The organism is Brevibacillus sp. AF8 (assembly GCF_021270385.1).
Taxonomy (GTDB): Bacteria; Bacillota; Bacilli; order Brevibacillales; family Brevibacillaceae; genus Brevibacillus.
In genome coordinates this window covers 1-57,671 of record NZ_JAGQDN010000023.1, presented here as the reverse complement: position 1 = coordinate 57,671, position 57,671 = coordinate 1, and the positions used below count along the sequence as shown (strand labels likewise).

Below are 57,671 nucleotides of genomic sequence, written 5' to 3'. Positions count from 1 at the left end.
TTGTTCAAAATCGAGAAAGACATGCGCCGCTGCCTCGTTCCAGCCGACTATATGACTGCGCCGATCTGAAATGATGGTTGGACATGAGCGCAACTCTTTTAAGATTCGTTTGAGGGCAGGATTGATCTTCGGCGGTTCATCTTCTTTTTGCACGTCTTGCCCTACTCCAGTGCCTGTCTCCAGTGCCAGCGCATACAAATATTTTCGCTCATCGACGGTAAGCTGCAAGGCTCTCGCTACCGCATCCAGAACGGATGGCGAGACCTTGATATCGCGGCCTTGTTCCAGCCATGTATACCAGGTGGAGCTAACCCCCGCGAGTTGAGCAACTTCTTCTCTTCGTAGCCCAGGTGTTCTTCTGCGTGTCCCAGGAGCCAGCCCGACCGATTGTGGCAGGATTTTGGCGCGCTGCGCTTTCAAAAAAGTAGACAGTGCCTGCAAGCGTGTTTGCTGATTCATGGTACACTCTCCGTTTCCTCAACTGGTTAAGTTTGTTAGACTAGTACTCATTATACTAGGATAAACAACAACTTGTAATAGGATAACCCGTGTGACAAGATTGTTTTCATAAGGCACTCAATGGGAGGCTAATCATGGAAAAAGTCGTTGTCACAGGCATGGGGGTAATCTCCCCGATAGGGAATACAGTGAATCAGTTTTGGAACAGTCTCGTGCAAGGGAAGTCTGGTATCTCGCCTATTGATACTTTTGATACAGCACGCAATAAAACGAAAATCGCAGGTTTGGTGCGAGATTTTGATCCGGTAGAGCGGTTTGGGCGCAAAGAATCGCGGCGAATGGACCGCTTTTGCCAGTTTGCCCTTGCTGCTGCAGAAGAAGCGCTAGAGGATGCTGAGCTTCGGCTGGACGAGTTGGACCGCGAGCGCATCGGGGTATATGTAGGCTCTGGCATCGGTGGGGTAGGGACGCTCCTTGAGCAGCATGACGTTCTTCGTGAACGAGGCCCTGAGCGGGTCAGTCCGACGCTGGTTCCCATGCTCATCTCCAACATGGCAGCAGCGATGATCAGCATCAAGTACGGTCTGTACGGGCCGACGATGTCACCTGTTACGGCGTGCTCAATTGGGAATACGTCCATCGGTGAGGCTTTCCGGCTCATTCGGTCGGGCGGGGCGGATGTCGTCATCGCAGGAGGGTCTGAGGCCGCAGTGACGGACATATCTCTCGCCAGCTTTAGCAATGCGACGGCATTGTCCACAAGAAATGATGATCCACCAGCAGCGAGTCGGCCATTTGATGCCAAGCGGGATGGGTTTGTCATGGCGGAAGGTGCCGGAATTGTGATTTTGGAATCGGAATCACACGCCAAGAAAAGAAACGCACGCATGTATGCCGAAGTGATTGGCTATGGGGCAAGCTCTGATGCCTACCACATGGTGGCGACACATCCGGAAGGAATCGGTCCCTACCGTGCGATGAAATGGGCCCTCCAGGAAGCAGGGGTGCAACCGACAGACGTGGATGTCATCAGCGCGCACGCAACCAGCACAGAAATCGGAGACCGTTCCGAGACATTGGCTATCAAAAAGCTGTTTGGTGACCATGCGTACCGTGTACCGATCACCGCCAACAAATCGATGACGGGTCATATGTTTGGTGCAGCAGGAGGGGCGGAGGCGGTCGCTCTGATCAAGAGCTTGCAGGAAGGAATCATTCCCCCTACGATCAATCAGGTGGAGCGTGACCCTGAATGCGATCTGGACTATGTGCCAAATACAGCGCGCAAAGCCACGCTTGACATCGGCATGTCCAATTCCTTTGGCTTTGGCGGTCACAACGCAGTCATTGTGCTGAAAAAAATGTAATGGATAGAGCCTGTTCTCGTAGTCTCAGGTAGACTGTGAGAGCAGGCTTTTTTTATTTCGATAGAAAAAAATGAAACGTTTTGTCGCCCTGATTTCTCTAACAGGGGAGAAAAGGAGGGGGGAGCTGTTTGAATAGACAACTTGGTCTCGTTGCTCGTGCCAAGGCTGGTGATGCTGACGCGTTCCAAATGCTGATTCATCAGGAAAAAACCAATTTGTACAAGATGGCTTTCGTGTATACGCGCAACGAAGAGGATGCACTTGAGATTTTTCAGGAAACGGTCTATAAGGCGTTGCTCTCCATTTCAACCTTAAAGGAAGAGCAGTATTTTACCACATGGTTGACACGCATTTTGATCAACTCGGCGCTTGCCTATTTGGCTAGGAAACGCAAGGTAATTTCGCTTAGCAAAGACATGATTGAAAATGTGCGGGATTCAGGAAGCGTAAGGCTCGAGGAACGGATCGATCTGCTGGAAGCAATGGAAGAGATGGAAGAAAAGTATGTAACGGTACTGCTGCTAAGGTTTTACAAGGACTACTCCGTAAAACAAATCGCCGAAACGCTGGATTGTCCGGAAGGCACTGTAAAAACGAATATTCACAGAGGATTGACGCTATTAAAAAAGAAACTAAAAGGGGAGTATTTCGATGAGAGAAAAAATTCATGCCTATAAAGAGCAAGTAGATCGCATTCCAGTCCCCACAGAGAAGCTGGACGCTATTATCGCCCAAACGGTTCAGGCTGTACCGAAGAGAAAACGCCTGAACAAACGAAAGCTGGTGTACAGTACAGGGGCAGCGGTCGTAGCTTTAGGGGTCTTGTTTAGCTCAGCAGCAGTTTCCCCGGCGATGGCCAATCTGGTGTCCAAGGTGCCTTTGATTGGATCGATTTTCTCGGCATATGGAGACAACGGATTGAAGCTAGCGAGTGAAAAAGGCTTAACAACTGTCATTGGCGAGTCGCAGGACGTGGATGGTCATGCAATTACTGTCAATGAAGTGTACTATGACGGCACGCGTTTTACGATTGGTTATACATTGGAAACGAAGCAGGCAGTCGGAGAGCATTATTTAGGCTCCTCCCCAGATCTGACGGTAAATGGGAAAGCATTTGGATACGCAGGAAGCAGCAAACATACACAGATCACGCCGACGCTAGCGACCGGGATTGTCGATATCGATGCGATCAATGGCTTGCCAGAGGAGTTCAAGCTGGGATTGAGCTTTCATGGGGAGGACGGCAAGCAGTGGAACTTCTCCTTGCCAATCAGTTCCCGTACAGAAACCAAGCGCATTGCGATCAATCACCAGCAAAAAGCTGGAGGCATTGACCTCACTGTTCCGGATATAACAATGGGTCCAGCAGGACTGGTGGTCAGCTTCCAGGCGGTAACGGAGGAAATCGGCTATTTATCGAGCTATTTGGAATTCAAGGTCGTTGATGATAAAGGAAATGAGCTAGGAGCCTACTCAGGCGGTAGCCAAGGTAAAAAATCTGATGGTAAAGAATACCTTGCAGGAACCCGTCGTTTCGATCCGGTGACAGCAGATGTAAAAGAATTAAGGATCACTCCATATCTGTCATTGCCATCTCAAGGTGGTGGTGTTGGGATAGATGGAAATGGAAAAGAAACGATAATCCAAACAACCATCGACATGATAAAGAAACAAGGGAAAGACATTGAGTTCAAAACGTTTACCGTTACGTTGAAAAAATAAAGTCCACGCAAAAAAGCGTCACTCCATGTACAGGAGCGACGCTTTTTTCTCTTGTTAGGGCAAAAACTAGGATTGTTTTCTCATCGCACCCAGCTCTTCAACGATGGCAGTCATTTCATTGATGCCAAACGCTGCTTTTTTCTGCACCATGTTGTACAGGTACAGCAAATCCTCGTAATGAACGAGATCGAAATCCTCCGGGCGCATCACCGCCGTATTCGCCATGTTCAGCTTTGCTTTGATGCCCTCAATGATAATGGCCAAGTTTTCTACAGTCGGTTGATTCAGGTCAGCCATGCTTTCTCGCTCCTCTCTACAAAGCTGGTTTTTATTTCGTCAGTTGCCCACGTGTGACACCCAACTGGTTGGTTGCCTTCAGGGTACGCCATACATGTGTACCGCTAACTTCTCCGCGCAATGCTTTGCGATACAGACTGATTACCTCTTTCACGCGCTCTGGCTCTTCTTCCAAAAACTCGATGCGATAGCTACCGACATTCAGGGAGCGGAACTCACTCAAATACTCAGCACCAGACTGGTCAATCGCGTTATAAACGGTATTGCGGCAACCGGTATCCACACGTACAGGGTGTGAGAAGCCGACGCGGTCTTTCAAAGAAATGCGGGAGGTCTCACATGGAGTTCCGCAGTTCGTATGGTCAGTACCTTCACTCATGAATGTGCAGTATACGCAGTGCTCCGTGTGGAACATCGGCATGTGCTGGTGGATAACCAGTTCCATGTTCGCAGCGTTTGAGCGGCTGAGCAGATCGACCATTTGTTGGATGTTCAGATCGTACGATGGCGTTACGCGCTCAAGACCTGTTGCAAGGAACAGCTCAACTGCCTTGTGGTTCGCGACATTCAGGGAGAAATCGCCAATCAGCGGAATGTCGATTTCATCACGACGGGACAAGTAGTAATAGAGTGCTCCCGTATTGCGGACCAGAATAGCATCTGGTTTGCTTTTCGCGATCAGGGCAAGGACCCCGTTTTCATCCGGCATATGAATGCGCATCGTAGCAATCCCGATCTTTTTGCCGTACTTATGGGCCAGCTTGACACCCTCTGGATACTGCTTGACGAATTCAAAGTCAGCGTAGAGGAAGTCCACGTCGGTTTGCGCAGCTGCTTCCAATTGCTCAAGGGAACGGCACAGCGCTGTCAGGAGCGGCTTTTCCACTGGCTGGCTCTTCGGAACATCCGCGTATACGTTGATATCGTGATGGTGGTAAATCGGCGGCTTGGAGCGCAGGAACACGAGCTGTTCGACTGCGTCACGGCGCATCCGGTTCAACTCACTGACAGGTACGATGAGATCCCCTTCGAGATCGACAGTCAGATCGTGAGCTTCCAGGTGGAAAATGGTTCCGCCCAGACGGCTTAATTGATCGTGCAGTAACTCTTTCGACAGAGGGCGCTTCAAAGCAGTCTCCAGCAGTACCTCGGAAGGAACACTGACAGCGTGATTCGCTTGTTTATCCACCCAAGTGACACTGAGTTTTTCACCCAGCTTTCCGCTCACGTGAACGGAAAGCGGGAAGGTGCGATAAGGCTTTTCGGTCTCGAACGTTTTGCGCAGGCGACGATCCAGCTCAGGGTCGCTCGTCTTCCATACGCGGTCACCGACGTGAAGACGCTTCAGATTCACGTCATTGCGTCCCATGACGATTTCGTACAAGCCTTTGGAAACTTCACCTTCTACCTTTTTACTGCGGCTCAAAATATCGTAGATGCGACCGCCTTCTTCTTTTTGCGTAGGGTCACCCGCGTCGAACACGATACCGTCTCCGCGTTTGACAGGAGCAGTGATGTCCACCAAAACGCCTGTAGGCAGCAGTTTTTTCACGGTTCCCAAAAACACACCGCGGCTTTTCGGGAACGAACCATCTACGAGCTGCTTGTTGTTTGTCCCGGTCAAAAATCCGTGCGTAAACCCGCGAGAGAAGCTTTGTTGCAGCTCACGTACTTCTACCTCGGTTGGTCCCGTATCTTGTCCGGCAAAATAACGCTCGATGGCGGCATTGTACTTGCTCACGACGTTTGCCACGTATTCAGGTGTTTTCAGGCGGCCTTCAATTTTAAAGGAAGTCACGCCAGCCTCGATCAACTCAGGAACCAAATCGATAGCAGCCAAGTCCTTCGGGGACAGCACGTAAGCGATGTTTCCCATGTCCTTTTGCACACCGTCTACCATCAGGTCATACGGCAAGCGACAGGCCTGGGCACACTCCCCGCGGTTTGCCGAGCGTCCCCCCCACATTTCCGAGGTCAGACATTGACCGGAATAAGAAACACACAAGGCACCGTGGACGAATACTTCCATCGGCAGCTTCGCTTTTTCTCCGATTTTTTTGATCTCTTTTAATGAATTTTCACGACCGAGCACGACGCGTTCCATATCAAACGGCTTCGTGAACTCCACCGCTTCCGGCGAAGTAATCGTCATTTGTGTAGAGCCATGAATCGGGAAGTCTGGAGAAATCTCGCGGATCATCTTTACAAGACCGAGGTCTTGTACGATCACCGCGTCTACTCCAGCGTGAATACAGGCGTCAATCAGCTCGCGTGCATCCTCCAGTTCATTTTCAAATACGAGAATATTAAAGGTAAGGAAGCCCTTTACCCCGTACATGTGCAAATAAGCCATAATCTCAGGCAGTTCCGCCATTTGGAAGTTCTCAGCACGAGCACGCGCGTTGAACTTTTCTACCCCAAAAAAGATGGCATTGGCACCGTTGGCCACGGCTGCCTTCAAACAGTCCCAGTTACCAGCAGGTGCCAACAGCTCAATATCTTCACGCTTTATACCATTTCGCATGTGTATGTCTTACCTCCAAGGTCTTCAAACAAGCTCTTCTTCATCATAGGGAAATGTGCTGGTCACCGCAACAAAAACATCCTTTCTGCCAGATGTTGAAAATGTGCCTTCCAGAAAGATACCTAGTAATGGTATTCTGTAAGAAAAATCGAAATATTCTACGAACCAGGGGAACCGATATATGTTAATCATCAAAGACATTTTGCTGCAGTTGCTGTTCGTTATCGTCCCTGTTTTGCTGTATAGAAACGTTTGGCTGGGGCGATCAACCTCGAACAAGATGAGCGTCAAATCATCCATGGTTATCGTTTGTAGCTCGATCAGTGTCATTTTTGCCATGAGCTTTCCAGTACAACTCAGTAATGGTATGGAGTACGATTTACGCTCGATACCGATCATTATTACCATTTTATACGCCGGGTATATCCCGGGCATTTTAACGATTTTGATGATGTTTGTTGTAAAGATTGTTCTGGGAGGCGATGGCGTTCTTATAACGATTCTTGGAACGATGGTCTACGCGATCATCCCGTTTTTGTTGGTCAATCGTTGGTATGGCTACTCTTTACGAAAAAAACTAGCGACCGTTCTCTTGATCGGATGCTTAAAGCAGCTATCCATCATCGGTGGAGGGATGGTTGTTTTGATCTGGAGAGGGTTCCCGTTGTCCATCATTAGCGATCATCTGGAGCCGTTAGTGGAGATTGGCTACCTCGCTTTGATCGTTCAAGGTGGAGCCGTTTATTTCATCGAGTTTATTCGAGAATCTCATATTATCCGCAAGCAGGTCGAACGCTCGGAAAAGCTGAATCTGATCAGCGAGCTGGCAGCCAGTGTCGCCCACGAAGTGCGCAATCCACTCACGGTGGTACGAGGTTTTGTCCAATTGTTGCGTGAGGAGACGAATCCGAAAAACGTTGAATACATCCGATTGGTCTTAAATGAACTCGACCGGGCTGAATTTATCATTTCCGACTATTTAAATCTGGCCAAGCCTCATTCTGAGACGCTGGAGCGACTGGAGATTGCGCATACCGTAAAAGAAGTGAGCGCCATTATGTCCTCGTACAGCGTCATGAATCGAGTGGAAATCGCCTGTGAGACCGAGCCGGGCCTATTCGTTGAGAGCAACGCCGTTAAGCTCAAGCAAGCATTGATGAATCTAATGAAAAACGGTATCGAATCGATGGGACAAGGTGGCATACTCCATGTCACCGTACGAGCAGCCGGGAACTATCATGTGATTTCCATCAAGGATGAGGGAGAGGGGATGACGCCGGAGCAGATTGAACAGATTGGGCTACCTTTTTATTCTACGAAGGAAAAAGGGACAGGTCTCGGTTTGATGGTAACCTGCCGGATTATCGAGGCGATGCGGGGGACGATCCACTTTCAGAGTGAACGCGGGCACGGAACGCAGGTGACGATTCAACTGCCTGCAGTGTATACGACCGAAAAAGGAGGCGAACATGGACAAAGATCAAGAGGTGTGGGAGCGACTCTTTCATGAGTTGGCTGTCATCAGAAGTGAATTAAAAGCGTTCAAGCTCGAAACACGTGCAGAACTCTATCAAATCAAAAACGAGCTGAAAGAATGGCAGCAGCGTGAAGAACAGCGAAGGCTCTCAAACGAAGGAGAATAGACCATGAGAAGTTCCGCAAAACGATGGTGGCAAAAGACAGGAAAAGTTGTTTTCGCAGCAGGTTTGGCTTTCGCGCTTGCTGCATGCGGACAACCTCAGGAAGCAGCAAAGCCTGCCACACAACCAACGACAGAAGCTACACCAGCTAGTGCATCTGCGCAACCTGAACAGATACTCAGGCTGAATAACTTTACAGAACCGCTTTCTCTTCATCCCGGACTCATTTCGGATGTTTGGTCATCCAATGTTATTTTTCAGACGTTTGAAGGGCTGACGCGAATTGACGACAAGGGCGTTCCACAGCCCGCGATGGCCCAGGAAATCAAGGCATCAGATGATTTGTTGACGTACACCTTCACGATTCGCGACAATGCGAAGTGGTCGAACGGCGATCCCGTAACCGCGCACGATTTTGAAAATGCCTGGAAATGGGCACTCGATTCCAAAAACGGTTCCCAGTATGCCTACCAGCTGTTTTATGTAAAAAATGCGGAGGCGGCCTTTGCTGGCAAAGCGAAGCCCGAAGAGATCGGGGTCAAGGCAACAGACGACAAGACACTGGTTGTTCAACTGGAAAACCCGACGCCGTTTTTCCTGGAGCTGACGGCTTTTTACAGCTACTTTCCGCTAAATACCAAAGTGGTGAAAGAACATCCGGACTGGGCGAAGGAAGCAGGACCAACCTACACCTCGAATGGACCGTTCAAACTCACTGCGTGGGAGCATAAAAACAAGCTGACGCTTACGAAAAATGAGCATTATTGGGACGCAGACGCTGTCAAGCTGACCAAAATCGAAATGAGTATGATCAATGACGCGAATACAGAGCTGTCCATGCTGGAGGGCGGCGATCTCGATTGGGCAGGCGCCCCGACTGGCAATCTTCCGCTCGACGCGATGCCGACCTTGAAGGAAAAAGGTTTGCTGGTGATCACGCCAAAAGCAGGGACGTATTGGTATGAATTCAACACAGAGCAAAAGCCTTTCCACAACAAAAAAATTCGCCAAGCCTTTTCATACGCGATCAGCCGGAAAGACATTGTGGAGAATATCACCCAGGGAGGGGAATTGGTTGCGACAGCCGTAGTGCCGCCTACGATGTTTGCTGAGAACGAGCAAGGCTTGTTTATAGACAACGACATGGAAAAAGCCAAGCAACTGTTGGCGGAAGGCATGAAGGAAGAAGGGTATGCCAGCATCGACCAGCTCCCGCCGATTACACTGTCCTATAATACGGAGGAAGCACAGACGAAAATCGCCCAAGCCGTACAGGACATGTGGCAAAAAAACTTGGGTGTGCACGTCAAGCTGGAGAATCAGGAATGGAATGTCTATTATGAAAACGTGAAAAACGGGAAGTATCAAGTAGCGCGGATGGGGTGGACGGGGGATTTCAACGATCCGATCAACTTCCTGGAAATATTCCGGACGAAGGAAGGCAACAACCATACTCGTTGGGAGAATCGTCAATTTGCCGATCTATTGGCGGCTTCTGCCAAGGAGAAGGATGCTGCCAAACGAAAAGCGATCTTGCAAGAGGCTGAGAAAATCTTGGTAGACGAAATGCCAGTTATTCCGTTTTACTTTAAGTCTACGGTGTATGCGCAAAACCCCAAGTTGAAAGGCGTAGTCATTTCTGGTCTGGGATACGCGCAGTACAAATGGGCCTATTTCGAATAAATCATATGTAGTCACATTCGAAGGGCTGGTCAGTCGGATTATTCCACGACCAGCCCTTCGAATACGATAGAGACCTTCTCTTCCATGATTTCTTCGAGTGCCCAGGCGCCTTCGCTGCGTACCCAATCATAAAGAGCGTTATAGTAAATATTTTCCAACATATTTGCAGCGACAAGAGGGTTGAATTTGCTTTTCAATTGATTCTTTTCTTGCGCTTCTTCAATCAGGTCAGCGAATAGTTGGCGCAATTCAAAGTACATGTTCTTTTCATTCTCAAGCACTTTTCGATGTTTCATCGAGGATTCTACGACGACTTTGATGAAATCGAAATTGGTAATGGTGACTTCATTCATGATCTTGTAGATCCGCAGTACCTTCGATTTGCAGTCGTTACCATAGTCCCACTCTTCCCGACGCTCCTCGATTTCATGCAGACGTTCATATCCCCAGTTAGCGAGAATGGCTTCCTTTGAAGTGAAATGCAAAAAGATCGTACCGCGAGCAACATCGGCTTCTTCGGAAATCATGTCGATGGTGGTTGCTTCAAAGCCGTGCGTTTTGAAAAGCTTGATGGCAGCATTGAAGATTTTTTCGCGTGTTTCGCGCTTTTTCCGTTCCCGTCTCGTCGTCAAGTTATGTAGCACCTCCTTAAGAACTCGTACGCTTGATTATAACACAACCGTTACCTAACAAAAGAATAGTTCATGCAATTGAGCATAATTTAGGTGAAAAAAGGATAGACTTCTGCGCAGTGCGAATGTATATTTATATAATATAATGAATAAATATTAAATCATACCAGGCTCGTTATGCATGGGGTGGAGGAGAGTAAAATGGGTGTTGCAAAGGCGCTGGCAGTACGTCAGGCTACGATGAAAGACGTGGATGCCATGTTGGAGATTGTTAATGAATATGCACAGCAGGGCTTGATGCTGCCACGTACGAAGCTGTCTTTCTTGGAAAACTTGCAATCCTTTATTGTCGCTCATGATGGAGATTCGGTTGTAGGTGTCGCAGGCTTGCATATTTTGTGGGAGGACCTGGCGGAGATCCGCTCCTTGGCTATCTCGGAAAAAGCAAAGGGGATGGGCGTTGGGAAGCATCTGGTTCTTCATTTGGTTGAGCAATGCCGCCTTTTGGGAATTAAGCGTGTACTGGCGCTGACCTATCAACAAGTGTTTTTTGAAAAGTGCGGATTTTGGGTGGTCGCCAAGGAAACACTGCCGCAAAAAGCCTGGAAGGATTGTATTAACTGCTCCAAGCTGCCGATGTGCGACGAAATTGCTATGATTTTCGAAACGTCCTGATACATTTGGTCTAGCCTTCCTTTTTCCTTTTCTGGTACTATATTCATATGAATAGTAGAAATATAAACAATATTCTATTAGTATACCAGAAAAATAGATTGGAAAAAATGGGGGTCTTTTCCATGAAGTTGGGCGCTCGTATACTGCTCGTACTACTATTGGCAGGAAGTGTACCGCTGACGGCAGCGGGAGTGTTTGCTTATCAGGAATCCAAGCAGGAATTGTTGAATGGAAGTGCCGCTACACTGGAAGCACTACGTCAAAGCAACAAGGAACAGGTGGAAAATTACTTTCGCGAGCGAGCCAGGAACGTGGATACGTTGGCTGCATCGGGAACAGTAATGTCCGCCCTTTCTTCGTTTGAGGACGTGTGGCGGCAAGGCCTGGAATCGCCTGCTTATGAAGAAGTGCAAGCGCGATATACGAACGAATTGAAGATGGAGGTTGCCCGCTACGGCTTCGTAAATGCTTTTCTGTTGAATGCACAAGGGGATATCGTGTACGAGACAAAGCCGCAGGCCGATTTTGGTACCAATCTCCTGACGGGCCCACACGCTGACTCTGTACTTGGCCAGACTGTGCAGCAAGTCCAGAAAACCCAAAGCGCAGAAATGTCGGATCTAGGCATTTACGAACCATCTGGAGGGGCGCCAGGGGTATACATTGCAGCGCCGATCTACGAACGAGGCTACATCATCGGGCAAATAGCAGTCGAAGTCTCCATGGATTATATTTCAAGAATATTCAACCAACGAGAAGGTCTGGGGGAAACCGGGAAGATTTACTTGGTTGGCGGCCCGGACAAGCTCATGCGCTCGCAACTGGGCAGTGGACCAAATACGTTGTTACAGCAAAAAGTAGATACGCCCATTGTCGATCAAGTCTTGCTCACCCAACAATCCGAAGGAACGGCCGAAAGCGTGGATTACTTAGGGCAGCAAGTGCTCGTATCCTACGATCAGGTTAAAGTGGGGAAGAAGACGTGGGCGATTTTGGCAGAGAGAAATATGACCGAAATACTGGAAGGCCCAACCCGCATTCGGGATGCCATGATTGCCTTTAATGGTGCCGTACTCGTGCTCATTGTCATCATCTCATTACTTACAGCAAACTGGCTTCGCCGCTCGTTTCGCGGCATGCTTGCTGTCGCAGAGCGGATTGGGCATGGTGATTTTTCGCGTGAGATTCCTGACAAGCTATTAAAACGAAAAGATGAATTAGGGGAGCTGGCAGGGTCTCTCGTTACGATGCAAAAGCAACTGCGCAAAATCTTGTTTCAAATTCAGCAGGCAGCTGCTTCCGTTTCCGGTGCCGTGCGAAATATTCAGGGAAACACCAGTGAGATTGCCGCTTCCAGCCAGCAAATTGTCCTCGTCGTCGATCAAGTGGCTGCAGCAGCTGAGAGTCAGGTAGAGAAAATGGGACAAACCTTGAATCTTGCTGTGGATTTGACGAAGGATGTGGCGGTGGTAACGGAAAATGTAGAACGAGTGACCTTATCTGCGGAAGAAATGAAGCAGCATGCACACGCAGGCAGACGCGCGATCGCAGATGTGATGGAAAGCATGGACGAAATCAATCGTTCGGTAGAAGCTGCAACGGATGTCATTCATGTATTGGAAGGTCGCTCGAAGGACATTTCGAGAATTATCTCTGTCATTACAGAAATTGCCCGCCAGACCAATCTGCTAGCCTTGAATGCTGCAATCGAAGCGGCCAGAGCAGGAGAGCATGGCAAGGGATTTGCCGTCGTTGCAGGGGAAGTGCGCAAGCTCGCGGAAGATACCAACAGTGCTGCCCAGCAGATCGTAGGCATGATTGGAGACGTACAAAAGGATACGAGAGAAGCAGTATCCAGAATGGTAGAGGGTGCCCAAACGACCGCCCGTGGCATGAAGACAGCACACCAATCGCAAGAGATGTTCCAGCACATCGAGGAAAACATCCTCGGGGTGTCGCAAGAAATTAACAGCGTCAGCGAAGCCTTCAAGCGTATGGCGCCAGATACCCAACAGGTAGCTGTAGTCGCTGGGGAAGTATCGTCTGCTTCGATGCAAGCGGCTGCAGGTGTCCAAAGCATCTCGGCTGCGGTCGAGGAGCAGAGTGCAGCGATGGAGCTTATCGCAGATGCTGCGAATCAGCTGGCTATTCTGGCAGAAGAGCTGAGAAGCTCCCTTGCAAGCTTTGTTTCGCGCGAAAATTAAGAAAAGAGGGACGGAGCAAAAGCCGGTGACAACTGCCTTTTCTCCCGTCTCTTTTTGTATTTTGGAAGGATATCTCACACAAAATGTTGAATGATAAGGACGATGGAGAGTTTCAAGCCGGAGGGACGTAAGCGTGCACAAACTAGATTGGGAACTATATCTGCTACCGTTCGAACAAGCTGTAGAAGAAATCAAAGTCAAAATTAAAAATATCCGTAACGAGCTGCGCAAACGCAAGGAGCATTCACCGATTGAGTTTGCGGTAGGCAGGGTCAAATCGATCCCGAGTATTTACAACAAGGCAAACCGCTTGCAGTTTCCGATTGATGAGAATATCTGCTGGGAAATTCGCGATATCGCAGGCATCCGCGTCATTTGCCAGTTTATTGATGATATACCGGCAGTCGTAGAGATGATCCGCAATCGCGGAGACATGCGTGTCTATTTGGAGAAGGATTATGTTTCTACCCCAAAAGAAAGCGGATACCGCGGTTATCACCTTGCTGTGGAGTATCCGATCATGATGGCGGGTGGGCAAGTGACCATTCCGGTAGAAATTCAGATTCGCACGTTGGGAATGAATTTTTGGGCGACGATTGAGCACTCGCTGAATTATAAATACGAGGGAATTATCCCATCTGATATACGGCAAAGATTGTTTGAGGCTGCCAAGGCGTCCTACAAGCTGGATAGCGAAATGAACAATATCCGGGACGAAATTAAAGACGCCCAAGCAGAGTTTACGAAAAAAGAAGTGCCGATGGAGTCATTGTTATCGCTGGTGGAGCTGGATCTCGACGTCGATGCGGCAATGGACGAAGGAAGTATAAGTGAGGGGACTGTAGAAGAGGATGACAAGCGTTAATTGGCTGGAAGAAACAAATAAACGCAAGGAAGAACTGATTGCGACAACGCAACAATTTTTGCAAATAAAGAGCGTATTGGACCCTGAGTCCGCACGGGAAGGGGCCCCTTTTGGAGAAGGGATTCGGCAAGCGCTTGACTTTGCGCTAGACGTGTGTGAAAAGGCAGGCATGACAACCAAAGACGTCCGCGGCTATGCAGGGCATGCTGAATTCGGGCAAGGCGAGGAATTGATCGGCATTCTGAGCCATGTCGATGTCGTACCGGAAGGCGATGGCTGGAGTACGCCACCGTATGCAGCCGAGATCGTGGATGGACGCATCGTGGCTCGTGGAGCGATTGATGACAAGGGCCCGACGATGGCTGCCATTTTCGCCGCGAAGATCGTGATGGAGCTGGGATTGCCGCTCTCGAAGCGCGTGCGCTTTATTTTCGGTACGGATGAAGAATCGAGCTGGCAATGTGTGAACACGTATTTTGAAACGGAAGAAATGCCGACGATGGGCTTTACGCCGGATGCAGACTTCCCGCTGATCTATGCGGAAAAAGGCTTGACTGATCTGTCGTTGCGTCAGACGCTTGACTCCTTCCAAAGCCTCGGAATGCCTGTAGCGGAAAACGTGGAGGCAAAGCTCGTTTCCTTACAGGCTGGCTTGCGGATGAACATGGTTCCAGACAAGGCTGTAGCAACACTTGCGCCAATCGGTTTGAATAGTGAGGCGATTGCACAAAGTTATCGCCAGCACTTGGATACAACTGGCTTGAAAGGCAAGGCGGAGGAGCAGGACGGTCTCGTAGTGCTGCACATGGAGGGCGTCTCGGTTCACGGAATGGATCCGAGCAAAGGCGTCAACGCGGGTACCGAGCTCATTCACTTTTTGTGCACCTTGTCCCTGGATGAACGCGGAGCTGCATTTGTAAGCTTGGCTGATCGTTATTTGCACAAGCAACACTACGGGGAAGAGCTTGGCATCGCGCATGATGATGAAGAAATGGGTGCGCTCACACTGAACACAGGTGTGATCGAGTATGATGAAAAGCAGGATGCGCTTTTCCGTCTGAATATCCGTTACCCACATTCTGTTTCCTTCGAAAAATGGTCGGCTGTTCTGGCTGAACGATTCAGCGAAGGGGCATTTTCGCTCGAAGTGGCTGAGCACCTGACACCGCACCGCGTCGATCCAAATCACCCTTTGGTGACGACACTGCAACGCGTGTATACAGAACAAACAGGCGAGGAAGCTGGCATCATTGCCATTGGCGGCGCTACCTACGGCCGTTCATTGGATGTTGGGGTAGCATTCGGACCGCTTTTCCCAGGGCGTCCTGACAGTGCACACCAGCGAGATGAATATATTTTCGTGGATGACCTGATCAAAGCGACCGCGATTTACGCGCAAGCGATCTATGAATTAGCGAAGTAGAAATAGCAAACGGCTGGTACAAAGCGCCAGCCGTTTTTTTATTTTTGCTGAATCAGGCGAGACAAAAGACTTTGGGAAATGCTGCGAAGGCAACCCACTCAAATGTGACAGCATAAGAAGTACTCGGGCGCATTCGGGACAGGGGTTGGGGGAACAATCATAAGTAGGGTGTAGGCAATTTGGAAATGAAAGGATTCTGTAGGCGGTTTCTCGAACTCATATGGGAATATGTCAGTATCGAAAAGGAGATAAATGATGGACGATCTTACGAAATTGATCAAGGATTTGACGGAAACGGACGGAGTACCTGGGCACGAGCGCGAAGTCAGGGTGAAGATGGAGGAGTACTTGCAGCCTCTCAGCGACGAGTTGGTAAAGGATCGGCTGGGTGGGGTACTCGGAAAGAAGACGGGTGCAGAAAACGGCCCGAAAATTTTGCTCGCGGGACATTTGGATGAAGTAGGGTTCATGGTGACGCATATCACGCCAAAAGGGTACTTGCGTTTCATCCAGCTTGGCGGATGGTGGACGCACAATATGCTCTCACATCGTGTGAAGGTCAAGACACGCAAAGGTGAGTATCTGGGACTCATTGGTTCTAAGGCACCACACGCGCTGGAAAAAGAAGAACGGGAAAAGGTCATGAAGCTCAAGGAGCTGTACATTGATATCGGGGCAAAAGATGAAGCAGATGCGAAGGAAATGGGTGTTCGCCCAGGTGATTGGATTGTTCCTGACAGTGATTTTACGACCATGCGCGACGGTGAGCTGTGGGTAGCAAAGGCACTCGATAATCGTGCGGGGTGTGCGCTGGCAATCGAAGTACTGAAACGTTTACAGAAGGAAGAGCATCCGAATGTGGTATACGCCGGTGCAACTGTGCAGGAGGAAGTCGGAACTCGCGGTGCTGGCACAGTAGCGAGGCTGGTTGAACCGGATATTGCTTTTGCTGTTGATGTTGGACTCGCATATGACACTCCTGGGAATGAATCGTATCCGATGACCTGCAATGTGGGGGACGGTCCGCTCGTCATGTTATTTGATGCTACGATGATTCCGCATACCGGATTGCGCGATCTCGTATTCGACACAGCAGAGGAGCTCGGCATCAATATCCAGGTGGATGCACTCGCTGGAGGCGGGACAGACGCCGCAAAATTCCATACAAGCGGCATTGGCTGCCCGTCGATTGTCGTCGGTTTTGCGACACGGTATATTCACAGCCATAATGCGATTATGTCCAAAAGCGATTTCGAGCAGGCTGCCCAGCTGCTGACAGCTGTTATCAAGAAGCTCGATAAGGAAACAGTACAACAATTGATAGACAGATAAGGTAAGGAAAGCAAAACCCTCCCCATTCAAGGTGTGAATGCATTGGGGAGGGTTTCGTTTGGTTACTTGTTCTGCTCGGGGAGGTCTACCTTTATTTCCAGACCCTTAATAAACTGATCGTCTGTGACTGTTTCAGCGAAATGATCTTTTACGACAAAAGGCTTGATTATGAAATACTTCGGCTGTCCTTGTTCAGAAGCATAGCGGGCGTCAAATGTGAGAGTGCTATCCTTGCGTTGTTCCCCTTCTCCGTGGAGGGATGTCAGTTGACGACCTTGGTCGTCAAACAGGGCAGCTCTGATGGACTTATCTGATGTCTCGCCATCCAGTTTGACCGAATACAACAAGCGCGTCGTCACTGGCGTCACATTGACCTCGGATACTTCGAAAGAAATCCCATCGTTTGATTGAACAGCATTCGGTTTTAGCTGGATGGTGTTGCTTGTCGCTTTTTGGAACGGAATGTCCAGCTTGAAGGTTTGATCAATTCCAGCAAGCTTAACAACCACTTCCGCTTGGAAAGAGTCTGGAATCTTGCCTGTTGAATTGTGGTCAGGTGTCTTCAAAATTTCTTCGAAGACAAGCATGTTTGGGTGCGATTCGCCAGCAGAGGAGAAAAAACCACCGCCAGATACCAAACTATCTGGGGCATCTTGACCTTTTCCATCGATACTAAAAGTGACATTCTCGATAGCGTCACTGAGTTTGACAACCTCTTTTCCCGTATCAAACATGCCGTCCTTCAGGTTTGGAGCCGTTACACTGAGTAGGTAGACAGCGCGTGTTCCGTCGAAGACGGTCTCCGTTACCTCGAGCTTCATGTCCTGATGAGAAATACTCTTGTTCACCTTGGAAGAAAGACCTTGTTCGCCTGCAGCTCGTAAGCCGAGGTCCGCCTCGATTAAGCTAAAGAGACTCCCCACCACTGGGATCTGTTTAATCGATTGCGCCATGACCGGCGAGATAAAACCGGAGGTGAATACAGTTGCACCCAGAATGACTGCGGCGGCCGCAACATAAGGTGCCTTGCGTGATCGTTGGACTTTTCGATCGCGAGACATTTCTGGGAGTGCAGCGTATGTTTCATCCAGTCGTGCTCGTACCAATGGTGACATCATCGTTTCCTTTGAACGTTTGTACTCTTTTAGTTCGAAATCGAATTTAGATTGATCCATAATGTATCTTCCCTTCCCGAAATGTAGTTAATTTCTCCATCAAGTTGTTCCGTGCCCGACTGAGTCGCATTTTCGCGGCACTCTCCGAAATTTCCAGTACCTCTGCTACTTGTCTTAAAGGCATGTCTTCAAAATAGTGAAGCACAATAACAAGGCGCTGCTGTTCATCCAACCTCTCAACGGCGTCCCGCAGATCAATATGTTCGTCTTTCGGTGAGAGTGACAATTGGGTAGGGAATTCATCCACGAGAACGTTACGGGAGCGATTTGCTACTATCTTGTTGCATTCATTGATCAAAATTCGGAACATCCATGTCTTGAAAAATTGGGGCTCACGAAGTGAATGCAGCGATTTATATGCTTTTAAAATGGTTTCCTGGAGAGCATCCGCAATATCTTCCTCTTTTTTCAGGATGGATTTAGCCGTATGGTACAAGGAGCTCTCCACTTGTTTGACAACAGCGATAAAAGCTTCGCGATCTCCTTGCTTTGCCAGGAGAACCTGTTCTCTTAGATTCACCTTTTTCACTCCTTTCTGTGTTGGTTTTTCACATTGACAGTAATTAGATCAGCGAAATCGATACATGGTCACATTATGTAAGCAAAAATTTCGGCTAGGCTTGCTTCATCGTCGCGAGACTTGAAGAAAAATACCCGGGAGTTGAACGGTTTAGTTGTTTTTTCGAAAGGACTCCTTTAGTATAGGTAGGATAGGATTTCGCAAGGGCAACAACCTGCCTAGGATGAATTTTGATTGATGAGAGCCGATTTTATCGCATTCACTGTCCATGCAGTTATGGTGTACGAATCGGATCGCTTGTGAAAGGAAGTGGAAGTTATGGCAAAATCGTTTGCGTCTTTTGGTTTTCGTCCGGAGCTGATGCAAGGGATTCAAGACCTGTATTATAAAGAACCGACACACATTCAAGAGGAAGCCATTCCTCTCATTATGGAAGGCAAAGATCTGATCGGACAAGCTCAGACAGGTACGGGAAAAACAGCTGCATTCATGCTGCCGATCCTCAACGCATTGGAAGAGGGAAAACGCGACATTCAAGCGCTCATCCTCACCCCGACACGTGAGCTTTCCATTCAGATTGCAAAAGAAGTAGAAAAGCTGGGTAAGCACCTGAATGTAAACGTGCTGTCTCTGCACGGTGGAACGGATATTGACAAGCAACTGAGTAAACTGAAAGAAACGGTTCATGTTGTAGTCGGAACACCAGGGCGCGTGCTGGATCATATGAAGCGTGGATCGCTCCATTTCGGACGCATCTCTACACTAGTGCTGGATGAAGCAGATAAAATGATGGAAATGGGCTTCTTGGAAGATGTGGAGCAAGTGATCGTCCACACGCCTTCCCAGCGTCAGGTGCTGTTGTTCTCTGCTACGATGCCCGATTTGGTGAAAAGACTGGCGCACCGCTTCATGAAGCAGCCACCGCATATCAAGATCGAGGGCAAGCAGAAGACTGTGGAGCGCATTGAACAATTTTACTATGTGGTGAACCAAAGCGATAAGACGGACGCTCTTGTCGATGTGCTGGAGCAGGAGCAGCCGTTCTTGACTATCGTGTTTGCCAATACGCAAGTTCGTGTGCAGCAGCTTACAGCCCGATTGCAGGAAAATGGCCTCGCTGCGAAAGCACTGTACGGTGATTTGTCTCAAAACAAGCGGGAACAACTGATGAAGCAATTCCGTGAGATTCGTTTCCAATACTTGATCGCGACAGATATCGCAGCTCGTGGACTCGACGTAGAAGGCGTAACACATGTCATCAACTACGATTTGCCGAATGACGTGGACAGTTACATTCACCGCGTTGGGCGTACTGGTCGTGCGGGACAAAAAGGAAAAGCCATCTCCCTCATCTCTCCTCGTCAGAAGAATTTGATGGGGCGTTTTGCCAAAGCCACGAAGGCATCGATCGAGGAAAGAATTTTGCAGGTAGGTCGCCATCTGGATGCGGGTCGCCGTGAACGTGCGGAAGAACGGGAAGCTCATTTCATTGAGCTGCGGGCGCAACAGGCGAAAGAGCAACAGAAGGAAAAAGACAAAGAGTTCTCTCCTGTACGTGAAGCCTTGAAGAAAAAGACGAAGGTAAAACCAGGCTACAAAAAGAAGATGGCGCGTGAACTGGGTGAAATGCAGACCCAGTATGAGAAAAATCGCAAGAAGGCAGAAGCAATTGCAGCACGCAAAGCGGGTAAATCTGCTAAGCCTGCCGATGCCAAAAAAGCAGGGAAAGGTGGAGCGGCTCGCTCTGCCAAGGGTGGAAGACCGTTTAGTCAATCTGCCGGGAAATCAAGAGGAAGATAAGAAATGAAGAGGCTGCCCAGATTCGAAAAGGATCTGGGCGGTTTTTTTGTAGAAACGCCTTTGGCGTATGAAAGGAAGTTCTTGACTTTATACTCGACTAGAAGGTTTATACTCGGATCGAAATAATGGGAGAGAAGGTGTGGAATTGTTCAAAATCAGCGAGTTTTCCCGACTGAGTCGAATTCCGTTACAAACGTTGCGCTATTATGATCAGATTGGGATTCTAAAACCAGCAAAAATCGATGATACGACCGGGTACCGTTATTACTGTGCCGAACAGCTTCTGCAGATCAATCGAATTGTCATCTTCAAAGAATTGGGGTTCTCGTTGCAGCAGATTGCGCAGTTGCTTCATGAGAATATACCAGCCGAACAAATTCGGGGCATGCTGAGGCTCAAAGAAAATGAAATCCAATCCCTGCTGGAGATGGAGATGTCAAAGCTTGCCCGTATTAAAGAACGGGTGCAGCTTGTTGAACGGGAGGGAAGGATCGAGAAGGAGCAAGAGGTTGTTCTGAAGCAGGTAGATAGTATGCACTTGATTTCCTATTCAGCACGAGGTGCTGCTGAAGATATTCCTTGGCTGTTTCAAATGTTCGACAGTTTGCTTGATGCCAGCCTGAAATCATCCTTGACTGGTCCCAAAACAGTGCTATGGAAGGAAAGCGGAACAAAGGATCAGCTTTTCGAATTTGGGGTGGGCTACGCCATTAAAACAGATTCTGTCACACTGCCCGAGCAAATGGAACGAAGCTTCTTGCCTGCCGAGACAATGGCTTCGCTGCTATTTCGTTCGGATTCGACCTTTAAGGAATCAGCTTGCCTGGATCTGGCTACGTGGATTGAACAGCATGGCTACTGTATTCGAAGCGAACAGCCCGGCAGAGAAATCTATGTTCCCTTATCAGAAGAACCTGGAGTTGAGCTCATAGAAATCCAGATTCCAATTGAAGCAAGGGGGCTAATTGAGCATGGGAAATAAATGGGTCGTCATTACTCTTGCTTTGGCCGTTTTCCTGATTGGGACAGTGGAGTATTTGATCAGCGGCATTATTCAAATCGTGGCAGTTGACCTGGGTGTCACGACATCGTCTGCCGGATTGCTTGTCACTGCTTTTGCCCTCTCAGCGGCAATAGGGGCTCCCATAATCATCGCTGCTACAATCCATCTTGACCGAAAAAAATTATTACTCACGATGCTTGGCATTTTTATGTTGAGCAACTGGCTGGTCTATGTGAGTCCTTCCTTTGAGATGATGCTGGTTACACGTATGATCCAAGGACTCAGTGGAGGAGTTGCTACTGTTGTTGCGATGGCGGTATCTACACAGCTAGTTGAAGAGGGCAATCGTGGGCGAGCAATCGGTATCATTTTGATGGGATTGAGCAGCTCGCTTGTACTTGGCCTCCCGGTTGGCACTTATTTAAGTGAAGCGATTGGCTGGAGACTGCTGTTCATTTTCATTGGACTGCTGGGCTTAATTCCGCTGCTTGTCATTTATAAAAAAGTCCCGCCTATAAAAGCGCAGGAGACTGTAACACCGCGGGTACAGTTGGCTGTTATAAAAAATAAAAAAATTCTGGCCGCGGTTGTTATCACGTTGTTGTACATCGGCGCTTATTCAACAGTATTTACTTATATTGCGCCTTTCCTGCTAACCCGGGCAGAGCTTTCGGCATCCGAGATTTCCGCGATTCTGTTTTTAGCAGGCATTTGCAGTTTTATGGGGTCAAAAATTGGAGGGGTTATCGCAGATCGCAAGGGACCGAAATTTTCGATTTATTTTGGACTCTCCCTTCAGGCAAGCATGCTGCTTTTGCTTTCGGTCATGGATGGAGTGATAACTGTCCATATCGTGATCATCATGCTGTGGATGCTCGCCACATGGGCAACGTCTCCGGCCCAACAGCTATATCTGGTTACTCAGGTGCCCCGTTCGCCGGATATCGCTCTTGGCATTAATACATCCTTTATTCAATTTGGCTTCGCTTTGGGATCATGGGTTGGGGGACTGGTGATCAGCAACGCCTCTGTGGAGCATCTAGGCTGGTCGGGATTTGTTATTGCGTTGCTGTCACTGTTGCTCGCGATCCGTTTGTTTTCGTTAAAGAAAGAGAAAGAGCAATTATCAGCGTAGAAGATAGCGTAAGATGCCTTTTCGTCTCTCTCGACAGCATGATTTTAGGAAAACGCCCCAAGATTATTTGTGCTACAGAAAAAACGAAAGAGATAGTGCGACAATTCTTTAAAAAACACGGTAATAGTGCCGAACTCCTTTTTATTCTAAAGAAATTGGTATAATCTTGATAAAAAGGAGGGGTACCACTATGGACCGGATCGATGAACAAATCCTCCGCTTATTGCGGGAAAATGCCCGAATCACCAGCTCCGACATCAGCAAGCAGGTTCATTTGTCCGTGCCTGCGGTCTCCGAGCGAATACGTAAGCTGGAGGATACAGGACTCATCAAGCAATTCACGGTGAAGCTGGATCGGGAGCAGCTAGGGCTTCACCTGATTGCGTTTGTGATGGTACAAATCGAGAAAACGGAGCATATCGCTGGCTTCCGTGAAACGGTCATGCAGGCAGACTGTGTCCTTGAATGCCATCATATTGCGGGAGCTTACGACTATGTATTGAAGGTCGCCGTAAAAGGGACGGCTGATCTGGAACGATTCATCTCTGAAACATTAAAGCAAGTAGAAGGGGTAAGCAAGACGAATACGATGATCGTCCTGTCTTCCATGAAAGAGGAGATATGAATCTGATGGCGATCTGGAACGGTCTATTATTCGGGATGATGCTCCAGCTATCCGCTGGTCCGGTTTGTCTGGCGGTGTTGCATCGCTCAATGACTCGGCGATTGCGGGAGTCACTTATGATGGTACTGGGTGTGGCACTCGTGGATACGGTGTATATGGTAGGGGCAATTGGGGGACTGTCGCTGCTGTTACAAATCCAATGGGTCAAACAGATGGTCTTAATTATGGGAGCCCTGATTTTGACTTGGTTTGGGATTCAAACCTTGCGTGCCATAAAAGGAAGAGGAGAGCATGAACAAATACCAGTCCAGCATCCTCGGTCGGATCGAAGCAGCTTTTGGCACGGCGTGCTTCTGACGCTCGCAAATCCTCTGACCGTTCTGTTTTGGGCGGGAGTATTTGGTTCGCTATTGGCATCTGGCACTTTTGTTCATCCAACGGAGTTGTTCTTGTTTGCTACGGGCTGTCTGTTATCGACTTTATTGTTCCTGGGGTTGGTAGCTTTGTTGGCCGCGTATTTGGCTCGTTTTTTTCGCCCGGGTTGGCTCAACGTTTTTCATGGGCTTAGTGGTGTCTTTCTAATTGGGTTTGCGATTGCCCTTTACGCAAAAAGCTGTTTGCTGCCGCGATACTGGCCTTTTTAAAGGAGTTCGGAATGACTGCATCGAATTTTAATAGGATACAGGAATTGTGAGAGAAAATAGTGTTTTCCTCCCATGTGAATTGGGTAATAGATAGGAAGATAGAACCCTTTCTTGTGAAAGTACCATAGTACAGGGTGTGAGGAGAACCAGTGATGACGACGGATACGTGCTTGAAATGCGGCAGTCCGATGGGCCGGGGAGAGTACAGTTGCCAGGTTTGCGGAGAAAACGAAATACAAGACTACCAGATGATTCGCAATTACGTGAGAACTTATCCGAATTCGAATGCGATGCAAATTGCCAATGCAACAGGGATATCTGTTTCAAAAATATTGCGTTATATAAGAAATGGCTCGTTGACGGTAGTAGACAGTCCGCCCCGCAGAGGGCGATCATGAGAAAAAAGAGAAAAGCCCACAAGCAGTCACGAATGCATTTCGTGTAGCTTTGTGAGCTTTTTTATTTTTGATGTAATCTTATAACCAGCGTAGACCTTTTGGATAATGATTTTTGAGTTGCCCCTCTGATTGCTTGCCCCAACCGATGGAGTATCCATCTACAGTAACCAGCGTCCAGCCGCTTTCCCCATCACGTGTGAGCGCTTCTCCTTTTAGGTACCGCAACAGTTCAGGATCGTCCGCGCCATACGAAGCGACACGGGCTGCCTCCGAAGGAGAGAGGGCGAGCGCCAAGGCGTGTGCAGGTTCAAATCTGTTCTTTTTTACGGTTCCCAGGTGCAGACCGACGCGCATGACCTTGAGCTTGTCCCAGTCGAGCTCGGGAGCAGGTGAGTAGTAGAGCTGCTCGCCAAATAAAAGAAAAGCAGCTTCATCTTCGAATGATTTGGAGAGCGCCGGGAGCGCTTCGACTGCGAACGTACGCCAGGCTGCCAGTGCTTCTTTTCGACCCGTCGGAGTTGATCTTGCCGCACGCTTTTCTTTACGCTTCCCGGAAGGTTCTTGAACCTCAGCGCTCTCGCTCTTTTGCAGCTTGGCGAGGTAATGACCTTCTCCCTGTAGACGATGCGGCCACAATCTGGCTGTCTGGGTGAGCTGCTCGTTTTGTGGCGACGCCCACTCGGGTTGGCCAGCAGAAAAGCAATCTGCATGTGGCAGCGAGATGATCTCAAATTCCGGGTGACGGTCCAGGAAGTTAACCAGGGACTGCTCATTTTCCAACGGAGCAAATGTGCAGGTGGAGTAGACCAACGTCCCGCCTGACTTCAGCATTGCAGCGGCCGCCTCGAGAATATCACCTTGCATGACATGGCATTCCATTACTTTTGCAGGACTCCAGTCTTCGATTGCTTCGGGTAGCTTGCGGAACATTCCTTCGCCAGAGCATGGAGCATCTACCAAAATTCGGTCAAAAAACTGGGGGAATCGCTCTTGCAAACGTTCAGGCGTTTCGTTGGTCACGACGGCATTGGTAACGCCGCAGCGCTCCAGATTTTCTGACAAGGCTTTTGCTCGAACAGGATGGATCTCGTTTGCCACAAGCATTCCTTGTCCACGCAAAAACGCTGCAAGCTGCGTCGATTTCCCTCCTGGCGCTGCACATAGGTCAAGGATGCGCTCACCAGGTTGGGCACCGAGTGTTTCGGCAGCGGACATCGCGCTTGGCTCCTGTAAATAGTACATGCCGGCGGAGTGAAAAGGATGCTTGCCGGGACGAGCTGGCTCTTTGTAGTGAAATCCGTTTTCGCACCAAGGGACTGCTTCCAGAGCAAACGGCGAGATTTTCAAAAAAACGTCACGCCCTACCTTCAACGGATTGACCCGTAAGCCGTGTGTTACAGGCTGATCATAGGAGGAAACGAATGCCTCGAAATCGTGCCCGAGCAAGGTTTGCATGCGCTCGGTAAATGGTGTCGGTAAATTTTTTGTCATAACAGCCTCCGATGTCAGATTTTGGCCCCATGTGAAAGGAAAAGATAGAATCATGGCGAATCATAGAGAATGAGGTGAGAGCATTATGGAAGGATCCCGTGTAAAACGCTACCGCTCCCGGCGGAGGAATGACTCGGAAGTAAGCCGGTTTTGGATCATGGGGTTGCTGTTCTCACTGCTGGTGCTCGCTTTTGAATTCTTTATCGAAATACCCGCCGACGCAGATTGGCTGATCGATATGGAGATGGCTTTGTTTTCTGCCAGCTTTACATTGCTTGCCTTTTATCTGCTCGGACTTACCTTTGCCTTTTCACGCCACCAAAAGGCAGGGAAGATCAATCACCAAATCATCATCTATGTATGGTTGGGTGCGATCTTGTTTCACTTGTTCCTGCTCATCAGCAATTTGTCCAATCAGCATGTGTACAAGGCAGGGATCATTCTATTTTTAGGACCATTGTTTTTAACTGTCTACCATTTTATCACGTACTTGGCAGCTTTGCGCGAGGAGCGTGAGGAGCAGGAGGCAGCTACGACAGCTACGCTTGAGCGTACGGCCTACCAGATGATTCTGGAGGGTGGGCGTGTATACAGCGAGCTAAGTCGCCTGAAAACGGAATATCCAGAAGTGGAGCAAATGCTTCGTGCCAACGATTTTCACGATAAACTGGAGCGCTATGCTTTGGAAATGCAGCAGTATTTGCAGGCGAAGCATTTTGAGCGTAAAGACGTGGAGCTCTTGGAGGGTCACTATTATTTCTTGGAAAACTTGCTGAGCTTGGCGAAACAACATCCGGGAATAATCGAGTCCCGCGTATATAGCCGCCGAGGTGACAATTGATGGGTACAGAGGAGAGGGAAGCGGATGTTTTGGAAAAAAGACAAAGGCCTGGCAGAAAAAGAGACAGCAGCGACGACAGCCACAACCACAATGACAGGACAGCAAGACGCTTGGAAACATGAGCTTCGCGATCTTTACGAACAGATGGGTGCGATCCTCAGTTCAAACCAGGCGATAAACGCCGAATCCGATCAAATGGTGCGACTGGTGACAAGGATGAAGCGTGTCGTAGATAATATCCAGGCCATTAACGAGCGGGATGATGAATCTGCGAGCCAGTTGTCGGTTCGAGGAGAGCGCCTGACAGACATCTGTAAACAATCGGTAGCGTGTGCAGATGAAGGCAAGAAGGCGATGACGGACGTTGTGCAGGTCATGAGCCTGCTCGACAAAGAATCGGTCCATACGTCCAAGTCCATGAGCCGCTTGGAAGAGAGCTCTTCGGAAATTACGAGCATCGTCAAGGTGATCAGCGACATTGCGAATCAGACCAACCTTCTCGCCCTGAATGCAGCGATAGAAGCGGCACGTGCAGGTGAACAAGGCCGAGGCTTCGCCGTCGTAGCGGATGAGGTACGGAAGCTGGCCGAGATGACAGCGAACTCGACCAAGACGATTGCAGAATTGATTGGCAAGATTCAGGAAGAAACAAAAGAAGCATTGTCTAACAGTGAAAAAAGCAGCAGTGCAATCAAAAATGGACTTTCTATCAGCAAGGATGCTGCACAGAAGACAGATCAGATCGTGAACGCTTTCCAGGTACTGAACGTCGAAGTGTCGGGTGTGATGGAAATCATCGCGCATCAAAAGCGATTTGCTGATGATGTGTCCCAGCAGGTAAGTGATGCAAAGGGTTTGCTGGACGAGCTGAATGAAGGCTTGACCAAGCACATAAGGGACGCCAACGCGACGGAGCAAATGCTCGCGACGAGCGTAAAGAATGTCAAATCGTTATTGTGAGCATAAGGAAGAAGAACCAGGAGTCCGTATCCAAGCGATGCGGGCTTTTTGATATTTGTTACTTCCTTTCACGAAATATTTACATGTTTTCGTTTGACTATTAGGAATAGAGTACTATAATCAAAGTATCATTCTCCATATCTTTCCTTTTTTCGACAACATCATATCGGCATTCGCTATGAATGGGCAAACCCATTGAAAAGTGGGGACGCAAAGCCACGGGCCTAATGTACACGTTACGATGGCAGCCGGGTTGCCAACGAGCAGTGTATTTTACTGTTTTAGTTTTAGGGCTCCTTTCATGCGAAAGGGGCCAATTACCTTTACAAAAGGGAGAGGTTGTAGCATGTCAATCCTGCAAACATTGGACAAGCAGTACATCAATGGGGAGTGGCGCGACGGGCTGGGCGCGAAGACATTGCAAGATATCAACCCTTACAATGGGGAAGTCATCGCAGAATTCAAAATGGCAAATCTGGAGGATATCGACGCGGCTTACAAGGCGGCAGCCCACGCGAAAAAAGAGTGGGACGAAGTGAATGCTTATACCAAATCCCGAATGTTGGAGCGTGCTGTTCACTATATCGAAGAGCATGAAGAAGAAATCATTCATATCATCATTCGTGAATTGGGCGGAACCCGATTGAAGGCGTTTTTTGAGATCGGGCTTGTGAAGGATATTATTCGCGAGGCGGCTACCTTCCCAGTGCGGATGGAAGGAAAAATTCTGCCTTCTCCCGTAGACGGAAAAGAAAACCGCTTGTATCGGATTCCCGCAGGAGTTGTCGGCGTCATCAGTCCGTTCAACTTCCCCTTCTATCTGTCGATGAAGTCTGTGGCTCCAGCTCTTGGCGCGGGCAACGGTGTCGTCCTCAAACCGCATGAGCACACGCCAATCACGGGTGGGACTCTCATCGCGAAAATTTTTGAAGAAGTAGGTCTGCCCAAAGGCTTGGTTAACGTCGTAGTGACGGATATCGCTGAAATTGGCGATGGTTTTGTCTCCCACCCGATTCCGCGCATCCTTTCGTTTACAGGGTCTAGCCAAGTTGGGAGCCATATCGCGCAGGTGGCAGCGAAGCATTTCAAAAAGGCGATTTTGGAGCTGGGCGGCAATAGTGCGCTGATCGTTTTGGAGGATGCGGATCTCCAGTATGCCGTCAATGCAGCAGTATTCAGCCGTTTTACCCACCAAGGTCAGATTTGCATGTCAGCTAACCGGGTTCTGGTTCACCAAGATGTATACGATAAATTCCTCGATTTGTACGTGGAAAAAGTATCTGGACTCAAGGTAGGCGACCCGAATGATCCTGACACGGTAATCGGTCCACTCATCAATCAACGGCAAGTCGCCAATCTGATGGCAACGATCGATGAGGCGATACGCGAAGGAGCCGTTCCTGCACTGAAAGGGGAAGTAAAAGGAAACGTGGTCGAGCCGATTGTTTTGACAGGAGTGACCACAGACATGTCGATTGCATCCAAAGAGCTGTTTGGTCCGGCTGTTTGCATCATGTCGTTTGCTTCCGAGGAAGAAGCGATTCGCATGGCGAACGAGACACCATTTGGGTTGTCCGGGGCAATTCACACCGGCGATCTGGAGAGAGGTGCCGAGATGGCCAAGCGCATTGAGACCGGCATGATTCACATCAACGATGGAACGATCAATGACGAGCCAATCGTGGCGTTCGGCGGTGAAAAGCACTCCGGGTTGGGACGATTGAATGGTCAATGGAGCTTAGAAGAGTTTACTACGCTGAAATGGATTTCGGTTCAGCACAAGAAGCGTCAATTTCCGTACTAATGCCAGCAAAATATAGAGGTGAAGAGGGTCATGAACGGATACGAAGAATGGAACGAAACAGAAGCTTCCGAAAAGGGGAAAAACGCAGAACTGCTTGAGGCTTTCATCAAGGTTGCCCCCTATTTAAATGATTTGCTCTCCGATGACATTACCATTGGGGTCTACGACACGGAAAAGCTATTGTGCAATGTACCTGCCCAAACATTTGCACTGCAAGTCAAGCCTGGTGATCCACTCCAGGAAGGAGATGTGATCACCAACGCGATTCGAAAAAACACCAAGCAGGCGATGATGGTCCCCAAGGAATTGTTTGGTTTCCCTCTCGTCGCACGGGCGATTCCCCTGCATGATCACACGGGAAAAGTCATTGGCGGTGTCGGCATTGGTTCGAGTATGGAGCGAGCCAATGAGCTGTATGAAATCGCTGCAAATCTCTCGAGTGTCGTCGAGCAGGTGAGTGCCACCACACACGAGATGGCCGTGCAGATCGGGAATTTGAACGAGCAAATGAAGGCGATCTCAGAGCAAGCCAATGATGTCAGCCAAAGTACGACCGAGATCGAGCAAATTACACTCGCTGTGAAAAAAATCGCTGATCAAAGTAACATTTTGGGACTAAATGCGAGCATTGAGGCTGCGCGAGTAGGAGATGCAGGGCGTGGGTTCGCTGTCGTTGCGAATGAGGTTCGCAATATGGCGACTGATTCCAGGGCGAATGCAGACAAAATCAAGCAAACCACGGATTCCATCCGGGATTTGATAACCCTTCTGCAAAACTCGATTGAACTGATCAATCAAACCATGGAGAGTCAGGCAGCCGCTACAGAGGAAATTTCCGCGACGATGGTCGAAGTGAGCGGCAATACGCAAAAGCTGGCAGGGCTTGCCCAAGAAGTGTTTGAAATAAAGTAAGCCCATACATGTAACAAAATTCCCCTCTCAGGAGTCTAACTTTAGAGAGGGGAATTTTTCCTTTAATTCTTTTGTGTGGTGGGTAGCGGTTGCTCCAGCATATAGCGATACACCGGGACTTCATCGCCCTTTTCAACGGGCAAGAAGTTAAACGTGACGTAGCTGTCCACTGATTCCGGTTCCAGGGCTAACGCAATGAAGTTCGCGTTTGGCTGGGCCATGCTGAACACGTAACTACCCGCAGGAAAGGTTTTCGTTGTTTCTGTTACATTTGCAGTCACTTGGTTGGTGAAATGCCCATTCTCGTAAATCGTATTCACCTTGTTTTCCAAAATGGTGTAGCTTTCTACCGCTATGGTCGTTTCTTTTGATAGCTTGCTTACCGAAACACCGAGCAATTCCAGCTTGGTCGCGACGTCATGGTAGCCAGGAGGCATGAGGTAGGCAGTGGGGCGCTCGCGTTCGAGTATGGGATAGGCATCCGTGGAGCTTACCCAGTCGATGGGGGTAGAGACTTTTTTTGCGGTGGCTAGATCGACCACTTCGAGAGACTGATCTGGTACGCGCTTATTCTCACTCAGGATGACGAGTTTGTCGTTGTCGTTTGCCTTTTTGCCTTTTTCCGTGATTTCTTCGCGTGCTTGCATCACGGCGGACTTGATTGCTTTGGCGTTGACCGCTGTTGATTGAATGACAGCAGCGTGAGTCATGGCCTGGCTGAATACACGGCGCTCAAAATCGGCGCGTCCAATGCCAATGCCGCGTGTCTCCACCAAAAACGTCAATGTGTTTTTCAATCCAAGAGCATTGCGTCCGATTCTTGTCTCTGTGCTGCCTTCTGTTGCGGTCACTTTTCCGTCCTTGCCTTTTGCCAGCGTATAGTAAGCGTGATGAGAAAGCTGCTCCTTGTCGAGTGCTTTTTGAACGTCAGCCAAGAGCAGGTTGTCTGACATTTTTCGCAGGTTTGCGGGGATATTCAAGTTTTTCGCAGAGGAGATCAGAACATCGTAGGAAGAGATCGCGCCTTTTTCTCCAACATCGCGAAGCTGGTTGGAAGAGACGCCGTATTCGTGGGCGTCAAGCACCACATCAGGTTGATAGGCATTAATGGCTTGGTGAACCGCTTGCACTTCTGGATATTCTACCTTCATGTAGTCGCGGTTGGCATCCAGCTCTGTCGCGATGTAGCGTTTGAACTGGTAGGAGCCATCTGGATTGATGCGGGGAACAATCGCAATGTTTACTTTATCCAAGAGATCGGCGCCAAGTTTTCCTTCTGCCAGCCATTTGGCGATCAAAAGAGCAGATTCACCGGATGCGGGTTCATTTCCATGGATTTGTGCCTGTAGCCAGATGAGTGGCTTCTCTTTGTTTTGTTTGAGCTTGCCGTGGTCTTTGCTGAATAACAGCAGGGGGATATCGCGACCTTCCAGGGATGTACCGATGGATAGCAGCTGGATTTCCTTGTTGCCTGCAGCCAATTTGCTTATGTAAGCCATCATTTCTTCCTGGGACGTAAAAGCTTCTTTTCCTTCTTGGAAGCCGGGTGTCCCAAACTGGATAGTTGGCTTGGGAAACAAGCTCTCAATCTGTGCAGGCTGTACATAGGTTGGCCCTATTCCGTAATAAGGAATGTGGGTTTGTGGTTCAGCTTGGTTGGCATGGATGATTGAGGGGCTGGTGAACAGAGATATTACGAGTGCTGTAGAAACAACGTAGCGTACTTTCTTGTCCATAAATTCCCTCCTGAGAAATAGAAGTAGACACCTATGGTTAATTTATCAGATTATTATAAAAATAATAATCACTACGAAATATTCATTTTAAAGTAGGACTTTCGGTTCTCCTTTAATAGAATAGGGGGATGACATGGTCAGAAAAATCAGCAGAATGCTCCTTTTGATGACGGCCATCGCCGTAAGTAGTTTCTTTCCGAGCGATATTTCTGCAAACGAATGGAAAAAACCAACAGAAACAGAGACTGTTGACCACCTGAATGGCGCGATTCACCAAAAACAAGAATTTCGATTCTCCGATGGTGTCACGTATTGGGCCCATAAAATGACAGGTCAGCGCAATATGATGCCCTACATTTTCACCATTCCGATTCAGGGCAACAGTCAGAACATGATGTTCCGCTATCGGGCCTATGATGAATCGAAGAAACCGTATTGGAAGGTTGTCACGCTTGATCAAGTCCAGACCCTTCCGCTCTCCTCAGGTTTTGTAGAGACGGAGGGCAGGTATATTTGGTTAGGTAAGCCCATTACCTACGTGGATAAAGGCAGAGCCACGATTGAAGAAAAGCCGGCATTGGCGTTGCCAGTCGAAGTCAAACAGACGGCTAATGGTGTCGAGCTCGTGATCAAGCTGCCGATGAAAGCAGGGCTTATCAGTGAAATGTGGGCGCTCGATTCGAGAGATCCGCTCGTTCCTTGGGGAGAACAATCGATTGACAGCGTCTGGATTAACTTGGACGTGACGGAAAAGGCAAAATGGCTGTACGATGGGTATTACTATCAAAGCCCTTCCACGTATGAGCCGACTTCGGAGTCCTCCTTTTGGCGGATTCCTGAAAATTATGTCCTTCGCTCCTTTTTATATACAGGTGGAAGCAAGGCTGCCCGGGATATGGGCTATGTGATGCTGAGGGCGAGCTTGAAACAGCAGGAGCCTGAGGGGTACTGGAAGACGCAGCCGCGCTCCTTGTGGCTAAGTGGCGATTACGGGATACCAGAGGGCTTTTACGATACGAGATTCAACACAGGAGCGGCAGATCTGATGCTGCGGGGCTGTGATCAGTACCAAGAAAAGGACTTTTGCCAATCAGCGAAAAAATATGCTTCTTACTTTCACAATCATGCAGCCATGAACCGTTTTGTCATCGCTGGTGTACAGCAAGGCTGGCTGGTTTCTGACTACGCGACAGCAACGAATCCGATGATTCAGACACATGTTTCTTTGAACCATCAGTTGGCGGAAATCAATTTTCTCTACAAAAGCTACCTGCAATTCGGGGACCGGACTGACAAAGATTTAGCGGATATGATGCTTTATGGTGTCGTAAACCTCGGATCGCAGTGGATTCTCGGAAATGGCGATTTGCATTACGCTTATTTTCCCGATGGAACATTCGGCAGACCGGACTATCCGTTCTTGACCTACAATGACTTGGTCGAAACGCAGCGTTTGTACCGTCAACTGCACGGAATGGATGAGATGACGCTTGCGATGCTAATTGACAGTAAATGGATGTGGATGCAGTTGAATAATGTTTCGTATCGGTAAGTAACAAATCTAAATGATAATGAATGTGACCCTCAATAAGATCAAGTTAAAGTGATTTTATTGAGGGTTTTTTGTTTTTGTATACTTTTTACATTTCGTTGACAATAAAATCCTAAAAATGTGTAATGATGGTGGGGGTGTTATACAGCATGGCATATTCAATATTAATCGCTGAAGATGATCCATCCATATCCGAACTAATCAAAATGACATTAGGCGCCTCAGGCTATGTCTGTAAAGTTTCATCCGACGGTAACACGGCGTTGAACGATCTCGAAGAAAAGGAGTATCACTTGGCGCTCCTTGACATCATGCTGCCTGGAGTTGATGGGTTCACACTGCTGGAATCCTTTAAGAAAAAGAATATCCCGGTCATTTTTGTTACAGCCAAGACGAGTGTAATGGACAAAGTACAAGGTTTGCGTCTTGGTGCTGAGGATTATATTACAAAACCTTTTGATTTGTTGGAGTTGTTGGCACGAGTGGAAGTCGCTCTGAGAAGAAGTCATCAGGTTGTATTGGAAACATTGACCGTAGGTGATGTGACAGTGGATTATCATAGCCGAAAAGTGTACAAAAGTAATCAGCTCGTCACGTTAACCCCGAAGGAATATGAGTTGCTTGAATTTTTGTTGCATAATCCGAATATTGCTTTTTCTCGTGAAAGTTTGCTGAATCAGGTCTGGGGTTATGACTTTTATGGCAGCACCCGGACAATTGATACACATGTCTTGAATCTGCGCACAAAGCTAGGTTTGTCCGATCATATTCATACGGTGCACAAAATTGGCTATCGAATGGAGTTTTAAGATGCGTGAGAGGGTTAAGAAGACTCCTCTGTGGATGCGAATCTATCTCATGGTGTTCGGATTGGTGACGGTGGTCATCGTCTTTTTTTCGTACAGGATCATACAGGTTTCCATTGAGTACAATCTTCAACGGGAAATCATCAGCTCCCGTGAGAACCATAGCATGATCGGGAACGCGTTGAAAATGTATGAAAGTACGATTGATGATTACTATCCAACACTGAAGAAAGACATCCTTACCAAAGCTTTTCAAAATTATGGGCGGTATTTTACTGATCAGAAAAGCCATGTGGCCATAACAGGCGAATCCGGGGAGAAGCTGTATAGCAGTATACCGGATGAAGAAGAAAAGGCAATGGCTCTTGCGCCACCCAAAGACGGGAGACGAAGCTATGTCATTCGAAACATAGACGTGCGCACCGTACTGTTTGTCTCGAGTTGGATGAAGATCGATGACCAGCTGCTTCGATTGGATTACGCTCATGACATAACGAACCTGATCGCTGACCAAAAGTCACTATCCTTACAGATTTCATTTTGGGTATTGGTTGGCTTGACCGTTTCTGCGGCAGGTTTATATGTCCTAATCAGACAAGCCTTGCGTCCACTCGGTCTGTTAAGCACACAGGCTCAAGCGATTGCAAAAGGAAGCTATCAGCATCGCATAACGGTTCAGCGCGGCGATGAGATTGGCCAGCTTGCGGTTGACTTCAATCATATGGCAGAAGCGATTCAAGCCAACATGGAGCTTCTGCAGAGGGGCGTAACGGAAAGAGAGGCGTTTATCGCAAGTCTGGCCCACGAATTCAAAACGCCGCTTACATCCATCATGGGCTATGCCAGTTTGCTTCAGCATTATGACCTGGAAGAAAAAGACGTCGAGCAGGCCCTGAGCTTCATTCATTCGGAAAGCAAACGGCTTGACGGGATGTCAAAAAAGCTGTTGGAGCTTTTCCGACTTGGAAATGGGGAGGCACTGAACAAGCAGCAAGTTGATGTTTCTTCCCTTATGCAGCAGTTGAAAATCATCTCCCAGTTTTCGTTAGACAGAAAGGGCCAAACGCTGGAAATCATATATTCAGTCTCTACGGTTACCGTCGATCCGGAGCTTTTTTTGGTGCTATTAAACAATCTCGTGGAGAATGCCTCCAAAGCGTCTGAAAACGATGCAGTGATTCGATTTACTGTTTACACAGAGGACTCATTTGTTGTTTTTTGTGTGGAAGATCATGGCTGTGGGGTGCCGGAAGAGCATCTGACAAATGTTTTTCAACCATTTTTTATGCTGGATAGCGCGAGGGATCGGAAAAAGAACGGTCACGGTTTAGGGTTGTCTCTAAGCAAAGCGATTGCTACGGCACACCAAGGCAGTATTTATATGAAAAGCAGATTGAACGGCGGAACATCGGTTTACACCCTGGTTCCAGATCAAACTTCGAGGTAATTATGGAGGCATGTATTGCGAACTATCCAAAAAATAAAGATAAAGTCCCACGGCTTCAGGCTTAGCCTTGCTGTTATCGGCATACTAGGTCTGGCCTCCTTCTTTTCTCCGGCTGCTTTCGGCCCTGCTGTTCTGGACAGTAAAAAGGATGCCATCATGACGGAAACCTCTCCACCAGCAAACCTTGAAACCAAAGAAATCGCTTGGAAGCAAAGCCACGAGCAGAGTAAAAAATCCTTTGATCCGTTGACCAAGGATCAGGCGGCCCCCTATATTCGGATGGCAAGAGAAGCGTTCGATGCGCAAGGCATGCCAACACCTGAAACCGGTTATTGGATCAGCAGTACCGTGACGGAAGGCAAAAATCATGTGGATATCATCTGGTATCCCAATGGTGTTGTTTTTGGCCAAGAGAGCAAGATCAAGGAAAAGGTTTACTACGCACTATTTTACAACGCCGATGTGGATAAAGGCGTAGGGAAAATGGTTGAACTTGAGGTTATTTGGAATTACGGTGAATCCCATTGGTATGGCGAAAACGCAGAATAAGAAGCAGGACTGTAAGGAGATAGAATTGTGAAAAAATTGACCGATACAAAAATGAAGCTGGGGTTATGGTTAAGTATTGGAGTGATGGGCGTGTTAGCCCTTGCTTTGAGCTTCTCCCCGACAACGTTTGGCTTGGCTGAAATCAATAAAAACAAAGATGTCATTAAGACGGAAACAACGGCGTCAAACACGCTTGAACCGAATGAAGGTGAAGAGCATCAGGACAAGAAGAAAACCGATAATCCGACACCCACCAAAGAAAGTTCCGTGAAGTTAATCCGCACTGACTTTAGTAAAGAAGAGCGAGAGCCCTTCGTCAAGTTGGCAACAGATGCGTTTATCGCCAATCATATCGACCTGCCTGATAATAATTACAGGCTTTCATTTTCCAGTGAAACGAGCGAGGATACAACGACCGCTGAGATATGGTGGCATCCAAAAAGAGAGGAAGGAGCCGAACCACCTTTGATAGGCTTTCACGAAAGCTATTTTGTCAATTTGACCGATGTGGACTTGGAGAAAGGAACGGGCACAATTAAAGAGATCAAGATTTGTATACGCAGGGACATCGTATCGTTCAAACCAAACACGATGTTCGCCCCGTATATAGACAAGGCAACAAAAGTTTGGAAAGACAAAAACATCAAAATTCCGCAAATCGGCTACGATCTGGCGGGATGCTTGGTCGTAAAACCCATCACGGAAAAAGAGACAATAGCGCTTGTCGATCTTTACTGGTACCCAAGATATACGAAAAGCAATAACGTTTATCAAGCTGTTCATGACAAGCTTTATTACGTGCAATTTTCAGATGTTGATTTAAAAAAAGGAACAGGTACAGTTGAGAACGTAGAAACGAACGAAGAAGAAACGAGAATCGTGGACGAAATACCACCAGAGCCGATTATCAGGAGTGTGAAACTGGCACCAGCACAGGCAGCCCCGTTTATCCAGATGGCAAAAGACGCTTTTCAAGAGAAGCAGGTAAAACTTCCTGAAAGTGGCTATTGGATTAGTAGCAAGATTAGGTACCACGATGATCAACCGAAACGACTACCAGAGGTGAGAATTTACTGGTATCCCGACGGCGTTGCTGAAGGGACTGATATCGCTTCTATAAAGGAAAGAGTTTATCTTGCTTATTTTGATGAAGTTGATTTAGAGAAAGGAACTGGTGAATTATGGGATATCTGGGTAAGAAGAACCGTTCCTTAGTAACAAGTTTCACATAGCAGGGTGGACGAAGAAGATGGAGAGTCGCGTATGGCGGCTCTTTTTTCATACCCGGATTCCAGCTTGCCCCAATGCTCGAGACGATCTTTGACAAAACCATGACAACCTACCGATTAAACGTAAGCGCCAAACTCTTCCCACCTTCAACCACTATGCTAGCTAAGAGATCATGAGATTAACCTGAATACGGAGGGTATCTCATGAATGCCAAAGAACAACGCAGACAAGATTGGTATGTACGCATCGAAGCCTATCGGGCAAGTGGCCTCACGATGAAAGCTTGGTGCACCGCAAATCAATGCTCTGTCGAACAATTGAAATATTGGCTCTACAAAATAAATCGTGTTTCATCCAGGGCTACTCCAGATCCAAAGACTTCTCCCGTTCAGTTTGTACCGCTTGCCGCCGTAGATCTGCCTGGTAGCACCTTTCCTGTTCCTTCTCTCATTCCGGTTTTGACCCGAAGCTTCTGCGCGAAGTAATTCACGCGCTTACTTCATCATGCTAACCTTTCCAAGCAATCAGCGTGTGTTTCTCGCCTGTGGTTCTACCGATCTGCGCAAGTCGATCGACGGACTTGCCGCCATCGTTCAGGAAAGCTTTGGTCTGAATCCGTTCTCCTCCGGCTTGTTCGTATTCTGTAACCGGGCATGTAACAAGCTCAAGATTCTCTACTGGGATCATAATGGGTTCTGGCTTTATTATCGCCGTCTGGAACGTGGCAGATTTCAATGGCCGACAGGTAAAGAAGAAGTAGTAGCCATTTCGAGCAGGGAGCTTCGCTGGCTGCTGGATGGTCTTTCACTCAGCCAGCGGCAAGCGCATCCCAAGGTTAATGCCGTTTCCGTCATTTAGTCACATCTTTGTAATCACTTTGTCAGAGGCACTTACAGTAATTGGGTTTTTATTATCTAATGTGTAAAGTATGGAAAAACATGCAGATATGCCAACCATTGAATCTCTACAACAACAAATCATCGAACTATCGGCCAAGCTCAAATGGTACGAAGAGCAGTTCCGCTTAGCGCAGCAGAAGCGTTTCGGTGCTTCCAGCGAGCAGACGCATCCGGATCAATTAGAAATCCCGTTGTTCAACGAAGCCGAAATGCTTGCATCGCCTGCCGATGAAGAGCCGCTGTCTGAACAAATCACCTACGAGCGGCGCAAGTTATCCGGCAAGCGAACAGAGGATCTTTCCAAGCTACCTGTAGAGACCATTACCTATACACTTTCTGAAGGCGAGCAAATATGTGCGTGCTGCGGTGGGTTTCTTCACGAGATGAGTACCGAGACACGCAGTGAAATTGCCGTTGTACCACCACAAGTGAAGGTCATCCGTCACGTGCGGAATGTGTATGCTTGCCGTTATTGTGAACGTGAAGATATTCAAACCCCGATCGTCACAACTGCGATGCCAAGACCTGTTTATCCGGGAAGTTTGGCTTCACCGTCGTCTTGGATACACGTTATCTCGTCAGACGATGGCGAATTGGATGATCTACGGAGCCGAGAAATGGCTCATGCCATTGGTCTCCGTGATGAAAGCTTATCTGCTAAGGCAGGATGTGCTTCATGCAGATGAGACGACGCTGCAAGTGCTGCGTGAGCCCGGGAAGTCTGCCCAATCGTCCTCGTATTTGTGGCTGTATCGCACCGGACGCGGCGTAACGCCGGCGGTCATCTATGATTACCAGAAGACACGTGGCGGCGAGCATCCTCAAAGCTTCTTATCCGGGTTCAATGGTTACCTGCATGTCGATGGTTACGCGGGCTATCATAAGGTTGCTGGTGTGACTCTTGTGGGATGCTGGGCACATGCGCGGCGTAAATATGACGAAGCGCTGAAAGCAGCTCCGCCGGCGACGAGAGATAACAAGGATTCGGTAGCCAGTCAAGGACTGGCTTACTGCAATGCTCTCTTCACCATTGAGCGCGAACTGAAGGATGCTTCGCCAGAAGAACGATATGCCGAGCGGAAGAAGCAAAGCCTTCCAATCCTGGAGACTTATTTGGTGTGGCTCAAGCAACATCGCTCTCAAACCCTACCGAAGAGTCTGGTCGGACAAGCGATTGCTTATAGCCTGAATCAGTGGGAGAAATTGACCGAATTCCTGAAGGATGGCCGACTCGAAATCGATAACAACCGAAGTGAACGCTCGATCAAGCCGTTCGTGATCGGAAGAAAGAACTGTTTATTTGCGAATAAGCCTCGCGGCGCGAAGACAAGTGCGGCGATCTACAGCGTGATCGAGACGGCGAAGGAAAACGGACTTCTTCCGTTTCAATATTTAAAGTATCTGTTCGAGCAGCTTCCGCAGCTTTCGAATCCACAAAATCCAGAAGCGATCGAGCCTTATTTGCCATGGTCATCTTCGCTTCCGAGCACTTGTCGCGTGATGGGATAGGTGTCGTATTACATCAAAATTCTTGATGAGGCCTAAGTCTATGTGACGCTTACGTATATGCGAAACTTGTGATTAAAAAAAGAGTTAATACCGTAAAAAACCCTTAGGTTTCCCTAAGGGTTGAAAAGTATGAGTTGTTTGTTCTGTTAACTCATTTTCTCGGTTGTTGCTTGATCAAAGAATAAGCTGCAAGCGTTACTTTCCGAATCCAGTCTGCTGTGGGAAGAAGAGAAGGGAATTGTGTACCAATTGGCAAGCGGCCTCGCTGTGGATGAACTGAAAAAGATGGCAGAGTCTGTCGGAGTGGGTACACCTCCCACGCCACCGGATCAATACGAAATCGAATCCGATACAAAAACAATTACCGCAGAAGAAGCCGAGAAATGGCTTGGCTCGAAGATCCCAATGCCGACGAAGCTGCCTGTGGGAGCCGTCATCACGTACAGCTTGACGAAATCAGAGGATGAGGAGTCTGTAACTGTCAATTTCCAGAACCCGACCAATCCGGATGAACGCTTTTTCATCGACATCATGAAAGGCGACATCCAAAAAGAGGTAGGGAAGGTCCCGTACATCGAAGGCAAAAGCACCGTGAAGGAAATCAAGCTGGCAAACGGAACGACTGCGTATGCTTGCCAGTATAAGGCGTGGAGCGCTCAAGATCCGAACCTGACAGCCTTGCAGGTGCTGTTCTGGGAGCCGAGCAAAGGTGTCATTTACAAAACGTTCGGAACCAAGCCGATCGAAGAATATGTGAAAATAGCAGAATCGGTGAAATAAACGAGTGGGAGGACGGCGAAGAAGCCGTCCTTTCGTTTTTTTGGAAATTGATCAATTAGTGGATAAATGGATGGAATTTACAAATCCATGACATCGTAATGACGAAGCCATGACATTGGATTGATACTCTATCAATGCTATCGAGTACTTTGGCTCGATAAGCACCGAACCAATGGAGGATTTTCTATGAAAAAAACAAAATCGAAGCTGGGATCATTTCTGAGCGTTTCCGCTCTGTCTGCGTTGGCGGTAACTGCCGTATTCCCTGTAATTCCTGCACAGGCGGCCATGAACGGGAACAAAGATGGTATTGTCGCGCAGGTAAAAAAAGTGGAAAAAGCGGATAGCAAAAAACAGCAGAATGACGAAGAGGACAAGAAGGGCAAGAAGGGCAAGAAGGAAGATATTAAGCTGACTCCAGAGCAGGAAGCCATTTATATTCAAAAAGCAAAAGATGCCTTCCAGGAAAAAAATATTGAACTTCCTGCAAGTGGATACAAGATTGAAGCATACCATTTCATGAAAGAGACAGAGACCGTATATGTGAGTTGGTTTCCTGAAGATGAAGATGAAGATGAAGCAAAGAAACCGATGAAAGTGTATCGAGCCAAGTTTGAAAATGCCGATCTGGATAAGGGAACAGGCACGGTGAGTGTAAAGGTCATCAATCAATTCGGCACCGTATTCAGTAAACTTGACCAAGAACTGGCCGCTCCTTTTATCGAAAAAGCAAAAGAAGCTTTACAAGAAAAGAATATCGACCTTCCTGAAACTGGGTATGAAGCTAAAGGTGTCAAAGTCACTACTGATGATTTACTTCGCTCGGTTGAAGTGTCCTTTTTACCCGAAGGTACTGATGGGCGATCCGGAAAGGTCTACTATGTGCATTTTGTAGATGTCGATTTGGATAAAGGAACCGGTAAAGTATTCAAATCATTTGTTAGAGAACACAAAGAACAGCAGGATGACGAAGACGACAAGAAAGACAAGAAGGCTGATAGTAAGCTGACAGCAGAGCAGGAAGCCAATTACATTCAAAAAGCAAAAGATGCCTTCCAAGAAAAGAATATTGAACTTCCTGCAAGTGGATACAAGATTAATACTGACTTCAGCAGCAAAAATTCAAATACTGTAATTGTGATATGGCTTCCAGAAGATAAAGAAAAAGTACGTACGATGAAAGTGTATCTTGCCGAGTTTAAAAATGCCGATCTGGACAAGGGAACAGGTACGGTGGATGTAAAGGTCATTAATAAATTCGGTACCGTAATCGGTAAACTTGACCAAGAATTGGCTGCCCCTTTTATTGAAAAAGCAAAAGAAGCTTTGAAAGAAAAGAATATCGAGCTGCCTGAAACCGGGTATGAGATTAAGGCTGTCACATTCACTACCAATGATGTACTTCGCTCGGTTGAAGTTTCCTTTGTTCCTGAAGGCACCAACGGAAGATCAGGAAAGGTTTATGAGGTGTCCTTTAGAGATGTCGATGTAGATAAGGGAACTGGTACTCTATACGATGTATTCGTTGATGACAACGACGACGAATAGCATTGAACTTTCGCAAAACGTAAAATGAGGCACAGGATACATGTTAATTCCCCCCAATCTTTATAGAGTCGCTGATGCGGCTCTTTTTGTCTTTCCTTTTGGGAACGAATTGATCAATAAATCCTTATGATCGATTGAGATATTTTTATGTTGACTCGAAAATTTCGCACACGAATATCTGTATCAATTGGGTTATCGTATAGTTCATTTCCCTCCAGCTCGAACTTTTCTAATTTTAGGCGCATTGTATGATAATATTCCCCGTTAAAAACAAGAGAATCAATTTTCCCGCCACTAGCCTTGATTTCTACTCTTTTCATTTCTCTAACCCTTTCTTCGCCGCAAGACTATTAACCAGCAGCTGAGCCAGCATTTTCGACGAATGATGATCTACATCCCGGAGTCCGGAAAATTCAGTTACTTCCAAGCCAATCACACGACGATCTCCAAGGAGCAATTGCAAGATTTCTTGGCATATGTCTAGTGAAAATCCCTGCTCGCTAGGAATGTACGCTACCGGCATTTCTTTCTTGCAAATCGCATCCACATCGAAATGGATAATATCTTGGCATCATTAGGTATTTCGGAAAGCAATAAGCATATAAGCAGAATTACCATGTAGATGTACTAGTTTTTGATAAGTACCGACGATAATATTGCAATCTCCCCCAAAAATTAACGAAAAATCATCTTGGGAAAACCAATCAAAAGATTGATCGTTCACGATATCTTCCCAAACCATTCACATAATAGAATAGCTGCAAGCAGCTCGTGACAAAGCCAAATCTGATGCATCCATAAGGAAAGCATTACATTTACACGCACACTAAACTTACCCCTTAGCTAACGAAAGCGAAGGGGTACGGAGGATTTACATGAACCGCTCAATATTCGTTCGATAGGCAAATCACGAGTGTTCATCCTCCAGCTTTAGGGCTTGCAATACAAGTACCGCAAATTCAACGTATGCCCCTCCAACTGCCGTAATAAATTGTCCATCCATCACAACATCCGCATCTACTTTATTTTCCCACTGGAATACTCCTTCGATATTCTCTACGAAAGAAGTGGTGTACGTCACATCGCGAATTCCATCGATGATCTAAGCGGATTTGACAGTTGTCGTTTTTTCGTTTACGTAGAAACACTCGATCCAACGCAAAAACCTTGGAGGTAGTACGATGAAAAAGTCCAAAACGAAAAAAACTGCTGCATGGCTGAATCTCTCTGTTATGAGTGCTTTGACAGTGACGGCCATGTTCTCGCCTGTAGCTGCCAGCGCCGCACTCAACGATACGAAGGATAACGTTGCAGCCGAGGCAACAGACGAGGAATTCGATTTCTTGAAACTGACAGAAAAACAGGCGGCTCCGTTTCTTGCAAAAGCAAAAGAAGCATTCACAGCGGAAAATATCTCCCTTCCGGAAAGTGGTTACAAAGCTCGGAATTATGGCAGCAAGAAAAACAATACTTTGACTGTCGTATGGCGATCTGAAACTAACGTGAAGGACAAGGCGTATGTCGCCGAATTTGAGGATATCGATGCAGAAAAAGGAACAGGGACGGTGAAAACGGTAAAGGTCATTAATCGGCCAGGTTACTTCGAAGAGAAACTGACAGAAAAACAGGCCGCTCCGTTTATCGAAAAAGCGAAAGAGGCTTTGCAAGAAAAAAATATAGCTCTCCCAGCGAGCGGGTACAAGCTGTCAAGCAGCAGCCGTGCTTATGACGATGTGCTGGAAAGCGTTCATATTACCTGGCGTCCTGAGACGGGGCAAAAGGAAGGTAAGTACTACTCCGTGCGTTTTGCAGATGTCGATCTGGAGAAAGGAACGGGGAAAATCGATGATGTATATGTAGACAATTATGATAAGCTCATCGCTTTGGAAGAGGAGGATGAAAAGGAAAACAGGAGGACAAGGAACAAAAAAAGGATCTCTTGAAATTGACAGATCAACAGGTGGCTCCGTTTCTTGCAAAAGCAAAAGAGGCTTTGCAAGCAGAGAAGATCGAACTTCCAAATAGTGGATATGAGGTGACGCATTTCGGGAGCAAGAAAGACAAGACCTTACAGCTTCTATGGAGTGCTGAAGAACAATCGAAAGGGTATGTTGTCCATTTTGTTGATGTTGATGTCGAGAAAGGCACAGCGACAGTAAAAAGTGCAAAAGTGATCAATGAGCTTGGCGTCGTTATGCGAGATCTTCCACAAGAACAAGCTGCCCCTTTTATTGAAAAAGCAAAAGAGGCTATGAAAGCGAAAAATTTTACCCCATCTGAAAGTGCATACGAAATTTCTGCTACGGGTGTGACAGTTGACGATGTTTTGAAATTTATTGACGTTTACTGGTATCCAAATGGAAATCCGCGGGCGAAATACAATGTACACTTTACCGACGTTAATTTGGAGAAAGGAACAGGCACCGTGGAAGATGTTGTTGAATATAAGCGCTAATTGATGAGCGAGTATGTGAAAAGAACCCAGCCGTTTCCCTGTAAGCTTCAGGGAAGCGGCTTCTTAATTATGTGTTGCGCTTTTCAAAGGAGAGCAGTCTTCTCGTTTTTTTCAAATGCGTCGATGCTCCCAATACAACGTCCCATTCTTTCGTACCACAAGCAGTGCATCGATACCGTTGACGCTTTACCGGTATCTCAATGACTTCATTATTGATGAGATCTTTGTATATTTGGTGTTTATTATCAGATTTGTGAAAGCTCCCATTCCCACAATGAAAGCAAATGATAGGGGCAACAATTGTAAAATTGTTTTCGTTGATAATGATACTCACCTTCCGAGATGCGTGTCGCACAAAGTTCTAGTAGAATTAATAAAAATAAATAAATTTTATTAGCACGACCCATTTTAACAACGAAATATTGGTTAGTAAACTGCCCAGTTATGGAATAGCAAAGCCTATACTAGCGGGACTCTGTTCGACGTGATTGATCATAAAAAATTGCCGGTTTTCCCTCTCATAGGTGTGACCGGCATACTTCACTAAAGTTGAGAGCATTCTGATCTATTTCCGCAATGCAAACAAGGTCAAAAAGCTGACAGCCTCCCGCAGCTCTACGCTTAAGCGGCCCGCGATATCTGGCGTAATTCCCTCTTTGTATACCGGATCTTCGCCCAGCAGTGTGAAGCCATTTTCGCTCGCCAACTGCTTGGCTTCCCAGGGCATCATCGTATTTTGGATCGTCGTCTCTTCATATAGTCTGCGATAGCTATGCGCACGTGGACCAGCTGTAGGACCGAGGATACCCAAGACGAGAATTCCTCCGGGTGCGAGCACGCGGTGAAGCTCTAGGATTGCCTTGAGCGGAGACGGAGTGAATTCCACTACGTTAATGGAGAGCACACCGGAGAATGAATCATTGGCAAAAGGAAGCTCACTGATGTCTCCTGTCTGAAAATGAACGGATCCCGAGAAGGAAATGACCCGGTCATGAGCGAGGCGGATCATTTCCCCGGCAATGTCGATGCCCTCCACCTGGTAGCCGTGCTCTGCAAGCTTGCAACTGGCATAGCCGTCACCACAGCCTGCATCGAGAACAGATCCAGATCCGACAGGTACATGCTTCATAAAATAGGGAAGGATGGTGCTTCGACTCCCTTTTTCCCACATGTGCTCACTTCTTTTTTGCCAGTCTTCTGCAAATTGATCCCATTGCTTGGCCGCTTGTTCCGTCCATTGGCTCATCCTTGTTCACGCCTTTCTCTTCGATTGAGCGATACCATTATGAAGAAAAACTCCGGTCGAGGCGGCCGGAGCTTTTCATGGAAGTTGTTTTACGACAGTCGATCATGGTTTGGGGATATGTGGGACCAAATCAGCAATTTTTTTACTCTTTAGCGTCTGCATCATTTGCTGCTCGGCCTCAGTCACAACCTGTTGAATCAGACAGGCACTATCATGTCGGAAACTGCATTCAAACAAGGAGGTGGTCCCTTCAATGGCTTGGATAACATCCAGAAACGATATATCATCCTGGTTGCGTTTGAGCTTGTATCCGCCATTTGCGCCGGAGATCGAGTGGATCAGCCCAGCCTTGACCAGTTTGGTCAGCATTTTGGATAGGTACGTTTGTGAGACGCCCAGCTTTTCTGCCAAAAGCTGAACACTAACGGGTTTATCAGGGGCTTCTGCTACCAGATAGAGCATCGCATGGAGGGCATAGTCTGTTGCCTGTGAATACTTCATAAGACACCTCAATCATGGACTTAATACATCCATCATAAAGTGAATGGGGAGCATGAGCAAGGGGAAGAGTGATTCGCGCTGTCATCCTGCACTTTCGATGCCCATTTTTGGATGGTGCAACTTGACACAAAAAATTTTTAAGGGATATTATAGATACAATAAGTCTATGAATGAGTTATTTGAAATGATCGAAGTACAGAGAGTTATTTTTTTGTCTCCATTAAGGATATTAAAGGTCTTTAATGATCATTTTGATTAACTGTTCAACTTATAAAAGGGAGGAAAGTACAAATGAGCATTTGCCACACGACAGATACTACGTTTCAACATGATGTAAAAAGCGAAGGCTATACTCTCGTCAATTTTTGGGCACCTTGGTGCGGGCCATGCCGCTTTTTTGGGCCGATACTCGAATCGTTTGACGGAGAGCATAGCAGCGAAGTGCGAGTCCTAAAGGTCAATGTCGATGAACAAACGGAGATTGCCAATCAGTATGGCATTATGAGTTTGCCAACGACCATTTTGCTCAAAAACGGGGAATTGATCGACAAAGTCGTAGGAGCGGCCCCTCTGGCGGAACTGAAACAATTTGTTTTCAAACACAGGTAAGTAGCTAAACTCAGGGAAAGCCATCGGTCAACTTGATCGGTGGCTTTTTGGTATCCAGTTGTTACTCGCATGCGTACTTTAATGAATGAAAGCGTTTGAGCGTTTTCGCGTTGTTCCGTGTTCTTGCAAGGGGAAGCGCTTCCAATGTACTCTCAAGATAACGACAAAATAATCCCAATTCACAAAATAATGTCAATAATCGAAAAGGAAAGCGGAGGGGTAGGCAATGAGCAATACCGATTTTTTCCCGATTCAGGACTGGGACTACCTGGAGTTTTATACAGGGAACGCCAAGCAAACCATGCACTATTTCACAAAAGCGTTTGGATTTGAAGCAGTAGCCTATGCGGGCTTGGAGACAGGTTCTCGGGAAAAGGTTTCCTACGTCTTGAAGCAGAAGCATATGACGTTCGTGATCAGCGGGGCGCTTACACCTGACAGCCCGATCTCGGATTTTGTGAAAAAGCATGGGGACGGAGTCAAAGATGTTGCCCTGCGTGTAGAGGATTGTGAGCAGGCTTACCGGGAGGCAGTTTCTCGCGGAGCCATTCCGATCATGGAACCGACTGAGTATACCGATGAATTCGGGACGGTCAAAAAAGCGATTATCGGTACGTACGGCGAAAACATTCATTCCTTTATCGAACGAAAAAATTACAACGGACCATTCTTCCCAGGCTATAAAGCTTACCAATCTCCAGTCAAAGGAGAGAGTACGGGTATCATCGGCATCGACCACATCGTTGGTAACGTCGAGGTCATGGATGAGTGGGTAGAATATTACCAAAAGGTCATGGGCTTTACAGCTGTACAAAATTTCAGTGAGGACGACATCTCGACAGAGTATTCTGCGCTCATGTCCAAAGTGATGCAAAGCGGAACCGGACGCATCAAGTTCCCGATTAATGAGCCGGCAGAAGGACGCCGCAAGTCGCAGATTCAGGAATTTTTGGAGTTCTACAAAGGGCCAGGGGTACAGCATATTGCTATCCTGACCAATGATATCATCGACACTGTATCGAAGCTGCGTGATAATGGTGTGGATTTCCTCATGGTGCCAGATGCGTACTACGAAGATTTGAAAGAGCGTGTAGGGGAAATTGACGAAGACATCGAGGCGCTGAGAAAGCTGGGAGTCTTGGTCGACAGAGACGACGAAGGCTACCTCTTACAGCTGTTCAGCAAGCCGATTGTAGACCGTCCGACGCTGTTCATCGAGATTATCCAGCGTAAAGGTGCACGTGGCTTCGGGAATGGCAACTTCAAGGCACTGTTCGAGGCGCTGGAGCGCGAGCAAGAGCGTAGAGGTAACCTGTAATTTATTGATGTAACGGCATGACAAGACCATCTCAAGCTGATAAAGCTGAAGGGATGGTCTTTTTCTATTTTGCGAAGCAGAAAAATGAATGCCTCATGAACCATTTACCCGTCTCTATCATCTATACTAATGAGAACCAAATGTTGGATATAAAAGGAGGGTTATGCGATGTGAGCATCAAGAGGGAAGTTCAGCAGGACATTCAGCTGGCGCAGGACGGCAGCGTAGAAGCTTTTGCCAGAGTCATTCAATCGTACGAGCGGACTTTGTATGGCTTGGCACGAACCTATGTCGGGCGGGACGAGGATTGTGCCGATGTGGTGCAGGATGCGGTGATGAAAGCATTCAGAGCCATCCGAACGCTACGAGAGCCTGCTTATTTCAAAACATGGATGATTCAAATTCTCATAAACGAATGCAGACAATGGCAGAGAAAAAAGAAACGAAGCCCAACAACCGTAGAGCTGTTTTCACTACAAATAGAGGAGAAAGCGGTACAGGCTCCCTACGAAGCGATTGAATTAACAGAGGCAGTATGGAAGTTGGAGCAAGAGCTGCGCATCGTCGTTTGGCTTCACTATTACGAGGATTTGCCAATCAAGCAAGTCGCCCTGCGAGCAGGCATCCCGGAAGGCACAGTGAAATCCCGGCTGCACCGGGCTCGCCTACTGCTTGCAGAAGAGCTGGAATCCTCCGAGGAAAGGAACGTGGACGATGACCCGACTTTTGTGCGGAAGCTGAGTCTGGACGACTTCGCTCCGCTATTAGCCGCATAAGTACACAGATGTCCAAAAGAGAGAGAAAGGGCCGAAATTAGGATGATTCATCGATTGGAAACAAATGATTATGCAAAAATCAGAACGTTGGTCTCGCCTGATAATGTGAACATTTTGACCATCCATGCGATTATCAATGGGACAAATCGAGGAGTGATTTACGTAGACGATGTGGAGCAGCCCCGGACAGCCTTGGTCGATCAAACAGGAGTGATCAGCATTTTCGTAGGGGATGCTGCCAATGAAGCGTTCACAGCGGATCTGGGGGCCTTTATTGAGGGGGAATTGCGCACATATACGACCGAATCGTGCGGGGGCACTCATTTTCTGGCAGTTGTCCCAGATGAGACGTGGGAAAAAGCAGTGACCAAAGCCATCTCGCATCGAGAGATCGAAACGGATTGGGAATATTACTACCAGTTCAATCCCGAGCAATTCCAAGCGCGAAAGATCAGCTATCGCCCTCTGCCCGAAGGATACACGTTGAAAAGAATCGATGCAGGCGTCATTGAAAACGATCCGGACAACATCTTGCTCGAGGTTGTGGAGGAATTCTATCATTCGGTGGATGATTTTCTGCAGTGGGGCGTAGGTTTTTGCGTATGTAAAGGAAATGCGATTGTGAGTGCTTGCCTGTCTTGCTGTGTCCATGAGCGTGACCATGAAATTAGCGTGGAAACGTACGAGGAAGCCGATATGAACAAAGGCTTTGCTACGCTTGCTTGTGCGGCGTACCTGGAGCATTGCGTGGAACATGGGCTGACACCGCACTGGACCACGCTGGAAACGAATGAGGAATCAGTTCGTTTGGGGATAAAGCTAGGATTTGAGCCGAAGGAAAAGTGCAAAATATTGGAGTTCGAGTATTAAAACGATACGGATATCCATGGGTTGTCGAAATCATTTCGGCAACCTTTTTTACTAGGAAAGGAAGAGAAACAAAAGGGAAATACGTAGTAGAGAGTGAATATTTTGATTAGTTACAGAAACGAGCAGGAACCATCGGGCGGCGACAGGAGAGGGATCAACCAATGAATATGGCATTAATGGTTCCGTTGACGGAGCGGACGGCTGTTTTGATAGTGGCGGCCTTGTTGTTTACACGTGTACGAGCATTCCGCAGCATATTGAACCAGCAAGCGACATGGCGAGAAAAAGCACTGATGGTCGTCATTTTTTCTGCTATTTCCATACTGGGTACCTATAATGGCATTTGGTATCAGGATGCGATTGCGAATTCACGTGTGATCGGGACTGTCGTGGCTGGATTGCTGGCTGGTCCCTGGGTAGGGCTGATGACAGGGCTGATTGCGGGAATTCATCGCTATTCATTGGGGGGCTTTACAGATTTGGCATGTGCCATCTCGACCATTAGCGAGGGCTTGTTTGCGGGATTAATCTATCAGTTCCTCCGTAACCGCAGCAAAAAAATCGGGTGGACGACAGCACTCTTCGTTGGTTTCTTGGCGGAGTGGCTACAAATGGGAATTGTTCTTCTAATCGCACGTCCTTACGCTGACGCTTTGGCATTGGTGCAGGCCATTAGTGTACCAATGTCAGTCGTCAACTCGGTTGGAATTGCTATTTTGATTATTATAATTGATTTGGCCAAAAAGGAAGAGGATCGGATTGGCGCGCTCCAAGCCCAGCGAACGCTGCAAGTAGCGGACAAGACACTCTCTTACTTGCGTCAAGGACTGACGTATGATTCTGCCCAAAAGGTAGCCGAGGAAATATTGCGGACGACGCGTGTAGCAGCGGTAGCAATTACCGATACGCGCTCTGTGCTTGCGCATGTTGGCGCAGGCTCGTCCCATCACGTAGTTGGAGAAGGCATAACGACTAAGGCGACCCGTGAAGTTTTATCGACCAAAGAAGTAAAAATTGCCCAGACGAAAGAAGAGATTGGGTGCAGGGAGACGAATTGTTCCTTGCGCTATGCGATCCTTGTCCCTCTGATGCGAAGACGTGAAGTGGCGGGCGTGCTCAAGCTGTATCAGGATCGGTCTCGCAAATTGTCGGCAGTGGACCTGGAACTCGTGCGTGGATTGGGGAACCTGATCTCGAGTCAGCTCGAACTGGCTGAGCTGGAGAAGCAATCCCGTTTGTTGGCAGATGCAGAAATCAGAGCCTTGCATGCGCAGATCAATCCGCATTTCTTGTTTAATGCGCTCAATACGATCGTTTCGTTCATTCGCTTCCGCCCCGAACAGGCCCGTGAACTGTTGATTCATTTAGGGGAGTACTTCCGGCGTAATTTGCATGACTCTGGCGGATATGTCAGTCTGGCGCGTGAGCTGGAGCATATCGAAGCGTATTTGGCCATCGAACGTGCGAGGTTCGGGGACAAGCTCCATGTAGAGTACGACATCGAGGATGGTGTAGAGCGGATTACTGTGCCAGGACTGATTTTGCAGCCCCTGGTAGAAAATGCGGTCAAGCACGGGCTATTGCCCAAACGCGAAGGGGGAACGGTAGTGATTCGTGCGCGCCGCAAAGAAAAGCAAATCGTCGAACTGACAGTGGCAGATAATGGGGTCGGAATGGAAGTGGACCCATTCGAGCCAGCCCTTAATGAGAAGCGTACAGGGCGGCAATTATCCGGGATCGGTCTTGCCAATGTAAAAAGCCGTCTCCAGTCGATCTACGGAGAACCGTATGGAATCGTGATCGAGAGCAAAAGCGGGAGCGGTACAACATGCACCATACAATTACCGATAGGGGTGAACGTCAGTGCTCAAAGTGTTCATCGTCGATGATGAGACGCCTGCCAGAGAAGAACTGCGGTATTTGCTGGAGCAGTTTTCGGAAGTGTCCGTAGTAGGAGAGGCGGGCAGCGGGGAAGAGGCGTTGGAAGCGGTGCTTCAGACAGAGCCAGACGCGGTCTTTTTGGACATTCATTTGCAGGACAGGGATGGAGTTGATGTGGGACAGGAGCTTCTCGAATCCATGGTCAATCCACCTGTTATCATCTTTGCAAGCGCGTATGACTTTCATGCGGTTCGAGCATTTGAGGCCGAAGCCGTCGATTATATTGTCAAGCCGTTCAGTGAAATGCGTCTGGAAAAGACGATGAATCGGGTACGAAAAATGAGGCGGAAAAGCGAACCTGCATTGGACGCGTCACCGCTGCTGGAGGAAAGGCTACAGTCCCTTCTGCAAAATGTGCTGGTCGATACTCAGCCGCGTCGTGTCCCCGTAGAAAAAAACGGCAAGATCATGCTGATTGATCCAAACGAAATCGTCTATGCCACCTTGGAAGGAAGGTATGCGAACATTTATACAGCAGGTGAGCAATATGCGACCACGTTTACGTTGCAGGAGCTGGAGAGCAGGCTGTCACGCCAGCAGTTCTTTCGGACGCATCGGGCTTTTATCGTCAATTTATCTAAAACGGCTGAGCTCGTCCCTTGGTTCAAAGGCTCGATTCATCTAGTCATGCAAGATCACCGCAAAACAGAAGTGCCTGTTAGTCGCAATGTCGTGAAGGAATTGAAGAAACGATTGGGGTTTTAAAGCAAACAGACCAATCCTACGTCCCGTTTGGGGGGAGGATTGGTCTGTTTTTTCCGACAGCTTACATGGGATATTCATCGTTTTTCTTACGTGTCACCATGATCCCGCCTAATACGATCAGGATCAAGCCAAGGATGCCGCCTACCTGGGTAGACGCCAGATTCGCGATCAAAAATACGATAGCAAGAACGGTGAGGATGCCAATGGGGATCAAGAGAGCGGGTTTGCGATTGCCGAATAGGTACAGCTCAGTAAGCCCCACGGCAGGACCGAGCAGGAAGAAGGGCCACGTCGTGCTCATATCCCCATGAAAAAATAGCTGGCTGAAAAAGAAGAGTGGGGCATAAACGAGCAAGATTCCGCCCGGTACGAGCAATCCAGCGCGATTTGGCTTTGGGTTCATAAAAAAGAAAATATGAAACCCGATTCCTGGGATGAGAAGGAAGACTGGCCATAGCAAGTCCAGTGCGAGCGGTACGTTCAGGTAGGTAGCCAGAACAAAAATCGCTCCGATTCCGATAATGATGTAACCCGCGATTCGTCGCATGTGCGTATTCTCCTTTTTGATGTCCATACCAATTTATGTATAACTTTAACATATTGTGGAGGAGTTTGTATCAGACTCTGGGCGGAGACTTTCTACGTCCCAAAATTGAATGCGCTTGCACTCAAACGAGGATGGTGCAGCTTGTGCCTGTTTTTGTACGGTTCAGCCATTTTTTATGTTGGCAAGTTGTCCGATGTGATACGTTTTTCTAAGGTTCATTGCCTGAATATTTAATAAATAGAAGGAGGCGACTCGGGTGAAGAAATGGTTTCTTTCCCTCTTGATTTGGGGCGGGATAGCCGCATTGGGTGCTGTTGGATTCGGGATGATAGCCCTCTGGCAAGGGGAATCAGTCAACTCGTTCTGGTTACTGACTGCCGCATTTTGCACTTATGCTGTAGCTTATCGTTTTTACAGTAAATTCATAGCAAAAAAACTAATGGCGCTCGATGACAATCGCGCTACTCCGGCAGAAGTGAACAACGACGGCAAAGACTTCGTGCCAACGAACAAATGGGTGTTGTTTGGGCACCATTTCGCTGCGATTGCAGGTGCAGGTCCGCTCGTAGGTCCTACGCTGGCTGCGCAAATGGGATATTTGCCGGGAACGATCTGGATTATCGTCGGGGTCGTGATCGGTGGAGCGGTGCAGGACTTTATCATTCTGTTTGGATCAATGCGTCGCAATGGAAAGTCTCTCGGTCAGATTGCCAAGGAAGAGATCGGTCCTGTTGGCGGAGCGCTTGCCTTGGTCGGAATTATTGCCATTATGATCATCTTGATTGCAGTCTTGGCGATGGTTGTAGTTAACGCGCTAGCTGAATCACCGTGGGCTACCTTTACGATATTCATGACGCTGCCAATCGCGATATTGATGGGATTGTATATGCGGTATATACGACCCGGGCAGGTATTGGAAGGATCGATTATCGGGCTTGCTCTCTTGTTCTTCTCCCTCTGGCTCGGTCAAATCGTTGCTGCATCGCCAACATGGGGACCAGCCTTTACGTTCTCCAAGGTACAGCTTGCCTGGATGATTATTGTGTACGGCTTTATTGCCTCGGTTTTGCCTGTGTGGCTGCTATTGGCACCGCGCGATTACCTCAGCTCTTTTTTGAAAGTAGGGACGATAGCGGTATTGGCGGTAGGAATCGTGCTGACACTGCCACCATTGCAAATGCCGGCACTGACGAAGTTCATTGATGGTACTGGCCCTGTTTTTGCAGGAAATTTGTTCCCCTTCTTGTTTATTACTATCGCGTGCGGTGCCGTATCGGGATTCCATTCACTCGTGTCTTCTGGAACGACACCGAAGATGATCGCGAAGGAATCGCATGCGCCTTTGATCGGTTATGGCGGGATGCTGATGGAGTCTGGCGTCGCGATTATGGCGATGATTGCAGCATGCGTGCTGACTCCCGGAGTCTATTTTGCGATCAACTCACCTGCTGCAGCAATTGGCGTGGATGTGGTCCAGGTTGCGACGACGATAACGGGCTGGGGCTATACCGTCACCCCTGACCAATTAACCACTCTTGCCAACGACATTCAAGAAAAGACGATCCTTTCCCGGACGGGCGGAGCGCCGTCACTGGCTATCGGAATGGCGACGATTTTCTCCGGTGTATTGGGTGGTAAGGCATTAATGGCATTCTGGTATCACTTTGCGATTTTGTTTGAGGCTGTCTTTATTTTGACGACGATCGATGCGGGAACACGTGTCGGACGATTCATGGTACAAGACATGCTCGGCAACGTCATTCCGAAAATGAAGGAAGTCAACTGGCTGCCAGGTAATCTGATTGGTTCCGGGATCATTACCATCGGATGGGGATACTTCCTGCTTCAAGGTGTCATGGACCCGTTGGGAGGCATTTACACGCTGTGGCCGCTCTTTGGTATCGCCAACCAGATGCTCGCCGCGATTGCGTTTACAGTGGGAACGACGATTATTTTCAAAATGGGCAAAGCGGCTTACTCGTGGATCACACTTGTACCGATGGCTTGGCTGACGACGGCTACGTTGACAGCAGGCTGGCAAAAGCTGTTCCATCCTGATCCAAAAATCGGGTTCCTCTCACACGCAGAAGCATTCCAAAAGGCATTGGATGCCGGTACGCTGCCCAAAGGGGTAAAAACGGTGGAAGCTGCACAAAAAATGATCTTCAACGACCAGATCGATGCGGTGGTATGTGCGATCTTCATGGTCATTACGGTTGGGATCATTCTCGACGGAGCGCGGGTATGGATCAATATTCTTCGCGGCAAGCACTATCCGTTGCAGGAGTCGCCGTACATCAAGTCCAAAGGAAATGTATTTGACGGGAAAGGACATCACGTAGCATGAGGCGCAAGCTAAGAGCCATGCGAAAGGCAATGCGCAAAGTGAGCTCTGCTATTAAAACCATTTTCGGAATGCCCGACTATGATCGGTATCTTGCCCATTGGTACGAGACACATGGGGCACCGGGGATCTTTCCGATGACAGAGCGTGAGTACTATATGTACGCATTGACCGAACGATTTGAAAAAGGCGGCGTAACGCGCTGCTGCTAAAGTAGTCATGTAAAAAAGGGTGTCTCCCCGGTCAGAAAATGACGAGGGAGAGGCCCTTTTTCAATAATCCGCGCACTTTAAGGCATATCCCTCATGGCTAACGTGTGGTGTAACAGCAGGTAAAGTATGGTACACTAAATCATATAGCATGACCGTTTTTTAGCACGAGCTGTCTCATCATTTTCAAATAAAACGTCGAAGCCTCTCTATTCCAGAAGAAAAGGGTGTGCTTTGAGAAAAAATAAGTCAAGTTTTAGGTGGCGATACGTGTGCAAGCATCAACACTGGCGGCTCTCAAGGAGCTCGCTTTGCAATGCGCCCGTTCAGCGGGTGAGCTGAGTCTGAAGCGAATGAAGGAGCCTTTTACCGTCGAGTATAAAACATCTGCCTCCGATCTTGTTACAGCCGTAGATAAAGAAGTGGAGAATCACGTCATCCAGATGATTCTTGCACGCTTCCCTGATCACGGCATTCTTGGAGAAGAGAGTGCACATGCGGAGGATTACAAGCAGTATGACACGCTTTGGGTCATCGACCCGATTGATGGCACGACCAATTTTGTGCATCAGCAAATCAATTTTTCCGTTTCCATTGCCGTTTACCATAAGGGAGAGGGAATAGTCGGAGCCGTTTACGATCCTTCCAGAGACGAGTTGTTTTATGCGGTAAAAGGGGAAGGGGCTTTTCTGAATGATCGTCCCTTGCAGGTGAATCGAGAAGTGAGCCTGGAGCAAGCTTTGTTATGCACGAGTGTATTTTGGAACAAGCGTGCTGAGCAGATCGGCATCGATTTGATTGTGAAAAAGCTTGCTGGTAAGGTTCGCGGAATGCGCCTTTTGGGAAGCGCCGCTCTGGAGATGGCGTATGTGGCTGCGGGGAGACTGGATGGCTACGTCAGTATGCAGCTCAATGCGTGGGATTTCGGGGCAGCTCGCATCATTGTAGAGGAAGCCGGTGGGCGGGTGACGACTATGACGGGGACACCACTGCCGTACGACCAAAAAAGCAGCGTGATGGCTTGCAACCCGACTTTTTATGAGGAGCTGCAGCATTTTCTGAAATCGGAACATACCGATGTACCTTCACAAAATTAAGTGGCACCGAACCCGCTGGATATGCGCATCCAGTGGGTTTTCTTTTGCTATGTAGATTGGGTTTTCGTTTGGATGTCGGTTGCATATGCTATAAAAGCATAGCCGGAAGACGAGCAGCGACTGTTTTTGTTACGAAGTCGGCTTGTCCGAATAAGGGGGGATAATCATGACCCTGATCGAGGAAAGTGTAAAGTTGATCCTACAGCATCAAGCGAGTACCGGGGCGTATCTCGCTTCACCCGCATTTGTCCACTATCAGTATGCGTGGCTCCGCGATGGAACATTTACAGCATACGCGATGAACCGTACTGGCAACCATGGGAGTGCCCGCAAGTTTTACCAGTGGTGCGATTCTGTGATCCGAAAGCATGAGACAAAAGCAAGAGCAGCCATTACGGCAGTAAAAAAAGGATTAGACAAAAATGAGGCGGGGAACGACCGCTTTTTGCATACGCGCTATACTGCGGACGGAGAAGAAGTGATAGGTGAATGGGGCAGCTTTCAGCTCGATGGCTACGGGACATGGCTGTGGGGGCTGGCTGAGCATGTGCGGATGAGTGGGGAGTATGACTTGGTTCACGAGCTGAAGCCATCTATTGAACTGACGATTGACTATGTAGTGGCGTGCTGGCAGCTCCCTAACTTTGATTGCTGGGAAGAGGGAGGAGACCGTATCCACCCGGTGACGCTAGGGGCTATTTATGCCGGGATTAAGGCGATGGAGCCTTATTTGCCCGACCGAGCTTTCGAACTCGCTCAAGAAGGAGAGACTATTCGTCAATTCATATGTGAGCACGGCACAGCCAACGGACGATTGATAAAATCCGTTGGGGATCATTCTGTGGATGCTAGTCTGCTCTGGCTGG

General features: G+C 48.0%; 55 protein-coding genes, 1 pseudogene and 1 riboswitch (1 of these 57 running past the window's edge). Of the genes and pseudogenes, 43 read left to right on the top strand and 13 right to left on the bottom strand.

Annotated features, from left to right (window positions below; translation table 11 throughout):
• On the bottom strand, positions 1 to 459 hold the 5' portion of the coding sequence (locus KB186_RS23785; protein ID WP_221868062.1) for a helix-turn-helix transcriptional regulator. 408 nt of this gene lie to the left of the window's left edge; the window shows 459 of its 867 coding nt (coding positions 1–459); it begins with the start codon at positions 457 to 459; its stop codon lies off the left edge, out of view.
• Positions 460 to 593: 134 nt separating this feature from the next.
• Between KB186_RS23785 and fabF the strand changes: the two genes are divergently transcribed.
• The 3 genes from fabF (at position 594) to KB186_RS23770 (ending at position 3,548) form a co-directional block, all read left to right on the top strand.
• Entirely contained in the window at positions 594 to 1,826 is a 1,233-nt protein-coding gene (gene fabF / locus KB186_RS23780) for a beta-ketoacyl-ACP synthase II (protein WP_232774496.1), read from the top strand.
• Between the two features lie 128 nt (positions 1,827 to 1,954).
• The gene (locus KB186_RS23775) at positions 1,955 to 2,503 is read left to right on the top strand and encodes a sigma-70 family RNA polymerase sigma factor (protein WP_232774495.1); all 549 of its coding nucleotides are present in this window, start codon (positions 1,955 to 1,957) and stop codon (positions 2,501 to 2,503) included.
• Positions 2,478 to 3,548 (top strand): DUF4179 domain-containing protein, encoded by a 1,071-nt coding sequence (locus KB186_RS23770; RefSeq protein WP_221868064.1) that lies wholly within the window; start codon positions 2,478 to 2,480, stop codon positions 3,546 to 3,548. Before KB186_RS23775 ends, KB186_RS23770 begins: the two co-directional genes overlap by 26 nt.
• Before the next feature lie 66 nt (positions 3,549 to 3,614).
• Here KB186_RS23770 and KB186_RS23765 read toward each other — a convergent pair whose 3' ends face one another.
• Together KB186_RS23765 and KB186_RS23760 are read right to left on the bottom strand one after the other, a co-directional pair.
• The gene (locus KB186_RS23765; RefSeq protein WP_015892616.1) at positions 3,615 to 3,845 is read right to left on the bottom strand and encodes a DUF1128 domain-containing protein; all 231 of its coding nucleotides are present in this window, start codon (positions 3,843 to 3,845) and stop codon (positions 3,615 to 3,617) included.
• Positions 3,846 to 3,876: 31 nt separating this feature from the next.
• Entirely contained in the window at positions 3,877 to 6,369 is a 2,493-nt protein-coding gene (locus KB186_RS23760; RefSeq protein ID WP_232774494.1) for a U32 family peptidase, read from the bottom strand.
• A 181-nt stretch (positions 6,370 to 6,550) separates the two neighbouring features.
• Here KB186_RS23760 and KB186_RS23755 point away from each other — a divergent pair, with 181 nt between their 5' ends.
• The 3 genes from KB186_RS23755 to KB186_RS23745 are packed head-to-tail and all read left to right on the top strand — an operon-like array spanning position 6,551 to position 9,692.
• Positions 6,551 to 7,879 (top strand): ATP-binding protein, encoded by a 1,329-nt coding sequence (locus KB186_RS23755; RefSeq protein WP_173610829.1) that lies wholly within the window; start codon positions 6,551 to 6,553, stop codon positions 7,877 to 7,879.
• Entirely contained in the window at positions 7,839 to 8,012 is a 174-nt protein-coding gene (locus tag KB186_RS23750) for a hypothetical protein (protein WP_173610830.1), read from the top strand. Before KB186_RS23755 ends, KB186_RS23750 begins: the two co-directional genes overlap by 41 nt.
• Positions 8,013 to 8,015: 3 nt before the next feature.
• Positions 8,016 to 9,692, top strand: a complete 1,677-nt coding sequence (locus tag KB186_RS23745; protein ID WP_173610831.1) for a peptide ABC transporter substrate-binding protein — start codon at positions 8,016 to 8,018, stop codon at positions 9,690 to 9,692.
• A gap of 38 nt (positions 9,693 to 9,730) precedes the next feature.
• On the opposite strand, the gene KB186_RS23740 is transcribed toward KB186_RS23745, so the two are convergent.
• Positions 9,731 to 10,324 (bottom strand): TetR/AcrR family transcriptional regulator, encoded by a 594-nt coding sequence (locus KB186_RS23740; protein ID WP_047071619.1) that lies wholly within the window; start codon positions 10,322 to 10,324, stop codon positions 9,731 to 9,733.
• 201 nt (positions 10,325 to 10,525) lie between these two features.
• Here KB186_RS23740 and KB186_RS23735 point away from each other — a divergent pair, with 201 nt between their 5' ends.
• The 5 genes from KB186_RS23735 (at position 10,526) to KB186_RS23715 (ending at position 16,823) form a co-directional block, all read left to right on the top strand.
• A complete protein-coding gene (locus KB186_RS23735) occupies positions 10,526 to 10,999 on the top strand; it encodes an N-acetyltransferase (RefSeq protein ID WP_173610832.1) in 474 nt (157 codons plus the stop codon).
• Positions 11,000 to 11,121: 122 nt separating this feature from the next.
• On the top strand, positions 11,122 to 13,203 hold the full coding sequence (locus tag KB186_RS23730; RefSeq protein ID WP_232774492.1) for a methyl-accepting chemotaxis protein: 2,082 nt from the start codon (positions 11,122 to 11,124) through the stop codon (positions 13,201 to 13,203).
• 133 nt (positions 13,204 to 13,336) lie between these two features.
• A complete protein-coding gene (locus KB186_RS23725; protein WP_173610834.1) occupies positions 13,337 to 14,068 on the top strand; it encodes a GTP pyrophosphokinase in 732 nt (243 codons plus the stop codon).
• Positions 14,055 to 15,491 (top strand): dipeptidase PepV, encoded by a 1,437-nt coding sequence (pepV, locus tag KB186_RS23720; protein WP_173610835.1) that lies wholly within the window; start codon positions 14,055 to 14,057, stop codon positions 15,489 to 15,491. Before KB186_RS23725 ends, pepV begins: the two co-directional genes overlap by 14 nt.
• 255 nt (positions 15,492 to 15,746) lie before the next feature.
• Positions 15,747 to 16,823, top strand: coding sequence for a M42 family metallopeptidase (locus tag KB186_RS23715; RefSeq protein WP_173610998.1), 1,077 nt, complete (start codon positions 15,747 to 15,749; stop codon positions 16,821 to 16,823).
• Between the two features lie 62 nt (positions 16,824 to 16,885).
• Here KB186_RS23715 and KB186_RS23710 read toward each other — a convergent pair whose 3' ends face one another.
• Positions 16,886 to 17,998: a DUF4179 domain-containing protein gene (locus tag KB186_RS23710; RefSeq protein WP_173610836.1), complete on the bottom strand. Its 1,113-nt coding sequence runs from the start codon at positions 17,996 to 17,998 to the stop codon at positions 16,886 to 16,888.
• Positions 17,985 to 18,518 carry an RNA polymerase sigma factor gene (locus KB186_RS23705; RefSeq protein ID WP_173610837.1) on the bottom strand — a complete coding sequence of 178 codons (534 nt, stop codon included), beginning with the start codon at positions 18,516 to 18,518 and terminating at the stop codon, positions 17,985 to 17,987. Before KB186_RS23705 ends, KB186_RS23710 begins: the two co-directional genes overlap by 14 nt.
• 318 nt (positions 18,519 to 18,836) lie before the next feature.
• Here KB186_RS23705 and KB186_RS23700 point away from each other — a divergent pair, with 318 nt between their 5' ends.
• The 6 genes from KB186_RS23700 to KB186_RS23675 all read left to right on the top strand — a co-directional run bounded on the left by KB186_RS23700 (position 18,837) and on the right by KB186_RS23675 (position 24,123).
• Entirely contained in the window at positions 18,837 to 20,318 is a 1,482-nt protein-coding gene (locus KB186_RS23700) for a DEAD/DEAH box helicase (RefSeq protein ID WP_173610838.1), read from the top strand.
• Between the two features lie 145 nt (positions 20,319 to 20,463).
• Positions 20,464 to 21,300 (top strand): MerR family transcriptional regulator, encoded by an 837-nt coding sequence (locus KB186_RS23695; protein WP_173610999.1) that lies wholly within the window; start codon positions 20,464 to 20,466, stop codon positions 21,298 to 21,300.
• Complete coding sequence (locus tag KB186_RS23690) at positions 21,290 to 22,456, top strand: MFS transporter (protein WP_232774490.1); 1,167 nt, start codon at positions 21,290 to 21,292, stop codon at positions 22,454 to 22,456. The genes KB186_RS23695 and KB186_RS23690 overlap by 11 nt, the downstream gene beginning before the upstream one ends.
• A 190-nt stretch (positions 22,457 to 22,646) precedes the next feature.
• Entirely contained in the window at positions 22,647 to 23,081 is a 435-nt protein-coding gene (locus KB186_RS23685) for an Lrp/AsnC family transcriptional regulator (protein ID WP_232774488.1), read from the top strand.
• A gap of 5 nt (positions 23,082 to 23,086) precedes the next feature.
• Positions 23,087 to 23,725 (top strand): LysE family translocator, encoded by a 639-nt coding sequence (locus tag KB186_RS23680; RefSeq protein WP_232774486.1) that lies wholly within the window; start codon positions 23,087 to 23,089, stop codon positions 23,723 to 23,725.
• A gap of 152 nt (positions 23,726 to 23,877) precedes the next feature.
• Complete coding sequence (locus KB186_RS23675) at positions 23,878 to 24,123, top strand: hypothetical protein (protein ID WP_173610842.1); 246 nt, start codon at positions 23,878 to 23,880, stop codon at positions 24,121 to 24,123.
• Between the two features lie 78 nt (positions 24,124 to 24,201).
• Here the strand turns inward: KB186_RS23675 and KB186_RS23670 are convergent, their stop codons facing one another.
• Entirely contained in the window at positions 24,202 to 25,614 is a 1,413-nt protein-coding gene (locus KB186_RS23670; RefSeq protein WP_232774485.1) for an RsmF rRNA methyltransferase first C-terminal domain-containing protein, read from the bottom strand.
• Between the two features lie 85 nt (positions 25,615 to 25,699).
• On the opposite strand from KB186_RS23670, the gene KB186_RS23665 reads away from it, so the two are divergent.
• From KB186_RS23665 to KB186_RS23650, 4 genes are all read left to right on the top strand, one after another.
• Positions 25,700 to 26,455, top strand: a complete 756-nt coding sequence (locus tag KB186_RS23665) for a hypothetical protein (RefSeq protein ID WP_088908856.1) — start codon at positions 25,700 to 25,702, stop codon at positions 26,453 to 26,455.
• 24 nt (positions 26,456 to 26,479) lie between these two features.
• Positions 26,480 to 27,415 (top strand): methyl-accepting chemotaxis protein, encoded by a 936-nt coding sequence (locus KB186_RS23660; protein WP_173610844.1) that lies wholly within the window; start codon positions 26,480 to 26,482, stop codon positions 27,413 to 27,415.
• Positions 27,416 to 27,590: 175 nt separating this feature from the next.
• Positions 27,591 to 27,676: riboswitch (cyclic di-GMP riboswitch) on the top strand.
• A gap of 85 nt (positions 27,677 to 27,761) precedes the next feature.
• Positions 27,762 to 29,219, top strand: coding sequence for a benzaldehyde dehydrogenase (gene yfmT / locus KB186_RS23655; RefSeq protein ID WP_232774484.1), 1,458 nt, complete (start codon positions 27,762 to 27,764; stop codon positions 29,217 to 29,219).
• 30 nt (positions 29,220 to 29,249) lie between these two features.
• Positions 29,250 to 30,131 (top strand): methyl-accepting chemotaxis protein, encoded by an 882-nt coding sequence (locus KB186_RS23650; protein ID WP_173610846.1) that lies wholly within the window; start codon positions 29,250 to 29,252, stop codon positions 30,129 to 30,131.
• 62 nt (positions 30,132 to 30,193) lie between these two features.
• Here KB186_RS23650 and KB186_RS23645 read toward each other — a convergent pair whose 3' ends face one another.
• Positions 30,194 to 31,867 (bottom strand): M14 family metallopeptidase, encoded by a 1,674-nt coding sequence (locus tag KB186_RS23645; RefSeq protein ID WP_232774482.1) that lies wholly within the window; start codon positions 31,865 to 31,867, stop codon positions 30,194 to 30,196.
• Positions 31,868 to 32,000: 133 nt separating this feature from the next.
• On the opposite strand from KB186_RS23645, the gene KB186_RS23640 reads away from it, so the two are divergent.
• The 10 genes and pseudogenes from KB186_RS23640 (at position 32,001) to KB186_RS23595 (ending at position 42,187) form a co-directional block, all read left to right on the top strand.
• Positions 32,001 to 33,419 (top strand): hypothetical protein, encoded by a 1,419-nt coding sequence (locus KB186_RS23640; protein ID WP_221868073.1) that lies wholly within the window; start codon positions 32,001 to 32,003, stop codon positions 33,417 to 33,419.
• Positions 33,420 to 33,568: 149 nt separating this feature from the next.
• Positions 33,569 to 34,228 carry a response regulator transcription factor gene (locus KB186_RS23635; RefSeq protein WP_232774481.1) on the top strand — a complete coding sequence of 220 codons (660 nt, stop codon included), beginning with the start codon at positions 33,569 to 33,571 and terminating at the stop codon, positions 34,226 to 34,228.
• A 1-nt stretch (position 34,229) separates the two neighbouring features.
• Complete coding sequence (locus KB186_RS23630; protein WP_221868074.1) at positions 34,230 to 35,672, top strand: sensor histidine kinase; 1,443 nt, start codon at positions 34,230 to 34,232, stop codon at positions 35,670 to 35,672.
• Between the two features lie 15 nt (positions 35,673 to 35,687).
• A complete protein-coding gene (locus tag KB186_RS23625) occupies positions 35,688 to 36,221 on the top strand; it encodes a hypothetical protein (RefSeq protein WP_173610851.1) in 534 nt (177 codons plus the stop codon).
• A 27-nt stretch (positions 36,222 to 36,248) separates the two neighbouring features.
• On the top strand, positions 36,249 to 37,436 hold the full coding sequence (locus KB186_RS23620; protein WP_173610852.1) for a hypothetical protein: 1,188 nt from the start codon (positions 36,249 to 36,251) through the stop codon (positions 37,434 to 37,436).
• A 218-nt stretch (positions 37,437 to 37,654) separates the two neighbouring features.
• Positions 37,655 to 37,936 (top strand): IS66 family insertion sequence element accessory protein TnpA, encoded by a 282-nt coding sequence (gene tnpA, locus KB186_RS23615; protein WP_229088128.1) that lies wholly within the window; start codon positions 37,655 to 37,657, stop codon positions 37,934 to 37,936.
• A gap of 19 nt (positions 37,937 to 37,955) precedes the next feature.
• Complete coding sequence (tnpB, locus tag KB186_RS23610; RefSeq protein ID WP_173610853.1) at positions 37,956 to 38,309, top strand: IS66 family insertion sequence element accessory protein TnpB; 354 nt, start codon at positions 37,956 to 37,958, stop codon at positions 38,307 to 38,309.
• 70 nt (positions 38,310 to 38,379) lie between these two features.
• Positions 38,380 to 39,859: pseudogene (tnpC, locus tag KB186_RS23605) on the top strand (IS66 family transposase).
• Positions 39,860 to 40,099: 240 nt separating this feature from the next.
• Positions 40,100 to 40,639 carry a DUF4367 domain-containing protein gene (locus KB186_RS23600; RefSeq protein ID WP_173610854.1) on the top strand — a complete coding sequence of 180 codons (540 nt, stop codon included), beginning with the start codon at positions 40,100 to 40,102 and terminating at the stop codon, positions 40,637 to 40,639.
• A gap of 186 nt (positions 40,640 to 40,825) precedes the next feature.
• Positions 40,826 to 42,187 (top strand): hypothetical protein, encoded by a 1,362-nt coding sequence (locus KB186_RS23595; RefSeq protein WP_173610855.1) that lies wholly within the window; start codon positions 40,826 to 40,828, stop codon positions 42,185 to 42,187.
• Between the two features lie 316 nt (positions 42,188 to 42,503).
• On the opposite strand, the gene KB186_RS28500 is transcribed toward KB186_RS23595, so the two are convergent.
• Both KB186_RS28500 and KB186_RS23590 read right to left on the bottom strand, forming a co-directional pair.
• On the bottom strand, positions 42,504 to 42,734 hold the full coding sequence (locus KB186_RS28500) for a hypothetical protein (RefSeq protein WP_217367202.1): 231 nt from the start codon (positions 42,732 to 42,734) through the stop codon (positions 42,504 to 42,506).
• 360 nt (positions 42,735 to 43,094) lie between these two features.
• Complete coding sequence (locus KB186_RS23590; RefSeq protein WP_173610857.1) at positions 43,095 to 43,268, bottom strand: type 1 glutamine amidotransferase family protein; 174 nt, start codon at positions 43,266 to 43,268, stop codon at positions 43,095 to 43,097.
• A gap of 100 nt (positions 43,269 to 43,368) precedes the next feature.
• Here KB186_RS23590 and KB186_RS23585 point away from each other — a divergent pair, with 100 nt between their 5' ends.
• Together KB186_RS23585 and KB186_RS23580 are read left to right on the top strand one after the other, a co-directional pair.
• Positions 43,369 to 44,130 (top strand): hypothetical protein, encoded by a 762-nt coding sequence (locus KB186_RS23585; RefSeq protein WP_232774479.1) that lies wholly within the window; start codon positions 43,369 to 43,371, stop codon positions 44,128 to 44,130.
• 50 nt (positions 44,131 to 44,180) lie between these two features.
• A complete protein-coding gene (locus KB186_RS23580) occupies positions 44,181 to 44,642 on the top strand; it encodes a hypothetical protein (protein ID WP_232774478.1) in 462 nt (153 codons plus the stop codon).
• A 565-nt stretch (positions 44,643 to 45,207) separates the two neighbouring features.
• On the opposite strand, the gene KB186_RS23575 is transcribed toward KB186_RS23580, so the two are convergent.
• Both KB186_RS23575 and KB186_RS23570 read right to left on the bottom strand, forming a co-directional pair.
• Entirely contained in the window at positions 45,208 to 45,888 is a 681-nt protein-coding gene (locus tag KB186_RS23575) for a class I SAM-dependent methyltransferase (protein WP_232774476.1), read from the bottom strand.
• 102 nt (positions 45,889 to 45,990) lie between these two features.
• On the bottom strand, positions 45,991 to 46,389 hold the full coding sequence (locus tag KB186_RS23570; protein ID WP_173610859.1) for an RrF2 family transcriptional regulator: 399 nt from the start codon (positions 46,387 to 46,389) through the stop codon (positions 45,991 to 45,993).
• A 291-nt stretch (positions 46,390 to 46,680) separates the two neighbouring features.
• On the opposite strand from KB186_RS23570, the gene trxA reads away from it, so the two are divergent.
• From trxA to KB186_RS23540, 6 genes are all read left to right on the top strand, one after another.
• Positions 46,681 to 46,998 carry a thioredoxin gene (trxA, locus tag KB186_RS23565; RefSeq protein ID WP_017250634.1) on the top strand — a complete coding sequence of 106 codons (318 nt, stop codon included), beginning with the start codon at positions 46,681 to 46,683 and terminating at the stop codon, positions 46,996 to 46,998.
• 226 nt (positions 46,999 to 47,224) lie between these two features.
• A complete protein-coding gene (gene hppD, locus KB186_RS23560; RefSeq protein WP_173610860.1) occupies positions 47,225 to 48,316 on the top strand; it encodes a 4-hydroxyphenylpyruvate dioxygenase in 1,092 nt (363 codons plus the stop codon).
• Positions 48,317 to 48,486: 170 nt separating this feature from the next.
• Complete coding sequence (locus KB186_RS23555) at positions 48,487 to 49,092, top strand: sigma-70 family RNA polymerase sigma factor (RefSeq protein ID WP_232774474.1); 606 nt, start codon at positions 48,487 to 48,489, stop codon at positions 49,090 to 49,092.
• 42 nt (positions 49,093 to 49,134) lie between these two features.
• Entirely contained in the window at positions 49,135 to 49,962 is an 828-nt protein-coding gene (locus tag KB186_RS23550; RefSeq protein WP_232774473.1) for a GNAT family N-acetyltransferase, read from the top strand.
• Positions 49,963 to 50,123: 161 nt separating this feature from the next.
• Positions 50,124 to 51,851, top strand: a complete 1,728-nt coding sequence (locus KB186_RS23545) for a sensor histidine kinase (protein WP_232774472.1) — start codon at positions 50,124 to 50,126, stop codon at positions 51,849 to 51,851.
• The gene (locus KB186_RS23540) at positions 51,826 to 52,608 is read left to right on the top strand and encodes a LytR/AlgR family response regulator transcription factor (RefSeq protein ID WP_173610864.1); all 783 of its coding nucleotides are present in this window, start codon (positions 51,826 to 51,828) and stop codon (positions 52,606 to 52,608) included. The genes KB186_RS23545 and KB186_RS23540 overlap by 26 nt, the downstream gene beginning before the upstream one ends.
• A 61-nt stretch (positions 52,609 to 52,669) precedes the next feature.
• Here KB186_RS23540 and KB186_RS23535 read toward each other — a convergent pair whose 3' ends face one another.
• The gene (locus KB186_RS23535; protein WP_173610865.1) at positions 52,670 to 53,155 is read right to left on the bottom strand and encodes a hypothetical protein; all 486 of its coding nucleotides are present in this window, start codon (positions 53,153 to 53,155) and stop codon (positions 52,670 to 52,672) included.
• 256 nt (positions 53,156 to 53,411) lie between these two features.
• Between KB186_RS23535 and KB186_RS23530 the strand changes: the two genes are divergently transcribed.
• From KB186_RS23530 to KB186_RS23515, 4 genes are all read left to right on the top strand, one after another.
• Positions 53,412 to 55,502 (top strand): carbon starvation CstA family protein, encoded by a 2,091-nt coding sequence (locus KB186_RS23530; protein ID WP_232774471.1) that lies wholly within the window; start codon positions 53,412 to 53,414, stop codon positions 55,500 to 55,502.
• Complete coding sequence (locus KB186_RS23525; RefSeq protein ID WP_017250626.1) at positions 55,499 to 55,711, top strand: CstA-like transporter-associated (seleno)protein; 213 nt, start codon at positions 55,499 to 55,501, stop codon at positions 55,709 to 55,711. The genes KB186_RS23530 and KB186_RS23525 overlap by 4 nt, the downstream gene beginning before the upstream one ends.
• Before the next feature lie 269 nt (positions 55,712 to 55,980).
• Positions 55,981 to 56,805 (top strand): inositol monophosphatase family protein, encoded by an 825-nt coding sequence (locus tag KB186_RS23520; protein WP_173610868.1) that lies wholly within the window; start codon positions 55,981 to 55,983, stop codon positions 56,803 to 56,805.
• 166 nt (positions 56,806 to 56,971) lie between these two features.
• A partial coding sequence (locus tag KB186_RS23515; RefSeq protein ID WP_232774469.1) for a glycoside hydrolase family 15 protein occupies positions 56,972 to 57,671 on the top strand: 700 nt, incomplete at its 3' end.

Excerpts from the sequence above, each read along its gene's own strand:
- fabF (WP_232774496.1), top strand. The coding sequence starts at position 594 with ATGGAAAAAGTCGTTGTCACAGGCATGGGGGTAATCTCCCCGATAGGG.
- KB186_RS23770 (WP_221868064.1), top strand. The coding sequence starts at position 2,478 with ATGAGAGAAAAAATTCATGCCTATAAAGAGCAAGTAGATCGCATTCCA.
- KB186_RS23765 (WP_015892616.1), bottom strand. The coding sequence starts at position 3,845 with ATGGCTGACCTGAATCAACCGACTGTAGAAAACTTGGCCATTATCATT.
- KB186_RS23760 (WP_232774494.1), bottom strand. The coding sequence starts at position 6,369 with ATGCGAAATGGTATAAAGCGTGAAGATATTGAGCTGTTGGCACCTGCT.
- KB186_RS23755 (WP_173610829.1), top strand. The coding sequence starts at position 6,551 with ATGTTAATCATCAAAGACATTTTGCTGCAGTTGCTGTTCGTTATCGTC.
- KB186_RS23750 (WP_173610830.1), top strand. The coding sequence starts at position 7,839 with ATGGACAAAGATCAAGAGGTGTGGGAGCGACTCTTTCATGAGTTGGCT.
- KB186_RS23745 (WP_173610831.1), top strand. The coding sequence starts at position 8,016 with ATGAGAAGTTCCGCAAAACGATGGTGGCAAAAGACAGGAAAAGTTGTT.
- KB186_RS23735 (WP_173610832.1), top strand. The coding sequence starts at position 10,526 with ATGGGTGTTGCAAAGGCGCTGGCAGTACGTCAGGCTACGATGAAAGAC.
- KB186_RS23730 (WP_232774492.1), top strand. The coding sequence starts at position 11,122 with ATGAAGTTGGGCGCTCGTATACTGCTCGTACTACTATTGGCAGGAAGT.
- pepV (WP_173610835.1), top strand. The coding sequence starts at position 14,055 with ATGACAAGCGTTAATTGGCTGGAAGAAACAAATAAACGCAAGGAAGAA.
- KB186_RS23715 (WP_173610998.1), top strand. The coding sequence starts at position 15,747 with ATGGACGATCTTACGAAATTGATCAAGGATTTGACGGAAACGGACGGA.
- KB186_RS23710 (WP_173610836.1), bottom strand. The coding sequence starts at position 17,998 with ATGGATCAATCTAAATTCGATTTCGAACTAAAAGAGTACAAACGTTCA.
- KB186_RS23700 (WP_173610838.1), top strand. The coding sequence starts at position 18,837 with ATGGCAAAATCGTTTGCGTCTTTTGGTTTTCGTCCGGAGCTGATGCAA.
- KB186_RS23690 (WP_232774490.1), top strand. The coding sequence starts at position 21,290 with ATGGGAAATAAATGGGTCGTCATTACTCTTGCTTTGGCCGTTTTCCTG.
- KB186_RS23685 (WP_232774488.1), top strand. The coding sequence starts at position 22,647 with ATGGACCGGATCGATGAACAAATCCTCCGCTTATTGCGGGAAAATGCC.
- KB186_RS23680 (WP_232774486.1), top strand. The coding sequence starts at position 23,087 with ATGGCGATCTGGAACGGTCTATTATTCGGGATGATGCTCCAGCTATCC.
- KB186_RS23675 (WP_173610842.1), top strand. The coding sequence starts at position 23,878 with ATGACGACGGATACGTGCTTGAAATGCGGCAGTCCGATGGGCCGGGGA.
- KB186_RS23670 (WP_232774485.1), bottom strand. The coding sequence starts at position 25,614 with ATGACAAAAAATTTACCGACACCATTTACCGAGCGCATGCAAACCTTG.
- KB186_RS23665 (WP_088908856.1), top strand. The coding sequence starts at position 25,700 with ATGGAAGGATCCCGTGTAAAACGCTACCGCTCCCGGCGGAGGAATGAC.
- KB186_RS23660 (WP_173610844.1), top strand. The coding sequence starts at position 26,480 with ATGTTTTGGAAAAAAGACAAAGGCCTGGCAGAAAAAGAGACAGCAGCG.
- yfmT (WP_232774484.1), top strand. The coding sequence starts at position 27,762 with ATGTCAATCCTGCAAACATTGGACAAGCAGTACATCAATGGGGAGTGG.
- KB186_RS23650 (WP_173610846.1), top strand. The coding sequence starts at position 29,250 with ATGAACGGATACGAAGAATGGAACGAAACAGAAGCTTCCGAAAAGGGG.
- KB186_RS23645 (WP_232774482.1), bottom strand. The coding sequence starts at position 31,867 with ATGGACAAGAAAGTACGCTACGTTGTTTCTACAGCACTCGTAATATCT.
- KB186_RS23640 (WP_221868073.1), top strand. The coding sequence starts at position 32,001 with ATGGTCAGAAAAATCAGCAGAATGCTCCTTTTGATGACGGCCATCGCC.
- KB186_RS23635 (WP_232774481.1), top strand. The coding sequence starts at position 33,569 with ATGGCATATTCAATATTAATCGCTGAAGATGATCCATCCATATCCGAA.
- KB186_RS23630 (WP_221868074.1), top strand. The coding sequence starts at position 34,230 with ATGCGTGAGAGGGTTAAGAAGACTCCTCTGTGGATGCGAATCTATCTC.
- tnpA (WP_229088128.1), top strand. The coding sequence starts at position 37,655 with ATGAATGCCAAAGAACAACGCAGACAAGATTGGTATGTACGCATCGAA.
- tnpB (WP_173610853.1), top strand. The coding sequence starts at position 37,956 with ATGCTAACCTTTCCAAGCAATCAGCGTGTGTTTCTCGCCTGTGGTTCT.
- KB186_RS23595 (WP_173610855.1), top strand. The coding sequence starts at position 40,826 with ATGAAAAAAACAAAATCGAAGCTGGGATCATTTCTGAGCGTTTCCGCT.
- KB186_RS23585 (WP_232774479.1), top strand. The coding sequence starts at position 43,369 with ATGAAAAAGTCCAAAACGAAAAAAACTGCTGCATGGCTGAATCTCTCT.
- KB186_RS23575 (WP_232774476.1), bottom strand. The coding sequence starts at position 45,888 with ATGAGCCAATGGACGGAACAAGCGGCCAAGCAATGGGATCAATTTGCA.
- KB186_RS23570 (WP_173610859.1), bottom strand. The coding sequence starts at position 46,389 with ATGAAGTATTCACAGGCAACAGACTATGCCCTCCATGCGATGCTCTAT.
- trxA (WP_017250634.1), top strand. The coding sequence starts at position 46,681 with ATGAGCATTTGCCACACGACAGATACTACGTTTCAACATGATGTAAAA.
- hppD (WP_173610860.1), top strand. The coding sequence starts at position 47,225 with ATGAGCAATACCGATTTTTTCCCGATTCAGGACTGGGACTACCTGGAG.
- KB186_RS23550 (WP_232774473.1), top strand. The coding sequence starts at position 49,135 with ATGATTCATCGATTGGAAACAAATGATTATGCAAAAATCAGAACGTTG.
- KB186_RS23545 (WP_232774472.1), top strand. The coding sequence starts at position 50,124 with ATGAATATGGCATTAATGGTTCCGTTGACGGAGCGGACGGCTGTTTTG.
- KB186_RS23535 (WP_173610865.1), bottom strand. The coding sequence starts at position 53,155 with ATGCGACGAATCGCGGGTTACATCATTATCGGAATCGGAGCGATTTTT.
- KB186_RS23525 (WP_017250626.1), top strand. The coding sequence starts at position 55,499 with ATGAGGCGCAAGCTAAGAGCCATGCGAAAGGCAATGCGCAAAGTGAGC.